Source organism: Reyranella sp. (assembly GCF_044224635.1).
In the GTDB taxonomy this organism is placed as follows: Bacteria; Pseudomonadota; Alphaproteobacteria; order Reyranellales; family Reyranellaceae; genus Reyranella.
In genome coordinates this window covers 1-54,229 of sequence record NZ_JBGAKA010000025.1, presented here as the reverse complement: position 1 = coordinate 54,229, position 54,229 = coordinate 1, and the positions used below count along the sequence as shown (strand labels likewise).

Annotated in this window: 62 protein-coding genes (1 of these 62 cut by a window edge); 33 read left to right on the top strand and 29 right to left on the bottom strand. The window is 67.6% G+C overall.

From position 1 onward, the window contains the following. A protein-coding gene (locus tag ACILR9_RS21280) for a Bug family tripartite tricarboxylate transporter substrate binding protein (protein WP_395711961.1) crosses the window boundary here: on the bottom strand, nt 1-818 show its 5' portion. It extends 160 nt beyond the left edge of the window; the window shows 818 of its 978 coding nt (coding positions 1-818); it begins with the start codon at nt 816-818; its stop codon lies off the left edge, out of view. Nucleotides 819-1,072: 254 nt separating this feature from the next. On the opposite strand from ACILR9_RS21280, the gene ACILR9_RS21275 reads away from it, so the two are divergent. The 6 genes from ACILR9_RS21275 to ACILR9_RS21250 all read left to right on the top strand — a co-directional run bounded on the left by ACILR9_RS21275 (nt 1,073) and on the right by ACILR9_RS21250 (nt 4,920). Then, nucleotides 1,073-1,336 (top strand): hypothetical protein, encoded by a 264-nt coding sequence (locus ACILR9_RS21275; RefSeq protein WP_395711960.1) that lies wholly within the window; start codon nt 1,073-1,075, stop codon nt 1,334-1,336. Nucleotides 1,337-1,340: 4 nt separating this feature from the next. Next, nucleotides 1,341-2,426 (top strand): hypothetical protein, encoded by a 1,086-nt coding sequence (locus tag ACILR9_RS21270; protein ID WP_395711959.1) that lies wholly within the window; start codon nt 1,341-1,343, stop codon nt 2,424-2,426. 59 nt (nt 2,427-2,485) lie between these two features. After that, the gene (locus ACILR9_RS21265; protein ID WP_395711958.1) at nt 2,486-2,767 is read left to right on the top strand and encodes a hypothetical protein; all 282 of its coding nucleotides are present in this window, start codon (nt 2,486-2,488) and stop codon (nt 2,765-2,767) included. Between the two features lie 54 nt (nt 2,768-2,821). Next, nucleotides 2,822-3,010, top strand: coding sequence for a hypothetical protein (locus ACILR9_RS21260; RefSeq protein WP_395711957.1), 189 nt, complete (start codon nt 2,822-2,824; stop codon nt 3,008-3,010). A 123-nt stretch (nt 3,011-3,133) separates the two neighbouring features. Further along, complete coding sequence (locus ACILR9_RS21255; RefSeq protein ID WP_395711956.1) at nt 3,134-4,135, top strand: Bug family tripartite tricarboxylate transporter substrate binding protein; 1,002 nt, start codon at nt 3,134-3,136, stop codon at nt 4,133-4,135. Between the two features lie 29 nt (nt 4,136-4,164). Further along, nucleotides 4,165-4,920 (top strand): FadR/GntR family transcriptional regulator, encoded by a 756-nt coding sequence (locus ACILR9_RS21250; protein ID WP_395711955.1) that lies wholly within the window; start codon nt 4,165-4,167, stop codon nt 4,918-4,920. Between the two features lie 34 nt (nt 4,921-4,954). Here ACILR9_RS21250 and ACILR9_RS21245 read toward each other — a convergent pair whose 3' ends face one another. Genes ACILR9_RS21245 through nudB form a run of 4 tightly spaced genes read right to left on the bottom strand, consistent with a single transcriptional unit; the run spans nt 4,955 to nt 7,440 of the window. After that, nucleotides 4,955-6,343, bottom strand: coding sequence for an MFS transporter (locus tag ACILR9_RS21245; RefSeq protein ID WP_395711954.1), 1,389 nt, complete (start codon nt 6,341-6,343; stop codon nt 4,955-4,957). After that, nucleotides 6,340-6,732, bottom strand: a complete 393-nt coding sequence (locus tag ACILR9_RS21240) for a type II toxin-antitoxin system VapC family toxin (protein WP_395711953.1) — start codon at nt 6,730-6,732, stop codon at nt 6,340-6,342. Before ACILR9_RS21240 ends, ACILR9_RS21245 begins: the two co-directional genes overlap by 4 nt. Further along, nucleotides 6,729-6,950 (bottom strand): FitA-like ribbon-helix-helix domain-containing protein, encoded by a 222-nt coding sequence (locus tag ACILR9_RS21235; RefSeq protein WP_395711952.1) that lies wholly within the window; start codon nt 6,948-6,950, stop codon nt 6,729-6,731. Before ACILR9_RS21235 ends, ACILR9_RS21240 begins: the two co-directional genes overlap by 4 nt. Nucleotides 6,951-6,996: 46 nt before the next feature. Then, nucleotides 6,997-7,440, bottom strand: a complete 444-nt coding sequence (gene nudB, locus ACILR9_RS21230; RefSeq protein WP_395711951.1) for a dihydroneopterin triphosphate diphosphatase — start codon at nt 7,438-7,440, stop codon at nt 6,997-6,999. A gap of 136 nt (nt 7,441-7,576) precedes the next feature. Here nudB and dapD point away from each other — a divergent pair, with 136 nt between their 5' ends. Beyond that, nucleotides 7,577-8,416 carry a 2,3,4,5-tetrahydropyridine-2,6-dicarboxylate N-succinyltransferase gene (dapD, locus tag ACILR9_RS21225; RefSeq protein ID WP_395711950.1) on the top strand — a complete coding sequence of 280 codons (840 nt, stop codon included), beginning with the start codon at nt 7,577-7,579 and terminating at the stop codon, nt 8,414-8,416. 94 nt (nt 8,417-8,510) lie between these two features. Here the strand turns inward: dapD and ACILR9_RS21220 are convergent, their stop codons facing one another. Next, on the bottom strand, nt 8,511-8,978 hold the full coding sequence (locus ACILR9_RS21220) for a nuclear transport factor 2 family protein (RefSeq protein WP_395711949.1): 468 nt from the start codon (nt 8,976-8,978) through the stop codon (nt 8,511-8,513). Between the two features lie 94 nt (nt 8,979-9,072). Here ACILR9_RS21220 and ACILR9_RS21215 point away from each other — a divergent pair, with 94 nt between their 5' ends. The 3 genes from ACILR9_RS21215 (at nt 9,073) to ACILR9_RS21205 (ending at nt 11,658) form a co-directional block, all read left to right on the top strand. Continuing rightward, nucleotides 9,073-9,624: a LemA family protein gene (locus tag ACILR9_RS21215; RefSeq protein WP_395711948.1), complete on the top strand. Its 552-nt coding sequence runs from the start codon at nt 9,073-9,075 to the stop codon at nt 9,622-9,624. A gap of 179 nt (nt 9,625-9,803) precedes the next feature. Next, on the top strand, nt 9,804-10,763 hold the full coding sequence (locus ACILR9_RS21210; RefSeq protein WP_395711947.1) for a M48 family metallopeptidase: 960 nt from the start codon (nt 9,804-9,806) through the stop codon (nt 10,761-10,763). Beyond that, the gene (locus tag ACILR9_RS21205; RefSeq protein WP_395712012.1) at nt 10,714-11,658 is read left to right on the top strand and encodes a glycerophosphodiester phosphodiesterase; all 945 of its coding nucleotides are present in this window, start codon (nt 10,714-10,716) and stop codon (nt 11,656-11,658) included. The genes ACILR9_RS21210 and ACILR9_RS21205 overlap by 50 nt, the downstream gene beginning before the upstream one ends. Before the next feature lie 9 nt (nt 11,659-11,667). On the opposite strand, the gene ACILR9_RS21200 is transcribed toward ACILR9_RS21205, so the two are convergent. From ACILR9_RS21200 to ACILR9_RS21180, 5 genes are all read right to left on the bottom strand, one after another. After that, nucleotides 11,668-12,918, bottom strand: a complete 1,251-nt coding sequence (locus ACILR9_RS21200; protein WP_395711946.1) for a M20/M25/M40 family metallo-hydrolase — start codon at nt 12,916-12,918, stop codon at nt 11,668-11,670. A 219-nt stretch (nt 12,919-13,137) separates the two neighbouring features. Then, nucleotides 13,138-13,959, bottom strand: a complete 822-nt coding sequence (locus ACILR9_RS21195) for an ABC transporter permease (protein WP_395711945.1) — start codon at nt 13,957-13,959, stop codon at nt 13,138-13,140. Then, nucleotides 13,960-14,880 carry an ABC transporter permease gene (locus ACILR9_RS21190; protein ID WP_395711944.1) on the bottom strand — a complete coding sequence of 307 codons (921 nt, stop codon included), beginning with the start codon at nt 14,878-14,880 and terminating at the stop codon, nt 13,960-13,962. Continuing rightward, nucleotides 14,877-15,965 (bottom strand): ABC transporter ATP-binding protein, encoded by a 1,089-nt coding sequence (locus tag ACILR9_RS21185; RefSeq protein ID WP_395711943.1) that lies wholly within the window; start codon nt 15,963-15,965, stop codon nt 14,877-14,879. Before ACILR9_RS21185 ends, ACILR9_RS21190 begins: the two co-directional genes overlap by 4 nt. Nucleotide 15,966: 1 nt before the next feature. After that, a complete protein-coding gene (locus ACILR9_RS21180; protein WP_395711942.1) occupies nt 15,967-17,028 on the bottom strand; it encodes an ABC transporter substrate-binding protein in 1,062 nt (353 codons plus the stop codon). Nucleotides 17,029-17,497: 469 nt separating this feature from the next. On the opposite strand from ACILR9_RS21180, the gene ACILR9_RS21175 reads away from it, so the two are divergent. Both ACILR9_RS21175 and ACILR9_RS21170 read left to right on the top strand, forming a co-directional pair. Next, nucleotides 17,498-18,658, top strand: coding sequence for a M24 family metallopeptidase (locus tag ACILR9_RS21175; protein WP_395711941.1), 1,161 nt, complete (start codon nt 17,498-17,500; stop codon nt 18,656-18,658). 290 nt (nt 18,659-18,948) lie between these two features. Then, nucleotides 18,949-20,907 (top strand): FAD-dependent oxidoreductase, encoded by a 1,959-nt coding sequence (locus tag ACILR9_RS21170; protein WP_395711940.1) that lies wholly within the window; start codon nt 18,949-18,951, stop codon nt 20,905-20,907. Between the two features lie 15 nt (nt 20,908-20,922). On the opposite strand, the gene ACILR9_RS21165 is transcribed toward ACILR9_RS21170, so the two are convergent. Then, complete coding sequence (locus ACILR9_RS21165; protein ID WP_395711939.1) at nt 20,923-21,441, bottom strand: hypothetical protein; 519 nt, start codon at nt 21,439-21,441, stop codon at nt 20,923-20,925. Then, a complete protein-coding gene (locus ACILR9_RS21160; RefSeq protein ID WP_395711938.1) occupies nt 21,434-22,582 on the bottom strand; it encodes a helix-turn-helix domain-containing protein in 1,149 nt (382 codons plus the stop codon). The genes ACILR9_RS21165 and ACILR9_RS21160 overlap by 8 nt, the downstream gene beginning before the upstream one ends. Before the next feature lie 250 nt (nt 22,583-22,832). Here ACILR9_RS21160 and ACILR9_RS21155 point away from each other — a divergent pair, with 250 nt between their 5' ends. The 3 genes from ACILR9_RS21155 to ACILR9_RS21145 all read left to right on the top strand — a co-directional run bounded on the left by ACILR9_RS21155 (nt 22,833) and on the right by ACILR9_RS21145 (nt 25,923). Then, a complete protein-coding gene (locus ACILR9_RS21155) occupies nt 22,833-23,504 on the top strand; it encodes a GntR family transcriptional regulator (protein WP_395711937.1) in 672 nt (223 codons plus the stop codon). Between the two features lie 288 nt (nt 23,505-23,792). After that, nucleotides 23,793-24,323: a phytanoyl-CoA dioxygenase family protein gene (locus ACILR9_RS21150; RefSeq protein WP_395712011.1), complete on the top strand. Its 531-nt coding sequence runs from the start codon at nt 23,793-23,795 to the stop codon at nt 24,321-24,323. A 238-nt stretch (nt 24,324-24,561) separates the two neighbouring features. Next, nucleotides 24,562-25,923: an NAD(P)H-dependent oxidoreductase gene (locus ACILR9_RS21145; RefSeq protein WP_395711936.1), complete on the top strand. Its 1,362-nt coding sequence runs from the start codon at nt 24,562-24,564 to the stop codon at nt 25,921-25,923. A gap of 28 nt (nt 25,924-25,951) precedes the next feature. On the opposite strand, the gene ACILR9_RS21140 is transcribed toward ACILR9_RS21145, so the two are convergent. Beyond that, nucleotides 25,952-26,350, bottom strand: a complete 399-nt coding sequence (locus ACILR9_RS21140) for a RidA family protein (RefSeq protein WP_395711935.1) — start codon at nt 26,348-26,350, stop codon at nt 25,952-25,954. A 230-nt stretch (nt 26,351-26,580) separates the two neighbouring features. On the opposite strand from ACILR9_RS21140, the gene ACILR9_RS21135 reads away from it, so the two are divergent. The 3 genes from ACILR9_RS21135 (at nt 26,581) to ACILR9_RS21125 (ending at nt 29,872) form a co-directional block, all read left to right on the top strand. Continuing rightward, nucleotides 26,581-27,546 (top strand): Bug family tripartite tricarboxylate transporter substrate binding protein, encoded by a 966-nt coding sequence (locus ACILR9_RS21135; RefSeq protein WP_395711934.1) that lies wholly within the window; start codon nt 26,581-26,583, stop codon nt 27,544-27,546. Nucleotides 27,547-27,559: 13 nt separating this feature from the next. Further along, the gene (locus ACILR9_RS21130) at nt 27,560-28,909 is read left to right on the top strand and encodes an MmgE/PrpD family protein (protein WP_395711933.1); all 1,350 of its coding nucleotides are present in this window, start codon (nt 27,560-27,562) and stop codon (nt 28,907-28,909) included. A gap of 273 nt (nt 28,910-29,182) precedes the next feature. Next, complete coding sequence (locus ACILR9_RS21125; RefSeq protein WP_395711932.1) at nt 29,183-29,872, top strand: phytochelatin synthase family protein; 690 nt, start codon at nt 29,183-29,185, stop codon at nt 29,870-29,872. A gap of 52 nt (nt 29,873-29,924) precedes the next feature. Here ACILR9_RS21125 and ACILR9_RS21120 read toward each other — a convergent pair whose 3' ends face one another. The 3 genes from ACILR9_RS21120 to argB all read right to left on the bottom strand — a co-directional run bounded on the left by ACILR9_RS21120 (nt 29,925) and on the right by argB (nt 31,920). Next, entirely contained in the window at nt 29,925-30,323 is a 399-nt protein-coding gene (locus ACILR9_RS21120; protein WP_395711931.1) for a globin family protein, read from the bottom strand. Between the two features lie 63 nt (nt 30,324-30,386). After that, entirely contained in the window at nt 30,387-30,968 is a 582-nt protein-coding gene (gene def, locus ACILR9_RS21115; RefSeq protein ID WP_395711930.1) for a peptide deformylase, read from the bottom strand. A 31-nt stretch (nt 30,969-30,999) separates the two neighbouring features. After that, the gene (gene argB, locus ACILR9_RS21110) at nt 31,000-31,920 is read right to left on the bottom strand and encodes an acetylglutamate kinase (RefSeq protein ID WP_395711929.1); all 921 of its coding nucleotides are present in this window, start codon (nt 31,918-31,920) and stop codon (nt 31,000-31,002) included. 81 nt (nt 31,921-32,001) lie between these two features. Between argB and ACILR9_RS21105 the strand changes: the two genes are divergently transcribed. After that, nucleotides 32,002-32,709 (top strand): 2OG-Fe(II) oxygenase, encoded by a 708-nt coding sequence (locus ACILR9_RS21105; protein WP_395712010.1) that lies wholly within the window; start codon nt 32,002-32,004, stop codon nt 32,707-32,709. Here the strand turns inward: ACILR9_RS21105 and soxR are convergent. Next, complete coding sequence (soxR, locus tag ACILR9_RS21100) at nt 32,687-33,238, bottom strand: redox-sensitive transcriptional activator SoxR (protein ID WP_395711928.1); 552 nt, start codon at nt 33,236-33,238, stop codon at nt 32,687-32,689. The genes ACILR9_RS21105 and soxR overlap by 23 nt on opposite strands. A 66-nt stretch (nt 33,239-33,304) precedes the next feature. On the opposite strand from soxR, the gene ACILR9_RS21095 reads away from it, so the two are divergent. Beyond that, entirely contained in the window at nt 33,305-33,691 is a 387-nt protein-coding gene (locus tag ACILR9_RS21095; protein ID WP_395711927.1) for a VOC family protein, read from the top strand. Nucleotides 33,692-33,823: 132 nt separating this feature from the next. Here ACILR9_RS21095 and ACILR9_RS21090 read toward each other — a convergent pair whose 3' ends face one another. The 6 genes from ACILR9_RS21090 to rpmH all read right to left on the bottom strand — a co-directional run bounded on the left by ACILR9_RS21090 (nt 33,824) and on the right by rpmH (nt 38,159). After that, nucleotides 33,824-34,630, bottom strand: coding sequence for an ABC transporter substrate-binding protein (locus tag ACILR9_RS21090; protein ID WP_395711926.1), 807 nt, complete (start codon nt 34,628-34,630; stop codon nt 33,824-33,826). 103 nt (nt 34,631-34,733) lie between these two features. Further along, nucleotides 34,734-35,384: a ribosome biogenesis GTP-binding protein YihA/YsxC gene (gene yihA / locus ACILR9_RS21085; protein WP_395711925.1), complete on the bottom strand. Its 651-nt coding sequence runs from the start codon at nt 35,382-35,384 to the stop codon at nt 34,734-34,736. Beyond that, nucleotides 35,384-37,243 (bottom strand): membrane protein insertase YidC, encoded by a 1,860-nt coding sequence (gene yidC / locus ACILR9_RS21080; protein WP_395711924.1) that lies wholly within the window; start codon nt 37,241-37,243, stop codon nt 35,384-35,386. Before yidC ends, yihA begins: the two co-directional genes overlap by 1 nt. Nucleotides 37,244-37,265: 22 nt before the next feature. Then, nucleotides 37,266-37,622: a membrane protein insertion efficiency factor YidD gene (gene yidD / locus ACILR9_RS21075; RefSeq protein WP_395711923.1), complete on the bottom strand. Its 357-nt coding sequence runs from the start codon at nt 37,620-37,622 to the stop codon at nt 37,266-37,268. Then, entirely contained in the window at nt 37,619-37,999 is a 381-nt protein-coding gene (rnpA, locus tag ACILR9_RS21070; protein ID WP_395711922.1) for a ribonuclease P protein component, read from the bottom strand. Before rnpA ends, yidD begins: the two co-directional genes overlap by 4 nt. Before the next feature lie 25 nt (nt 38,000-38,024). Beyond that, nucleotides 38,025-38,159: a 50S ribosomal protein L34 gene (gene rpmH, locus ACILR9_RS21065; RefSeq protein ID WP_020698875.1), complete on the bottom strand. Its 135-nt coding sequence runs from the start codon at nt 38,157-38,159 to the stop codon at nt 38,025-38,027. Between the two features lie 113 nt (nt 38,160-38,272). Between rpmH and ACILR9_RS21060 the strand changes: the two genes are divergently transcribed. The 8 genes from ACILR9_RS21060 to ACILR9_RS21025 all read left to right on the top strand — a co-directional run bounded on the left by ACILR9_RS21060 (nt 38,273) and on the right by ACILR9_RS21025 (nt 45,108). Continuing rightward, on the top strand, nt 38,273-38,917 hold the full coding sequence (locus ACILR9_RS21060) for a glutathione S-transferase family protein (protein WP_395711921.1): 645 nt from the start codon (nt 38,273-38,275) through the stop codon (nt 38,915-38,917). Nucleotides 38,918-39,099: 182 nt separating this feature from the next. Beyond that, entirely contained in the window at nt 39,100-39,813 is a 714-nt protein-coding gene (locus ACILR9_RS21055; protein WP_395711920.1) for a TVP38/TMEM64 family protein, read from the top strand. 1 nt (nt 39,814) lies between these two features. Then, on the top strand, nt 39,815-41,239 hold the full coding sequence (locus ACILR9_RS21050; protein ID WP_395711919.1) for a dihydrolipoyl dehydrogenase family protein: 1,425 nt from the start codon (nt 39,815-39,817) through the stop codon (nt 41,237-41,239). 209 nt (nt 41,240-41,448) lie between these two features. Then, on the top strand, nt 41,449-41,691 hold the full coding sequence (locus ACILR9_RS21045) for a DUF2282 domain-containing protein (RefSeq protein WP_395711918.1): 243 nt from the start codon (nt 41,449-41,451) through the stop codon (nt 41,689-41,691). Nucleotides 41,692-41,760: 69 nt separating this feature from the next. After that, entirely contained in the window at nt 41,761-42,249 is a 489-nt protein-coding gene (locus tag ACILR9_RS21040) for a DoxX family protein (protein ID WP_395711917.1), read from the top strand. Between the two features lie 30 nt (nt 42,250-42,279). Then, on the top strand, nt 42,280-43,533 hold the full coding sequence (locus ACILR9_RS21035) for an NAD(P)/FAD-dependent oxidoreductase (protein ID WP_395711916.1): 1,254 nt from the start codon (nt 42,280-42,282) through the stop codon (nt 43,531-43,533). Nucleotides 43,534-43,603: 70 nt separating this feature from the next. Next, nucleotides 43,604-44,425, top strand: a complete 822-nt coding sequence (locus ACILR9_RS21030; protein ID WP_395711915.1) for a DUF2092 domain-containing protein — start codon at nt 43,604-43,606, stop codon at nt 44,423-44,425. Nucleotides 44,426-44,445: 20 nt separating this feature from the next. Further along, a complete protein-coding gene (locus ACILR9_RS21025) occupies nt 44,446-45,108 on the top strand; it encodes a hypothetical protein (RefSeq protein ID WP_395711914.1) in 663 nt (220 codons plus the stop codon). A gap of 137 nt (nt 45,109-45,245) precedes the next feature. Here ACILR9_RS21025 and ACILR9_RS21020 read toward each other — a convergent pair whose 3' ends face one another. Next, nucleotides 45,246-46,136, bottom strand: coding sequence for a LysR family transcriptional regulator (locus ACILR9_RS21020; protein WP_395712009.1), 891 nt, complete (start codon nt 46,134-46,136; stop codon nt 45,246-45,248). 137 nt (nt 46,137-46,273) lie between these two features. Between ACILR9_RS21020 and ACILR9_RS21015 the strand changes: the two genes are divergently transcribed. From ACILR9_RS21015 to ACILR9_RS21000, 4 genes are all read left to right on the top strand, one after another. Further along, the gene (locus ACILR9_RS21015) at nt 46,274-46,945 is read left to right on the top strand and encodes a peroxiredoxin-like family protein (RefSeq protein ID WP_395711913.1); all 672 of its coding nucleotides are present in this window, start codon (nt 46,274-46,276) and stop codon (nt 46,943-46,945) included. 67 nt (nt 46,946-47,012) lie between these two features. Then, nucleotides 47,013-47,795, top strand: a complete 783-nt coding sequence (locus ACILR9_RS21010) for a 3-hydroxybutyrate dehydrogenase (protein ID WP_395711912.1) — start codon at nt 47,013-47,015, stop codon at nt 47,793-47,795. A 10-nt stretch (nt 47,796-47,805) separates the two neighbouring features. Continuing rightward, on the top strand, nt 47,806-48,819 hold the full coding sequence (locus tag ACILR9_RS21005) for a patatin-like phospholipase family protein (protein ID WP_395711911.1): 1,014 nt from the start codon (nt 47,806-47,808) through the stop codon (nt 48,817-48,819). Between the two features lie 68 nt (nt 48,820-48,887). Then, on the top strand, nt 48,888-50,324 hold the full coding sequence (locus ACILR9_RS21000; protein WP_395711910.1) for a sensor histidine kinase: 1,437 nt from the start codon (nt 48,888-48,890) through the stop codon (nt 50,322-50,324). 297 nt (nt 50,325-50,621) lie between these two features. On the opposite strand, the gene ACILR9_RS20995 is transcribed toward ACILR9_RS21000, so the two are convergent. Continuing rightward, nucleotides 50,622-51,389 carry a DUF1499 domain-containing protein gene (locus ACILR9_RS20995; RefSeq protein ID WP_395711909.1) on the bottom strand — a complete coding sequence of 256 codons (768 nt, stop codon included), beginning with the start codon at nt 51,387-51,389 and terminating at the stop codon, nt 50,622-50,624. Between the two features lie 345 nt (nt 51,390-51,734). On the opposite strand from ACILR9_RS20995, the gene ACILR9_RS20990 reads away from it, so the two are divergent. Beyond that, nucleotides 51,735-52,100, top strand: coding sequence for a hypothetical protein (locus ACILR9_RS20990; protein WP_395711908.1), 366 nt, complete (start codon nt 51,735-51,737; stop codon nt 52,098-52,100). Nucleotides 52,101-52,212: 112 nt separating this feature from the next. Here ACILR9_RS20990 and ACILR9_RS20985 read toward each other — a convergent pair whose 3' ends face one another. The 3 genes from ACILR9_RS20985 to ACILR9_RS20975 all read right to left on the bottom strand — a co-directional run. Then, a complete protein-coding gene (locus tag ACILR9_RS20985; RefSeq protein WP_395712008.1) occupies nt 52,213-52,629 on the bottom strand; it encodes a cupin domain-containing protein in 417 nt (138 codons plus the stop codon). Then, nucleotides 52,629-53,249 carry a glutathione S-transferase family protein gene (locus ACILR9_RS20980; protein WP_395711907.1) on the bottom strand — a complete coding sequence of 207 codons (621 nt, stop codon included), beginning with the start codon at nt 53,247-53,249 and terminating at the stop codon, nt 52,629-52,631. The genes ACILR9_RS20985 and ACILR9_RS20980 overlap by 1 nt, the downstream gene beginning before the upstream one ends. Nucleotides 53,250-53,271: 22 nt before the next feature. Beyond that, nucleotides 53,272-54,229 (bottom strand): malate/lactate/ureidoglycolate dehydrogenase (locus tag ACILR9_RS20975; RefSeq protein WP_395711906.1); only part of this gene is annotated, 958 nt, incomplete at its 5' end.

The window sequence follows — 54,229 nt, the reverse complement described above, 5'->3', positions numbered from 1 at the left end:
TCGTCGCGCAGCCGCTCGGTGAGCGCCGGCGGCAGGCCGCGTGGCGCGAACAGCGAGAACCAGGCGGATTGGTCGACCCCCGGCGCGCCGATCTCGGCCATGGTCGGGATGTCGGGCAGCTCGGCGAGGCGCTTGCCGCTGCTCACCGCCAGCATGCGCAGGGTGCCGGCGCGATGCTGCGCCATTACCGTGAGCGGGCTGGTGAAGCCGACCGGGATGTGGCCGCCCGCCAGCTCCTGCATCATCGGCGCGGCGCCCTTGTAGGCGACGTTCTCGATCTTGAGCCCGCTGCGCAGCCGGAACAGCTCGCCGATCAGCCGCGTCGTGTTCTCGGTGCTGCCGAATGTGTACTTGCCGGGATTGGCGCGCGCCGCCGTCATGAACTTCTCGGGCGTATCGAAGCCGGCCTTGGGTGAGCCGACCAGCGCGATGACGCCCAGCACCAGGGTCGTCACCGGCGTGAAGTCGCGCTCGGTGTCGTAGGGCAGGCTCTTGTTCGTGAACGGGTTGATGGTGTGGGCGCTGGTCATCACCAGCAGCGTGTAGCCATCGGCCGGCGCCTTGGCGACGATGTCGCTGCCGAGAATGCCGCTTGCCCCGCCCTTGTTGTCGATGACGACGGTCTGCTTCCAGCGCTCGGCCAGCCGCGGCATGATCAGGCGCGCCACGAGATCGGTGCCGCCGCCGGCCGGGTAGGGCACGACCACGCGCACCGGCTTGGTGGGGAAATCCTGCGCTCGCAGGACGGCCGGCGCCGTCGTGGCGAGCGCCAGCGCGCCAGCTGCAAATCCGCGCCGGTTGATTCGTCTCGCTTTCATTGTTGCGTCCTCCCAGCCCGCGTGTTGGCGGAGACACTAGGGGCAGGCGCGGCAAGGTCAAGGATCGGGCTAGGCCTTGGGCGGATCGCGATTGCCGAGGATGAGCCACGCCGCCCGCATCGCGCTTCTCGTACAGGACCTTCGACGAGCCTCCCTGCGATCTGCGGCGTGACGGCGCCTGCCAAAATCCTGTTGCGGACCTATAGGCCCGTTTGTAGGATGGTCCTACCAACGGTCCATCCGGTCTAACCCCAATGCGCATCGATCTCGCCGCCGCCGATCAGGCGATCTCGGAAACCCGCAAGAGCCTGGAAGCGTCAGGCTTCAGCGTCGCCTGCGCCGACACGGGCGGCGTGCTGACGATCTCGCTGACGGCCGGGCCGGAGGCTTGCGCTGACTGCCTGGTGCCGCGCGCTGTGCTGGAATCGATCGTCGGGCGGGAGCTGGCGGAACGCGGCGTGCAGACGCTTGGCATCAGAGTCGTCTATCCCGCCGATCTCGCCCAGCACGACGGCTGACGCGATGAAGGAGGTCCATCTCCTGCCGGTGCCCGAGCGCATCGACGTCGCCGATCTCGACCAGGCCGTCGAGCTGTTCTTCGAGAAGGAATGGACGGACGGCCTGCCGATCGTGCCGCCGACCGAAGCGCGCGTCGCGGCGATGCTCGCCGCCGTGCCCGACCGTGACCCCGGGGAGGTCGTCGGCACGGTGCCGCCGCGCTGGGCCGAGGCCACGGTGCGCATCTGCGCCGTCAACGCCGTCATGGCCGGGTGCCTGCCGCAGTACATGCCGGTGCTGCTGGCGATCGTCGAGGCGGCGGTCGATCCGACCTTCAATCTCGGCGGCATCCAGGCCACCACCCATGTCGCCGCGCCGCTGATCGTGATCAGCGGGCCCAGCCTCGGCGAGATCGGCATCAACGCCGGCTACAACGTCTTCGGCCAGGGCTTCCGCGCCAACGCCACGCTCGGCCGCGCGCTCCGCCTCATCATGACCAACGTCGGCGGCGGCCGCCCGGGGGAGGCCGACCTCTCGCAGTTCGGCCATCCCGGCAAGTTCAGCTTCTGCATCGCCGAGAACGACGCGGCGAGCCCGTGGGAGCCCTATCGCGTCGAGAAGGGGTTTCAGCCCGACGACACCATCGTCACGCTGTTCTCGGCCGAAGGCCCGCACAGCGTCACCAATCACGTCGCGACCGACACGTTCGGCGTCGGCCAGTCGATCGCGAGCTGCATGTCCTCGCTGGGCAGCAACAACGCCTACGGGATGGGCGAGGTCGTGGTCGTCGTCGGTCCCGAGCACGTCGCCTTCTTCGCCGCCGAGAAATGGTCGAAGGACGATCTGCGGCTCTACCTCTACCAGAAGGCCCGCAATCCGATCGGCAAGCTGATGTTCGAGCGCCGCTACGGCTCCTTCTACAACCGCATGTGGCCCAAGTGGTTCGACCGCCGGCGCGACGCCGAGGAAGTGCCGGTCGTGGTGCGGCCCGACGACATCCACATCTTCGTGGCCGGTGGCCCGGCCGGCCGCTTCTCCATGGTCGTCCCCGGCTGGGGCGGGCTGGGCGGCCGCAGCGTGATCAGGAAGGTGCGGTGGTCGGCGCGCTGAGCCCAGGCGCGCACGCACCTCGAGGCTATCGGGCAGAACCAGGATTGTCGGGAGGAACGATGTCGATTTCGGTTTACACCCCTGTCGGAAACGTCGTGAAGCGCGAGTTCGATCTGGCGCCGCGGGTCAGGACGCTCGACGGCCTGGTGCTCGGGCTGCTCGACAACAACAAGTGGAACGCGCAGCGGTTGCTGCGCCAGCTCGACGTCGATCTGCGCGCCCGCTTCGACATCAAGGACGTGGTCTACCGGCGCAAACCCTTCTTCTCGCGTCCGGCGCCGCTTGAGATGATCGAGGAGATGACGGCGGCCGACGTCGTCGTCACCGCGCTGGCGGATTGAGGATCCTGCACTCTGAGCAGTGTGCTCGACTCCTCCAGGCTTGAAAAAGCCGGCGTGCCGACTGCCGCGGTGATCACCGAGGTGTTCAGGCGCGAGGCCGCCTACCAGGCCGACACGTCCGGCATGCGCGGCTTCCAGCCGATCGTGGTGGCGCATCCGACATCGCACCTGCCGGAAGACGAGATCAAGGCGCTGGCGACCAGCATCGTCGATCGCGTGCTGGCGGTGCTGCTGAAGCCATGAACACAGGCGGCCCCTTCGGCATCGGGCAGGGCAGGCGGCTCGATCTTCTGCTGCACCCGCATTCCATCGCCATCGTCGGCGTGTGTGACAACAAGTGAACGACAACAAGACAGGGAGGAAGCGATGAGGCGCTGGCAAGACCGGGCAAGGACGCTCGGTGTCGTGACGACCGCGCTGGCGAGCTTGCTGGCAGGCCTATCGGCAGCGGCGCAGGATTTTTCCGCCAAGCCGATCTCGATCATCGTCGGATTCGGCGCCGGCGGCGCCACCGATACCTTGACGCGACTGGTCGCGCAGCGCCTCGGCGAGAACCTGAGGACGCCGGTGATCGTCGAGAACAAGCCGGGCGGCAACCAGACCATCGCCATCCGCCTGTTGAAGCAGGCGCCGGTCGACGGTCATACGCTCTATATGGGCACCGGCAGCTCGCTCGCGCAGTATCCCGCGCTGCGCAAGGACCTGCCCTACAGGCCGCTGGAGGATTTCAGCCTGATCTCCATGCTGGCGCTGCAGCCCGGCCTGCTTTGCGTCAAGCCCGGGGCGCCGTGGCGCACCGTCAAGGAGCTCGTCGATCACGCAAGGGCCAACCCGGGCAAGCTCAACTACGGCTCGCAGGGAGTCGGTTCGGCAAGCCACCTGGCGATGGAATATTTCATGGCCCGGACGGGGACCAGCCTGACCCACATTCCGCTGAAGTCGGACAGCGACATCGGCCTCGAGCTGGCCGCCGGCCGGCTCGACGTTTCCTTCATGACCACCCTGGCGGCGATTCCGCTGGCGCAATCCGGGCGCCTCGACATCCTGGTGACGACCAGCCGCCGGCCGCTGCCGACCCTGCCGGACCTGCCCGACCTCGCCGCGGCTGGCGTGCCCGGGCTGGAGGGTCTCGATCCCTTCACTTTCTACGGCATCGTCGGCGCGCGCGGCATTCCGGTGGAAACGGTCACCCGCCTCAACCAGGCGATCGTCCAGATCGTGGACGACCCGGCCTTCGCCGCCGAGATCCGCAACAACCTCCGCATCGAACCCTTCGCGACGTCGCCGGCGGGCTTCCGCGACCTCGTGCGGCGCGAGACCGAGAAATGGTCGGAGATCGCCACCAAGGTTAAGCTCGACGCCAACTGACGGTTGGCCTCCAGACCCGTGACGGCACGATGAGCGACGCTCCGGCATTTTCCCCTGTCCAGACCACGCGTGTCTTCGAGGAGATCGCCTCGCAGGTGCGATCCCAGCTCGCGAGCGGACGCCTGCGGCCGGGCGATCGCCTGCCATCGGAGCGCGACCTCGCGCAACAGCTCGGCGTCGGCCGCAACTCGGTGCGCGAGGCGCTGCGGGCGCTGGAGGTCTCGGGCATCCTGCGCCTGCACAAGGGCGGCGCCGGCGGCGCCTTCATCGCCCAGCCCTCGGGCGAGGTCATCGTGAGCGCGATGCAGGACATGTATCAGCTCGGTGCCGTGACGCCGCAGCAATTCACCGAGGCGCGCATCGGCCTCTCCGATCTCGTGGTGCGGCTCGCCTGCGAGCGCTACACCAACGACAGTCTCAACCAGCTCGAGGCCAACCTCGAGGCGGCGACACGGGCCAGCGAGCGGCAAGACTATGTCAGCCGCGCCCGCATCAGCCTCGAGTTCCATCAGATCCTGGCCGGCGCGACCGGCAATCCTCTGCTGATGGCGATGACGGCGGGAATGCTGCAGATCATGCAGCATTTCATCAGTCGCCTCGGCGCACCGAGCGGGCCCTACGTGCTGCCCTCGCGCCGCGCCTTCCTCCGCCATCTGCGCAAGCGCGACGGCGTGGCCGCCGCCGAGGAAATGGCCCGCCTGCTGCGCCGCGTCCACAGCTACTACCTGTCCCGGCTGAGCGAGGAGGCGCCGTCGCCGGACCGGCCGGCGCAACAGGCGAATTGAGCCTCTTTCCGGACAGGCGGCGTGCCGGGGACGCTCAGGCCGTGGCGCGTTCCTCGCGGACGCCCCAGAGCAGGCAGAAGCCCAGCACCAGGAAGAACAGCACGCAGGCCACGCCGAGCCGGTTGGAGCCGGTCGACGTCGTGATGACGCCAATCGCGAACGGCGCCATCCAGGCGGTGGCGCGGCCCGACAGGGCGAACAGACCGAAAAACTCGCCGCTCATGCTCTCGGGGGCGAGCCGGCCGACAAGAGTGCGGCTGGCTGCCTGCATCGGCCCCATGCAGAAGCCCAGCAGCAGGGCGAAGGCCATGAACACCTTTTCCTGCAGCGAGCCGAACAGCGGGCGGTTGGGCACCAGCTCGCCGGCCGGCACCAAGAACAGCACGCGATCGTCGCTGACGCCGACGATACCCAGGGTGGCGATGATGACGCCAAGGATGGCCAGCTGCACCGTGCGCTTGCTGCCGATATGGTCGTCGAGCCTGCCGCCCAGGAAGGCTCCGGGAATCGCGAACACGGTGAGGATGATGCCGAAGATGCCGAGCGTCACCGTGCTCCAGCCGAACGTCGCGGCGGCATAGACGCCGCCGAAGGCGATGATGGCGGCAAGCCCGTCATTGTAGAGCATGAAGGCGATGAGATAGCGCAGCGCATTCTTGAAATGGCCGAGCCGCCTCACCGTGTGAACGAGCGCCAGGCCGCCGTTCTTCGCCGCGCCCAGCAACGACACGTTGCGCCTGGCCATGTCGGGCGTGAACAGGAACATCGGGATCACGAACACCGCGAGCCACAGCGCCGACGCAGGACCGACCAGGCGCTCGAGCTCGTTTGTCCTGGCATCGAGCCCGAACAGCGGCTGGTCGTTGGTCGCCGCCAGGCCGAAGATCGACGGCATGCTGACCGTCAGCACGATGAACAGCGAGATCAGCCCGCCGCAATAGCCGAGTCCCCAGCCCAGGCCGCTCAGCCAGCCCATGCGCTGCGGCCGCACGATGTTGGGCAGCTGCGCGTTGTTGAACACGATCGACATCTCGGCGCCGATGGTGGCGACGACGACCGCCCAGCTGATCGGGCCGACCAGGTCGGGCCGGCCGGGATAGGCCCACCACAGGGCGCCGCAACCGAGCCCGAGCAGCAGCTGGAAGGCGAAGATGTACGGCTTGCGCCGCCCGCCGGCGTCGGCCATGGCGCCGAGAAAGGGGCTCATCAGCGCGATCAGCACGCCCGCGGTCGATTGCGTGAAGGCCCACGCCGCCTGACCCTTCACCGGATCGCCGACCATGACGTTGGCGAAGTAGGGCGCGAAGATGAAGGTGGTGACGATGGTGAAGAACGGCTGGTTGGCCCAGTCGAACAGCGCCCAGCTCAGCTGGCCGAGCTTCGAGGCCTCCGCGCGGGGCTCAGTCGAGTGGCCGGCGATCACAGGATGCGTACCAGGGAATGCCGCCGAGCCGCCGTAACCAGGCGCTGATCGTGAGTGAGGAGGGAGGCATCGAGCGCCTCTGCCAGCGCCAGGTAGACGGCATCGTAGGCGCTGAGATTGTTTCGGAGCCCCCACACACGAGACAGAAGGCCATCGTGCGCGTGCCGGGAGATCGGGAAGGCAAAGAGATCGGCAAGCGCCTCCTTTCCGCGCTCCGGCTCGATTTCTCCCGTCAGCGCATAACGGCGAAGGACTTGCGTGACCTCAATGTCGATCAGATGGGGCGCATGCAGGCTTCGTCCCGACTCTATCAGCTTTTGCCTGACGACCTGAGCCGAGGCCGTGCGCAGCAGAAGCTCGATCAGTGCCGAAGCGTCGACGACGATCACTGACTGTCACGCTCGGCGCGAACCGCACGGACCGGATCAAGGGAGGCGCTGACCGCAGAACGTCGCTCCAATCGCGCGAGCATTTCCTCGAGCGTCGGTCGCTCTGCAACCTCGCGGATCTGCTGCAGCAGATAGTCCGACAACGACATTCCAGCGAGCGCCGCTCGCGACTTGAGACGACGGTGCAGCGCATCCGGCACATTGCGAATCTGGATCATGGCTGACATGCGAAATTGATAGTTACATGTGCAGCACATGTCAACGTCAGCTCTTGATGACCCGCCGCTGCAGTTGCCGGATGGCGTCCCGGTTGGTCGGCGAGAAGACCTTGGCCATCGCCTCCTGCCACGGCAGCCAGAGCTGCGCCGAGTGCTCGGCCGGATCGAGGGTGGCGACGGTCGCGCTGTCGACCAGGAAGCCGAAGACATGCTCGGTGTTGTGCGTCACGTCGGGCGCGTAGCGGGCGCGCCATTGCGGCCAGATCTCGTAGCGGTTGGTGAGCCGCCAGTCGCTGAGCGTGCCCTGGGTGAGGCCGGTCTCCTCGAGGAGCTCGCGTTCGGCCGTGGCGCGCAAGTCGATATCATCCGGCTCGCACGAGCCGGTCACCGATTGCCAGAAGCCGGGTTGCGCGGCGCGCTCCAGCAGCAGCACGTCGAGCCGCGCCGTGTGGACCACCACCAGGACGGATTGGGGGATCTTGAACGCCATGGCGCAGCATAGCCGGAACATTGACTCCCCGCCCTCCACGGCTATGGTCCGCCGGCGATTTTGCGAGGAGTTGACACAACTCATGTTCCTCTCCCCCGCTAGGGGAAGAGGAACATGATTCTGTTACGGGGGAGCGATGAGCAAAGGGCTGGAGGCCGCCATCGATGCGGCATGGGAAGCGCGCGACGGCATCAACAGCGGCACCAAGGGCGAGGTCCGCGACGCGGTCGAGGCGGCGATCGCCGGGCTGGACGACGGCACCTATCGCACGGCCGAGAAGTTCGGCGACGACTGGGTGGTCCGCCAGTGGCTGAAGAAGGCCGTGCTGCTCTCCTTCCGGCTCTATGATTCTGTGCCGATGGACGGCGGCGCAAGCTTTCCCGGCATGGGCAGCGCGCCGTGGTTCGACAAGGTGCCGCTCAAGACCACGGGCTGGGACGCCAACCGCTTCGCCAAGGCGGGCTTCCGCGCCGTGCCGGGCTCGGTGGTGCGCCGCGGCTCCTACGTGGCGCCGTCGGTCGTGCTGATGCCGTCGTTCGTCAATCTCGGCGCCTATGTCGACAGCGGCACCATGGTCGACACCTGGGCGACGGTCGGCTCGTGCGCCCAGATCGGCAAGAACTGCCACCTGTCGGGCGGCGTCGGCATCGGCGGCGTGCTCGAGCCGCTGCAGGCCAACCCGGTAATCGTCGAGGACAATTGCTTCATCGGCGCGCGTTCCGAGGTGGTCGAGGGCGTGATCGTCGGCACCGGCGCGGTGCTGTCGATGGGCGTGTTCATAAGCGCCACCACCAAGGTGGTCGATCGCGCGACCGGCCAGATCCATGTCGGCAAGGTGCCGCCCTACTCGGTGGTCGTGCCGGGCAATATTGGCGGCGGTCCTGACCGGCCCTCGACCTACTGCGCCGTGATCGTGAAGACGGTCGACGAGCGCACCCGCTCCAAGACCTCGATCAACGAGCTGCTGCGCGACTGATTGGCCGCTCTTTTGGGCCGCGGGCGTCTCGCCCGCCCGTGAATCACGAGGCGGGCGAGGCGCCCACGATCCGCGAGACCATGATCCGGCTGCTCTAAGCCCGATGCCGCTCCCACTCCGGGCGCGCCTTGATATGGGCGTGCTCCTTGGCCATCAGCTTGGCCACACGCTCGGGCGCGAAACCGATGTCGAGCAGTCCATGATGGGCGTTGGCCACCTCGCGGTACTCGGCGATCTTGCCGTCGCTCAGGGTCATGATCGACACGCCGTCGAAGCCGACTCGCTTACCCTTGGCCTCAGGCAAGGTCGAAATGTAGCTGAACGTGTAGTAGGCGTAGAGCGTCTTGCCGTCGGTCACTGGCCGGAACATGTCCCACCGGAAGTCGCGGGCGGTACGGAAGAACCGGTCGTCGATCAGCTCGGCGATTCTCGCGTGGCCCTTGAAGGCGCCGTAGAACACGTCGTGATAGACGCCATCCTCGGTGAACAGGCGAGCGAGGCCCGGGCCATCGTGGCGTTCCACGGCGGAACAGAATTCCTTTAGCAGCCCGACTGCATCCATGATTGGCCCTCCCGGAGTTGCCGCAATCATGACTAAACTGCTCAAACCGGCAAGAGTGGCGAGATCGGGCAATACCGGCAGGGGAGACTGAGGCATGAGCTTCTGGATCATCGTTGGCGTCCTCGCGCTGGTCGGCGTGTGGCTGATCGCGATCTACAATGGCCTGGTCGGCAGCCGGAACCAGGCGAAGACTGCGTGGAGCCAGATCGACGTGCAGCTCAAGCGGCGCCACGATCTCATTCCCAACCTGGTGCAGGTCGTGAAGGACGCCATGGGCTACGAGCAGGAGACGCTCACCAAGGTGGTGCAGGCGCGCAATGCCGCCGCCGCCGCGACCGGTCCAGCGCAATCCGGCCCGGCCGAAGCGGCGCTGAGCGCGGCCACACGCGGCTTGTTCGCCCTGGTCGAGAGCTATCCGCAGCTCAAGGCCAACGACAACATCAAGCAGCTGCAGGAAGAGCTGACGACGACCGAGAACAAGATCGCCTTCGCGCGCCAGTTCTACAACGATTCGGTCAATGGCTATAACACGCGCATCCAGAGCTTCCCCGCAGTGGTGGCCGCGGCGTCGCTCGGCTTCCATGAGATGGAGCTGTTCAACATGCCGGAAGCCGAGCGCGAGGTGCCGAAGGTGGCGCTGAGGTGAGCACGACGCCGGCTCGAACAAAACGACCTCATCCTGAAAAGCCGCGCGCAGCGCGGCATCTCGAAGGATGGGGCTCAGACACCGTGCTGGTTGCCCATCCTTCGAGACGGCCGCTTCGCGGCCTCCTCAGGATGAGGTGGTTTGGGTTGCCCTAGAACCAACAGCAGGCAGGGCCGCCCATGACTACCACCGCCACCACCGACTTCATCGCCGCGCAGCGCGTCAACCGGCGCAACACGCTGGTGTTGCTGGCAGCGCTCACGGGAGTCGCCGCGCTCACCGGCTATGTCGCCGGCTGGGCGCTCGAGGGCGAGGTCACCGACCACGTGCCTCTGTGGAGCGGAGCGGGCCTGGTATTGGCCGCCCTGCTGGCCGGCGTCAGCGTCGTGTGGAGCCTGATCTCGCTGGTCATCGGTGACCGGCTGGTGCTCGGCATGGCCAACGCCGGGCCGATCAGCAAGGAGGATGCCCCGCAGCTCTACAACGTGGTCGAGGAGATCTCGATCGCCGCCGGCCAGCCGATGCCGAAGGTGATGGTGCTGGAGACGGACGCGCTCAATGCCTTCGCCACCGGCAACCGGGTCGGCAACGGCACCATCGCGGTGACGCGCGGACTGCTCGACACGCTCGATCGCGACGAGCTGCAGGGCGTGGTGGCGCACGAGATGGCCCATCTTGCCAATCTCGATACGCGCTACATGGTGGTGGTGGGCGTCACGGTCGGCCTGATCGCCCTGGTCTGCGACATGCTGCTCAGGACCATGGCGTGGGGCAGCTCCGGCCGCAGCAGCAGCAGCGACAAAAAAAGCTCGGGCGGCGGCCTGCTGATCATCCTGCTGATCGTCGTCGCCATCGTGGCGCCGCTCGCCGCCAAGGCGGTGCAGATGGCGGTGTCGCGCCAGCGCGAGTATCTTGCCGACGCCACATCAGTGCAGTTCACCCGCAATCCCAACGGCCTGATCTCCGCGCTCGGCAAGCTCGCCGACAAGGCCGCGCCCTTCCCCGGAGCGAGCCGTGCCACCCAGCACCTCTTCATCGTCAACCCGCTCAAGACCTTCACCAAGAAGTCGTCGGCGCTCTTGGCCACCCATCCCGATACGGCGGATCGCATCGCTCGCCTGCGCAATCTGGGCGGCTGATCTCGGCGCCGCGGCTGCCTTCGACCTGCAGGGCCATCGCGGGGCGCGCGGGCTCGCCCCGGAGAACACGCTCGCCGCCTTCCGCACCGCCATGGCGCAGGGCGTCACGACGCTCGAGACCGATCTCGCCGTCACCAGCGACGGTGTCCTGGTGATCAGCCACGACCCGATGCTCAATCCCGACCTGGTGCGCGGACCCGACGGCAAGTGGCTGGCGACGGCGGGGCCGGCGATCCGCACGCTGAGCGCGGCCGACCTGGCCAAGTACGACATCGGCCGGACCAATCCCGAGAGCCGCTACGGCAAGCAGTTCCCCGAGCAGAAGCCGGCCGACGGCGAACGCATTCCGACGCTCGCACAGGTCTTCGCCCTGGGTGGGCCGGCGACGCGCCTCAACATCGAGATCAAGACCGATCCGACGAAGCCCGATCTCACGCTCGATCCCGAGCGCTTCGCCGATCTCGTCGTCAAGGAAGTGCGCGGCGCCAAGGCCGATGACCGCACCACCATCCAGTCGTTCGATTGGCGTGGCCTGCTGGCAGCGCGCCGACTCGCCCCCGACATCGCCACGGCCTGCCTCTCGATCGAGAGCAACACCATGGACACGGTGCGCCGCGCCGAAAGCCGGCCCTCGCCGTGGCTGGGCGGCCTCGACCTGCAGGCCCACGGCGGCTCGCTGCCGCGCCTGGCCAAGGCGGCAGGCTGCGCCGTGTGGTCGCCGTTCTGGCGCAACGTCACCGCCGAGGCGGTGAAGGAGGCGCAGGGGCTGGGCCTGAAGGTGATCCCGTGGACGGTCAACGACCCCGCCGAGATGGCCCGGCTCATTGCCCTCGGTGTCGACGGGATGATCACCGACTATCCCGATCGCGCCCAGGCGGTGCTGAAGGCGAAGTAGCGTTGGGTCTTACCGCGTCATGTAGTCGTAGGAGGCGAGCACGTGCGTGCGCACGATGTGGAGGAACTCCTCCACGTCGACGTGCTCGTCATGAGAGCCCATGCCGTTGGGGAAGGGGCCGTAGACGCACGTGGGTATGTTGCGATAGCGCCACAGGCGCGCATCGGTGCCGCCGAGGCTGACGATCGGCGTCGGCCGGAAGCCGCGCAGCTCCTGCACGGTGCTCTGCACGATCTCGATGATGTCGCAGCCGGGGTCGACCCAGGAGGGAAGGTTGCAGTTCGTCTCCTTCACCGTGGCGTCGGGGAAGCCCTTCAGGATCTTCTCGACCTCGGCCAGCACGCGCTCGCGCGTCACGCCGAGCGGCAGGCGGATGTCGGTCTCGAACACGGCGCTCGACGGCACCATGTTGACCTTCACGCCGCCCTTGATGGTGCCGATGTTGAGCGTGACCTTGTCGACGATGTCGCCCGCGCCCTTGCCCATCGCGCGATCCATCGTGGCGCGGCCGGCATCGATGCCGCGCATGATGTTGTCGGAGAGCTCGGGCTCGATCGCCGTCACGTCCTCGAGACGCGCGGCGAGGGCCATGGCGATCTTGGTGGCGCTCGCCGTGGCGTGCGTGTAGGCGCCGTGCGCGCCCGCCGTCCGCACGGTGAACTCGAGCCACAGCGGGCCCTTCTCGCCGAAGCGCACGCTGAAGGGGCTCGACGGCTCGCCGTTGAGCAGCGCGTCGCCGTGCACCTCGGGGTGATGCTCCATGAGGTAGCGCGCGCCATAGGGACCGAAGGTCTCCTCGTCGGAAACCGCGGTGAGGGTGAGCCGCCCCTTGAGGCGGTCCTTGATCCGGGACAGATAGATATAGGTCCAGATCGACGCCGAGGTGCCACACTTCATGTCGGCCGCGCCGCGGCCATAGACCTTGCCGTCGACGAGCTCGCCGCCCCACGGATCCCTGGTCCATCCGAGGCCGTCGTCGGCCACGGGAAACACGTCGATGTGGCCGTTGAGCACGAGATGCTTGCCGGGCTGGCCGGCCTCGAAGGTCGCGACGATGTTCGGCATCTCGGGATGGGGCGAGATGATGCGATAGTCGAGGCCGCGGGCCTCGAGCTCGCCGGTGAGGAAGTCGGCTGTCGAGCGCGTGTCGCCCGGCGGGTTCGGGCCCTTGCAGCGCACGAACGCCCTCAGGAAGGCGACCAGCGTGTCGCGATCCTCGTCGATCCAGGCCTTCAACTGCTCGCGATCACTCTTTGCCACGTTCGGTCTCCATTGCGCTTGCACAGAAGAATTCAGCCACAGATGAACACAGATGCACACAGATCATGAGAGTGGAAAGCGGTGCTCGCGACAGACGTGGAGACTTGTTCCGGCAGCCAGCCAGGACGTCCCGAGTCATATCAAGCATCTGTGTTCATCTGTGTTCATCTGTGGCTAATGCTTTCAGTGCAGCGAACGACAGGCTCGGTCGCACGGCCGCTAAGGCTGCTGCCGGTTCGGCGAGCGCTGCAGGAGCTGGGTCAGGCCGAGCAGGAGGATCGAGATCAGGATCAGGAGCGTCGAGATGGCCGCAATCGTCGGATCGATCTCGTCGCGCAGCGCGTTGAACATGCGCCGGGTCAACGTGGCCTTGTCGCCGCCGGCGATGAACAGCGAGATCACGACCTCGTCGAGCGAGGTGATGAAGGCCAGGATCGCCGCCGATATCACCGAGGTCTTGATCTGCGGCAGCGTCACCGTGAGGAACGCCCAGGGACGGCTGGCGCCGAGGCTGCGCGCCACCATCTCCTGACTCATGTCGTAGCTCTTGAGACTCGAAGCGACCAGGATCACGACCAGCGGGATCGCCATCACCGAGTGCGCCAGCACGATTCCGGTGAGCGTGTTGTTGAGCCCGAGATGGGCATAGAGGAGGAAGATGCCGATCGCGATCAGGATGCCCGGAATGATCAGCGGCAGCATGAAGGTCGCATAGGCGAGCTGGGTGAAGCGCGAGCCCGAGGTGTGCATGCCATAGGCCGCGAGGGTCCCGAGCGCGGTCGAGATGATCATCGTCAGGGTGGCCGCGGTGAACGACATCGCCGTCGCGTCGCGCCACTCGATGGCGCCGAAATAGGCCTCGTACCAGCGCGTCGACCAGCCGGGCGGCGGGAACGCGAGGTAGCGCGAGTCCGAGAAGCTGAGCGGAATGACCAGCAGGCTGGGCAGGATCAGGAACAGCAGGATGAGCCCACCGAGCACGTAGAGCCACAGCCGGCCGCCGTGGGTGATCTGGGTTTCCGTCGCCGGCCGCCGCAGCATCTAGCGGCCTCCCACGATGCGGTCGAAGCCGATGAGGCGGCCGAGCGCCCACAGGATGGCGAGCGTCATGGCGAGCAGCACGACGCCGAGGGCGCTCGCGGCCCCCCAGTCCGAGTGATAGGTCACGTTGCGCTCGATCTGCATCGACCACATCATCACGCGCCCGCCGCCGAGCAACGCCGGCGTCACGTAGAAGCCCAGGCACAGCACGAAGACGATGATGATGCCGGCGAACAGACCGGGCAGCGAGAGCGGCACGAACACGTGCCAGAACGCCTGCACCGGCGAGGCGCCGAGGTTGGCTGCGGCGCGCACGTAGTCGCGGTTGATGGTGCGCATGGTGGCGTAGAGCGGCAGCACCATGAACGGCAGCATGATATGGACCATGCCGATCGTGGTGCCCGTGAAGTTGTGCATCAGCCTCAGAGGCGCCTCGATCAGGCCGATGTCCTGCAGCCAGCTGTTGACCACGCCGCGGCGCTGCAGCAGCACCAGCCAGGCGTAGCAGCGCACGAGCAGCGACGTCCAAACCGGGAACAGCACCAGCAGCAGCAGGACCGCCGCGAGCCGCGGGCGGACCTGCGAGATCAGATAGGCAAGCGGGTAGCCAAGCGCGATGCAGATGGCGGTGACCAGGAACGACAGCTCGAACGTCGACTGAAGGGTCAGGGTGTAGGTCGGGTGCAGCAGGCGTTCGTAGTGCTCGAGGGTGAAATCCGAGCCGCTGCGGAAGGAGAGCCAGAACAGCCAGGCGATCGGGGCGAGCGCAATCGCGCCGATCAGCAGGAGGCCCGGGACGGTGAGCGCCGCCAGTGCCGCCGTCTCGCCGCGCTCCCGCCGGCGGTAGGCGCCCTCGTTCGGCGCCGTCGAGGCCGACGGGTCACTCCGGCCGTTCTCGTCAGCGAGGCTGGTCGCGGTCACGGCGTGCGCTCAGCCGGAACCAGCCCAGGGACCACCATCGTGTCGCCGGCCGGAAGGCCGAGCCGTACCGGCGTGCCCGGGGCCGGCAAGGTCGGCCCGACGCTGGTCGCCGGCTGGCGGATCGCGACCTCGACGTTGTCGGGCAGGTCGACATAGAGCAGCGTGCTCTCGCCCTGGTAGACGATCTCGCGCGCTGTCCCCTCGAACAGGTTGAAGCCCTCCTCGCCGCCTCTGACGAGCCGGAGCTTCTCAGGGCGCATGACGAGAAACTGCTGACCGGACGGATGGCGTGGCGGCTCGGCCAGCTGCAACGGCCTGTCCCGATAGTGCGCAACACCGTCGCGCACCGAAACCGCCACCAGATGCGATTCGCCGATGAACTCGGCAATGAACCGGCTTTCCGGCCGCTCATAGACATCGCGCGGCTTGCCGATCTGATGGAAGCGGCCGCCGTCGATCACCGCGACGCGGTCCGACATGGTGAGCGCTTCGCGCTGGTCGTGCGTGACATAGACCGTCGTCATGCCGAGCCGCTGGTGGAGATGGCGGACCTCGATCTGCATCTCCTCCCGCAGCTTCTTGTCGAGTGCCGACAGAGGCTCGTCCATCAGCAGGATGCGCGGCTCGAAGACGATGGCGCGGGCGAGCGCGACGCGCTGGCGCTGGCCGCCCGAGAGCTGGTCGATGTTGCGCGCGCCATGCTGACCGAGCTGGACCAGCTCGAGCACCTTCTGCACGCGGTCTCCGATCTCCGCCTTGGGAACCTTGCGCAGGCGCAAGGGGTAGCCGACGTTGGCGGCGACCGTCATGTGCGGGAACAGGGCATAGTTCTGGAACACCATGCCGACGTCGCGCTTGTGCGGCGGCGTCAGCGAGACGTCGCGATCGCCGAAATGGACCTCGCCGCTGTCGGGCCGGATGAAGCCGGCAAGCACCATGAGCAGCGTCGTCTTGCCCGATCCCGAGGGCCCCAGCAGGGTGATGAACTCGCCGCTCGCGATCTCCAGGCTGACGTTGTCCAGGGCGGTGAACGCGCCGTAGGTCTTGGTGACGTTCCGGATCGAGATCGGCAGCGATATGGACAAGCTACTTCTGCAGGAAGGCGTCAAAGCGCTTCACCATCGCGTCGGCGTTGTTCACCCACCACGCATTGTCCTGCACGAAGCCCTTCTCGAAGTTTCCGGGCGAGTTCGGCAGACCGGGAAGCTTCTCCTTCGGGATGACGCCGGTGTCGTAGGCCTTCGTGTTGGACGGCGCATAGTTGATGTAGTTCGAGATGCGGGCGTTGACCTCGGGCCGCGACATGATGGCGATCGCCTTCATGGCGAGCTCCTTGTTGGGCGCACCCTTCGGGATCATCCAGCTGTCCGAGACGAGGATCTGCTCGTTGAAGGTGGTCTTGATCTTTCCGCCCTTGCCTTCGGGCTCGTTCTCGAGCGCCTGGATGCGGCCGTTCCACGCCGCCACCATGTCGACCTCGCCGTCCTTCAGCACCTGCGCCGACTGGGCGCCCGAGCTCCACCAGACGAGCACATGCGGCTTCAGCTGCTCGAGCTTCTTGAAGGCGCGGTCGACGTCGAGCGGGTAGAGCTTGTCCATCGGCACGCCGTCGGCGATCAACGCCATCTCGAGGGCATAGATGGGATGCTTGCGCACCGAGCGTTGACCGGGGAATTTCTTCGTGTCCCAGAAGTCGGCCCAGCCCGCTGGCTCCTTGCCAGGGTACGCCTTGTCGCGCCAGCCGATGGCAACCGAGTAGACGATCTGCGGCGCACAGTGCTCCGAGCGGCCGAGCGTCGTCGGGATGTCGGTCAGGGCCTTCATGGTCTCGGCGTCGAACTTCTCGAGGCGGCCTTCCTTTTCCAGGAGCGCACAGCTGTAGGCACCCTGCGTCGTCAGGTCCCAGGTCGGCTTGCCGGACGCGACCTGCGTACGCACATCGGCGAGACCGGAGGTGTTGTCCTCCTTGATGACGACGTTGAGCTCCTTCTCGACGATGCCGAACCAGGCTTCCTTCTGGGCTTTCTGGAAGGCGCCACCCCACGACGAGATGGTCAGCGTCTTCTTGTCCTGTCCCACCGCCTGCGGCGCGGCAAGCAGCAACGCCGCGCATACCAATGAGACTGCGCCACCGCATTTCCTGATCATCGCGAACCCCTTCCCCCATTGCGAAGCCAACTGATGAAGCCATTTCGCGGCACGGCCGGTCGCCCGTCAAGGCATTACGATGGCGACCCCACGCGCGCGGCGCGCGCCACGGTGCTGGGAAATTGCCCGCATCGCGCGAATGAGTCTCATGGCTGGGAGCGCGCCACTCGAGGCCGCGAACATCTTAACAGACGCTCTCCAAAGGGTCGCTGGCAGCATCAACAACCTCATCCTGGGGAGCCGCGCGAAGCGCGGCGTCTCGAAGGATGGGCCATAGAGGCGACCTTTGGTGCCCATCCTTCGCGACGCGCCCTCCGGACGCTCCTCAGGATGAGGCTATTGGTGTTGCATCAGCCCTGATGACCCCCCGGCGCATTCGCTTTGAGCTTTGACCGCTTTGGGAGCGGGTTTGCCTGTGGCGCCCCGGGTGACTAGGCTCCGCGCGCCAGCTGGCAGGGAGGGAGGGATCATGGCGCTGCACTTCGACCGTGCGGAATTCGAGAGCCGCATCGGTGCAGCGCGCAAGGCGCTCGCCGCCGACGGGCTGGACGCGCTTCTGCTGTTCGCGCAGGAGAGCCTCTACTATCTCACCGGCTTCGACACGAGCGGCTTCGTCTTCTTCCAGTGCGCGGTGCTGACGCGCGACGACGGGCCGATCACGCTGCTGACGCGGCGGCCCGATCTCGAGCAGGCGCGCCGCACCTCGATCCTCTCCGACATCCGCCTGTGGTACGACCAGGAAGGCAACGACCCGAGCCGGGAGCTTTCCGACATCCTGGCCGAAAAGGGACTGAAAGGCGCCCGCGTCGGCATCGAGATGCGCACGTTCGGGCTGACCGCCGACAAGTACGAGCTGGTCGCCAAGCGCCTCGCGGGCTGGTGCGAGCTCGCCGACGCCTCCCACATCGTCCGCACCCTGCGGCTGGTGAAGTCGCCGGCGGAGATCACCTATGTACGGCGGGCTGCGGAGCTTGCCGACCAGTCGCTCGAGGCAATGCTGGCGACGGCGCGGCCGGGGGCCTTCGAGGGCGACATCGCCGCGGCGGGCTCGGTGCCGATCCTGGCCGGCGGCGGCGACCCGCCGCCCTCCGGCCCGGTGCTCGGCTCGGGCGACCGGGCGCTGCTCATCCGCAGCGCCACCGGCTTTCGCCATCTCGACCCGGTCGACCAGCTCACCCTCGAGTTCGCCGGCAGCTACCGGCATTACTGCGCCTGCCTGATGCGCACGGTCGCCATCGGCAAGGGCAACCCGGCTCAGCGCGCGATGTTCGAGGTGACGCGCGAGGCGCTGGCGGCGATGACCGAGGCCGCCAGGCCCGCTCGCCCGCTGGGCGAGATCGACGACGCCCACCGGCAGGTCTACGACGCTGCCGGCTACGGCCATGCGCGCATGTCGGCCTGCGGCTACTCGCTGGGCGCGCTCTACCGTCCAACCTGGATGGACGTCCCGCCGATGCTCTATTCCGGCAACACGACGCCTGCCGTTCCCGGCATGGTGCTGTTCCTGCACGCCATCCTGATCGACGCGCCGAAAAGCCTCGCCATGTCGCTCGGCCACACGATCGTGCTGACGTCCGCCGGCGCGGAGGTGCTGAGCCGGATCGCACCGGAGTACACGGTGTGTAGTTGAGCGCGATGCGAACCCGCCTGGGGACTGCGCCCCATAGGCGCTAAGAGCCTGTGACGAAACAACTACTTCATTCACGAGATGAGTACTTCCAGCACTGTTGTCATCCCGAGCGCAGCGAGGGACCTTTGAGGCAGCAGGAAAGGTCCCTCGCTTATGGCGCTTGCTTCGCATGCGCCTTGCTCGGGATGACAGCGTTTTTGTCGCGCGCACCATGAATCGCTATCGGAATCTGAAGCACTCGTCGTGTCACAGGACCTAACTCTTCCCGTCGCCTCTTGGCTGGATGGCCCATGACGTCCTTCCCCCGTCTCTTCTCTCCCCTCAGGCTGCGCAACACCGAGATCCGCAATCGCATCCTCTCGACCGGCCACCAGACCTACCTCGCCAAGGGCGGGCTGCCGGGCGAGGACTTTGTCGCCTATCACGAGGCGCGGGCCAAAGGCGGTGCCGGTCTGATCGTCGTGGAGGCCGCCCGCTTCCATGCCACGGGCTTCACCGACAGCCCCGAGCTGATCGTCGCCAGCGACGATTGCATTCCCGGGCTCAAGAACCTCGCCGACAGCGTCCATCGGCATGGCGCCAGGATCTTCGGCCAGCTCTCGCATTCCGGGCGGGTGACGAAACGGCTCTCCGGCGGTCTGCGCGGCGTCGCCTACGCGCCCTCGGTCGTCCCCGACCAGCGCTTCCACACCATGCCGCGCGCCATGCCGGTGGCGCTGATCGAGGAGCTCATCGCCGAGGCCGGCAAGGCGGCACGCCGCTTCGGCGAGGCGGGCTTCGACGGCATCGAGCTGCTGGCGAGCCACGGGCTGCTGATCTCGGACTTCCTCAATCCCCGCAACAACCAGCGCACCGACGCCTACGGTGGCAGCTTCGAGAACCGGCTGCGCTTTCTCACCGACCTCCTGGCGGTGGTCCGCAACGGCCTGGGTGACGGCCCCGTGCTCGGCATGCGCATCTCTGCCGAGGAGGTGGAGCCGGGCGGCCTCGACAAGGACGAGGTGATCGCGATCTGCCAGGCGCTGAAGGCGAAGCGGGCGATCGACTACGTCAACACCACCATGGGCTCGATGCAGGGCCTCGGCGGCTCGGTGCACGTCGTTCCGCCGATGGAACTCCCGCACGCCTACGTGGCGCCGAAGGCCGGCACCTTGCGCGCGGCCGTCGGCCTGCCCGTGTTCGTTGCCGGCCGCATCAACCAGCCGCAGATCGCCGAGGCGGTGCTCGCCGCGGGACAGGCCGACATGTGCGGCATGACGCGGGCGATGATCGCGGACCCCGAGATGCCCAGCAAGGCCCGTACGGGCCGCCTCGACGACATCCGCGCCTGCATCGCCTGCAACCAGGCCTGCATCGGGCACTACCACATGGGCGTCGGCATCTCCTGTATCCAGAACCCGGTGACCGGGCGCGAGCGCACGCTGGGCATCACCACGAAGTCCAACACGCCGCGGCGCATTCTCGTCGCGGGCGGCGGCCCGGCGGGCATGAAGGCAGCGCTGACGGCGGCCGAGCGCGGCCATCGCGTCACGCTCCACGAGGCCGGCCGGCGGCTCGGCGGCCAGGTGCTGCTGGCCCAGCTGTTGCCCGAACGCTCGGAGTTCGGCGGGCTCGTCACCAACCTGCAGCACGAGCTGGCGCGCGCCGGTGTCGAGGTGAGGCTCGACATGCCGGTTTCAGCCGAAACGGTCCGGCGCGAGAGCCCCGATGCCGTCATCGTCGCGACCGGCGGCCTGCCCTACCGCCCCGAGATCGAGGGCGCCGAGGACGCGCACGTGCTCGATGCCTGGGCCGTGCTCGAGGGCCGCGCCAATCCCGGCGGCCGCGTGCTGGTGGCCGACTGGCGCTGCGACTGGGTCGGCATGGGCCTCGCCGAGAAGCTCGCGCGCGAGGGCCGGCATGTCCGCCTCGCCGTCACCGGCACGAATGTCGGACAGAACCTGCAGCAGTATCTGCGCGACCATTGGGTGGGCAAGCTGCACAAGCTCGGCGTCGAGGTCATCCCCTATGCGCGGCTGTTCGGCGTCGACTCCGACACCGCCTACATGGCGCACCTCGTTACCGGCGAGCCGATCATCGCCAATGAGGTCGAGACGGTGGTGCTCGCCCTCGGCCACCGGCCAGACACGTCGCTCGAGGAAGAGCTCGCCCCGCTCGGCGTGCCGCTGCATCTCGCCGGCGACTGCCTGGCACCGCGCTCGGCCGAGGAGGCCGTCTACGAGGGCATGATGGCGGGGCTGGCGGTGTGAGATGGAGCCTGGCGCTCATCTCCGGGGTACATGCATGCACCCAAACTGCCTCGCCCTTGCATAGCATTCATCAGCCGTCCGCCGACCGAGGGCCGCTATGACGGATCGCGCCTGGAGCAGGTCCACGGTCCACCAGGTCTGAACCTGGGCAAAACGCTCGCGCACGATCCGCCGTGCCTTTCGGTCGTCCATCACCAGGTCGAGTCCGCGCGATGCCGCGATGGCGATGCATGCCGCCTCGCCATCTCCCAGCGCGTCGGCAGCCGGTGCTCCGACGATATCGAGAAACAGCCCCAGCTCGTCTCTCTCGAGTGCAACGATTGATACCCTCGCCATTCTGCGCAGGGGGCGATCAGCGGCCTCAAGAATTTCATCAGTGATGGGGTGACGCCTTGTCTTCGCGACAACCTGCTCCGGCGCATGACACGGGACCATCAGCGCGTCGAGTATCGGCTCGATCATCTCGGTCGCCAGCAGATTGATCCAGGGGCTCGTGTCGAGGACGAGACCGCTGCTCGCGCCCGGATCAGGCATGCAAGGACAGAGCCTCTTCGGTTTCGAACGGCCCCAGAGCTTCCCTCAACTCCAGCCTGTCGACGGCCAACAGGTCACACAGCTGTCCTTCCGACAGCAATTCTCGTTCGAGTGCGAGCGATGCCAGATAAGCGAGGCGGGGCTGTATGGGCGGCGACTTTGGATGCACGGCGACCTCGCCGATCACGCTGCGCTCCAGGTCGCTGGCAAAGCCCCGGTCCTGCAACGAGCCCCACGTCCCCTGGGACAGGAGACCAAGTTCCTCGAGCCGCCGGCACATTGCTTCGGAAGCAACGCCAAACTGATGGGCCAAAAGGATCAGCTGTCGGACATCGAAGCGGCTCTGCGGGCCGACAAGCTGGGTGAAACGTGCCCGCACGCCGGGCGCTGGCATCAAGAGAGCCGGCCCGAAACGCCTGGCAAAGCGCTCTTCGATCGAGAGAGAGACATCGTGCTCCTCGAGGATGTCGGCGTGCGACCGGTCGAACACGAAATGCCCGGTCTCATGGGCCGCAGTCTGTACCCGACGCTTCCAATGATGATTGGCGTTGATCAGGATGCATGCGCCGATCTCAGGATCGTATGCGTAGAGACCCGCAATCTGCGAAGGAAGCGGGCGAAAGAAGAGTCGCAGGCCGAGCTCGACTCCCAGCACGCCGATCAGATCGGGTATTGGAGCCAAGCCCACCCCGAGCCGCACCCGCAGTCCATTGGCGGCGTCCTCAGTCTGTTGGTCGACGTCTCTCGGATTGATGCGGATCGGCGGCGGATAGTCGGTTCGTAACGGCTGGTCGAGCAGTCGCTCGAGTTGCACGGCGCCCGTTGCAAGCCGGTTCAGCAGGGCCAGCGCCTCAGTCGCGGCCCGAGATGCCTCGCGCCCCTCGGCGCGCCGAAATTTGGCCGAGAGATCGACGTGGACTGCATCGGGCGACGTGAGCTTGCCGACGCTCACGCCATAGAGACGCGCCATGCCAATCAACTCTTCCGGACGAACGGCCCGTTGGCCTTTCTCGATCGCGACCAAGGTCGTTCGGGCCATCCCTAGTGAGGCCGCCGCCGTATCCTGGGTGAGATTGACGCCTGAACGCGCTGCCCGGAGCCGGTCGCCCAATTCGGCGAGAGTGGCCCCTCTCCTGGTCACAGCCGACCTACGATTTGTCGAATCCAGGATTGCTGCGGCAGAACATCAACAAAGAAGTTCCACTCGAGCTGGTGCCGGCAGAGCTTCCGAACAGGACGCGAGAGGGATGTTCGTCGATAGCGGTCATCGCGCATGCTTATTGAGATGGGACATCATTTCGACAATGTCAATTATTCATATATATTTGTATCGACATTGTCGGATCCTTCGTTCTCTTGACAGAACGAAATCTGTGTTCTGTATACAGACCATGCGACCGATCGTGCCCGAAGCTGATCTTAGCGAAAAGATCCATGACTCCGTCCTCGAAGCCATCTGCTCCGGCGAGCTGAAGGCCGGGGTGCGCATCACCCAGGAAGAGCTGGCGCAGAAGTTCGGCGTGTCGCGCCAGCCGGTGCTGCAGGCGATGATGCTGCTGCGGCGCGAGGGTTTTCTCATCGATGCCGGGCGCAAGGGCGTGTGCGTGGCGCCGCTCGACGTCCAGCATGCGCGCAATCTCTACATCGTGCGCGGCGCGCTCGACGGCGCGGCGGCGCGGCTGGCGGCGGCCAACTACACGCCGCACCTGCGCCAGCGCGGTCGCGACCTGCTCGATGTCGGTCGCCGCGCGGTGGCGAGCGGCCTCGTCCCGGCGGTGATCGAGGCCGACATCGACTTCCACCTGTTCGTCTACGAGGCTTCGGGCAATCCGCTGATCGGCGAGACCGCCCATCCGCACTGGCAGCACCTGCGGCGCGTGATGGCGGCGGCCCTGAGCGAAGCCGATCTGCGGGTCAGCGTGTGGGACGAGCACGAGGGCATCCTGCGTGCCCTCGAGGCCGGCCAGACCGCCGAAGCCGAAGCCTTGTGCCGCGGCCATGCCGAGCAGATGGCCGACATTCTCACCGGACGCCTGAAGGTCGTCATCTCGCGCGCCGCCTGAGCGCGCACCGAGGACAAGAGAGGAGGAGCGCCATGAAGCTCACTGCCGAGCAGCTCGCCCAGTTCGACGAGCAAGGATACCTGTTCTTTCCCGAGTATTTCTCTCCGGAGGAGACGCGGATCCTGAAGGCCTCGGTGCCCGAGGTGTTCGCCCAGCGCCGCCCCGAGAACGTCCGCGAAAGGACCGGCGACGTCGTGCGCACCGCCTTCGCCGTGCACACCTACCACCCGGTGTTCGAGGCGCTGGTCCACCACCCGCGCTTCGTCGAGCCGGGGCGACAAGACCTACATCCACCAGTTCAAGATCAACGGCAAAGCCGCCTTCGACGGCGACGTCTGGCAGTGGCACCAGGATTACGGCACCTGGAAGGCCGACGACGACATGCCCGAGGCGCGCGCCATGAACCTCGCCGTGTTCATCGACGAGGTGAACGAGTTCAACGGCCCGCTATGGTTCATCCCGAAGAGCCACAAGAAGGGCGCGATCGAGGCCCGCCATGATCTTACCACGACCTCGTACCCGCTCTGGGTGATCGACAACGACACCATCGCCAAGCTGGTCCGCCAGGGCGGCATCGTGGCGCCCAAGGGCGGCCCGGGCTCGGCGATCTTCTTCCACGGCACCCTGGTGCATGGCAGCCCGCCCAACATGTCGCCGTGGGACCGCCAGATCATCTACGTCACCTACAACGCCGTTTCCAACGCCATCCGCCGTTTCAAGCGGCCGGACTACATCGCCCATCGCGACTTCACGCCGATCGACGCCTGGGAGGACGATGCCGTGGCGCGCGCCGCCCGACGCAAGGCGGCGGCGGAGTAGCGCGAGGGTCAAGCTCATGGCTGGATGCGAGCGCCAAAGAACCCTCACCCTGAGGAGGCTGCGAAGCAGCCGTCTCGAAGGGTCGGCAATAGCACGGATGTTGCTACACCGCTTTTCCAACGGTCTCTCCGCAGCCCATCCTTCGAGACGGCGCTTCGCGGCCTCCTCAGGATGAGGGTATTGTTGATCCCACCGGAATTCGCGCGCGCCCCTGGCGCATCCTGAGAGGAGGAAATCCATGAGTCTCCATCGCATGCTGCTGGCGCGCGCGGCTGAAGCGAAGCCGCTGCGCATCGGCCTGATCGGCGCCGGCAAGTTCGGCGCCATGTACCTGTCGCAGATCCCGACCACGCCCGGCATCCATCTGCTGGGCATCGCCGACCTCTCGCCGCCACGGGCGCGCGAGAACCTGGCGCGGCTCGGCTGGAAGCCCGAGGTGACCGCGGCCGGCTCGTTCGCCGAGGCGCGGCGCAACGGCAACACCTGCCTGACCGACAATTGGCAGGCGCTGGTGAGCCATCCCGAGATCGACATCGTCGTCGAGGCGACCGGCGATCCGATTGCCGCGGTCGAGCACGCGCTCGAAGCTTTCCGCAACGGCAAGAGCGTGGTCATGGTGACGGTCGAGGCCGACGCCTTCTGCGGCCCGCTGCTCGCCAAGCGCGCCGCCGAAGCCGGCGTGATCTATAGCCTTGCGTATGGCGATCAGCCGGCGCTGATCTGCGAGCTGGTCGACTGGGCGCGCACCGCGGGCTTCGAGGTCACAGCGGCGGGCCGCGGCCACAAGTGGCTGCCGCACTACGCGCAGTCGACGCCGGAGACGGTGTGGAAATACTGGGGCCTCAACGAGGAGCAGGCCAGGCGCGGCGGCCTGAACCCAAAGATGTTCAACTCCTTCCTCGACGGCTCCAAGCCCGCCATCGAGAGCACGGCGGTGGCCAACGCCACCGGGCTGACGCCGGCGCCCGACGGCCTCGCCTTCCCGCCCTGCGCGGTCGAGGATCTGCCGTTCGTCATGCGGCCGGCGTCCGAAGGCGGCCAGCTGCATCACAAGGGCCAGGTCGAATGCGCGAGCTCGCTCGAACGCGACGGCCGCGCCATCCCCTACGAGATCCGCAAGGGCGTGTGGGTCGTGTTCGAGGCGGCGACCGAGTACCAGAAGAACTGCTTCGAGGAGTACATGCTGTGCACCGATCCGAGCGGGCGGTACTCGGTGATGTACAAGCGCTGGCACCTGATCGGGCTCGAGGTCGGCATGTCGGTCGCCTCGGTCGGCCTGCGCAAGGAGCCGACGGGCTGCCCGATCGGCTTCCACGCCGACGTCATCGCCACCGCCAAGCGCGACCTCAAGGCGGGCGAGATGCTCGACGGCGAGGGCGGCTACACGGTCTACGGCAAGCTGTTCCCGGCCGGCAAATCGACCGGGCTCGGCAGCCTGCCGCTCGGCCTCGCCCACAACGTCAAGCTCCTGAAACCGATCAAGGCCGGCCAGTCGCTGACCTACGCCGACGTGGCGATGGACGAGACCCTGACCGCCGTGAAGCTGCGGCGCGAGATGGAGCGGGCCTTCGCGCCGGCAGATCGGATCGCGGCGCAGTAGCGCCGCGCCCCTGGCAATCCACGCGGCCCTACTTTGCGAGAGCGACACAGTCCATCTCCAGATCGAACGGACCGAACCATCCGGCTTGGCCGAGAAATATTCGCGCCGGCTTGTAGGCGTTGAAGTACTCGGCATAGACCGTGTTGATGGGCGCGAAGTATGCCGGGTTCGAGCAATAGACGTTGCACTTCACGACGCGGTCCAGTCCGGATCCGGCGGCTTCGAGGCAAGCCTCCAGATGCCCCAGCACGCGACGAGCCTGCTGGTCGATCGGCAGGATGTCGTACTCGCCGGTCTCGGGATTGATCGGCGCCAGGCCCGAGACATAGACCCAGTCACCCGCGCGCACGACTGGCGAGAACGGCACCGAGATGCGTGCGGCGAACTTGGCGAAGACGGGCACTGCGGGCTTTGTCATTTCGATCATGGGCGCTCTCCTTTGCCGGCAAGCTAGAAGAGCCCTCCTGACAGCGTTGTGTCGGTAGTCCGCGGCGAAATGCCAACGTCCCAGATGCGCTGGCGGCAAATGCGCTTCGCAATTTGACATCGAAGCGTCCCCACGCAACCAATGGAAACCCGTCGAGGGCCGGGCCACCCCGCGAAAGGCGGGGTGTGTGTGTGGGTTTTGTGTGGCGCCGAACACCCAGGACTCGCACCATGCACCGTCGCCGCCTGCTTGCCGTACCGTTCCTCGCCGTGCCGCTCGCCGCCCGGGCGCAGTCGCTGTTCGGCGACCGGCCGATCCGCATGATCGTGCCGGTCGCGGCCGCCGGCGCGTCCGACATCGTGGCCCGCATCATGGCCGATGCGATGACGCCGCTGCTCGGCCGTTCGATCGTCGTGGAGAACCTTGCGGGCGCCGGCAGCACGCTGGGCGCCAACGCCTTCCAGCAGACGCCGGCGGATGGCCAGACGATCTATGTCCCGACCAACAACCACGCCCTGATGAAGCTGATCTATCCACAGTTCGCCTACGACCCTGTCGCGGATTTCGTGCCCGTTGCCCTCGTCACGCGCCAGCCCTTCGTCGTTGCCGTGCACACTTCGGTGCCCGCGCAGAGCGTGCCGGAGCTGATCGCCTGGCTGCGCCAGCGCGGCGCGGCGGCCAATTGCGGCGCGGCCGCGCCGGGAGCGGTAAACTACATGGCGGCCGAGTTGTTTCGCCTGCGCGCCGGCGTGGACTTCACCATCGTGTCCTATCGCGCCGCCGCCGCCTCGGCGCAGGACGTGGCCGCGGGCCGGCTCGATTTCACCATCGACAGCCCGAGCCTGCTGATGCCGCTGGTCCGCCAGGGCAAGCTGCGCGCTCTCGCGGTAACGATGGCCGGCGGTTCGACCCTGTTGCCCGGTCTGCCGGGGCTGCAGGAGGCGGGCGTACCGGACTACGACAACGCCGCCTGGACGATGATCTTCGTTCGTCCCGGCACGCCCGATGCGGCGCTGGCCGCGTTGCGCGCCGCCGCGGCGCGCACCCTGGCCGATCCGGCCGTGCGCGAGCGTCTCGCATCAGCGGGCTTCGAGACCTGGCCCGACGCCTCGCCCGCCGCGGCCGAGGCGCTGCTGCGCTCGGAGATCGCGCGGTGGACGCCGATCGTCGCGCGCCTCAATCTCAAGCCCAGCTGAAGGGGACCTGACATTGGGCGAAGAGATCGAGAAGCTCGCGCGGTTCGTCGCGCGCACGGGCTGGGACGACATGCCGGAGACGGTGCACCGGCGCGCCAAGCTCGTCCTGCTGGACACGATCGGCGTGACGCTGGTCGGCGCGGCGCGGCCCGAGGTGCGCTCGCTCAGCGAGCGGCTGCTGGCGGGCGCGGGACGCGGCGCGACGATCCTTGCGGACGGACTGCCGCAGGCCGACATCCGCACGGCAGCCCTGTTGAACGGCATCGCCGCGCGGGCAGTGGAACTGTGCGAGGGCTCACGCGGACTTCAACCCTCGCCGCACATCCTGCCGGGGGTTCTGGCGATCGCCGAGCAGCGCGGCCTGGGCGGGCGCGCCATGCTCGGTGCCTTCGTCCTGGGCTACGAAGTGGCAGGGCGGTTGAACCGCGCCTACACACAGCGCGCCTTCTCGCATCCGAATGGCCAGCTCTCGCTGCTCGGCGCGGCGGCGGCAGGCGCGCGGCTCCACGGACTGGACGGGGCGGGCGTCAGCCTGACGATGCGCGTCGCCACCACCATGCTGATGACGCCGAGCTACAACAACACCGTCGCCGGCGGCACCACGCTGAACCTGCCAGCCGGTATGGGTGCCGTGGCCGCGACGCTGGCGCCGGAGATGGCGGCGGCCGGCTACGCGGCACAGGAGGACGCGATCGAGGAGGCGCTCGGCGTCATGGTGGGCGCGGGTTTCGCGCCCGAGAAGATGCCCGACGACATGGGGCGGCGCTGGGAGATCCTGGAGAACTATTTCCGCTTCTACGCCTGCTGCAATCCGATCCACGCGGCACTCGACAGCCTGGCCGAGACGCTGGCCGTGCTGAAGCCGAAGCCGGGAGAGGTCGCGCAGGTCGATGTGCAGACCTTCGCCTTCGCCTCGGTGATGCGCAACCCGGCACCGCCCAATTACTTTGCGTCGAAATATTCGCTGCCGCATGCGGCAGCGGTGCTAATCACGCGCGGCGGCCTGGGCTTCGCCGAGATCGACGACAGCGCGCTGGCGGATCCGGTCATCGCCGCGCTGCGGCCGCTGGTGCGGATCGCCGAGGATCCGGCGATGACGGCGCGCAGCACGCCGACGCTCAGGCCCGCGCGCGTCACGCTGAGACTGAAGGATGGGCGCAGCGCCACGGCGGCGCGCGAGAATTCCATCCGCGACACGCTGATGCCGGACCCGGAGCCGCAGGTTCGCGCGAAATTTCGCGAGCTGGCCGCGTCGCATCTGACGCCTGCGGGGATGGACGCGATCGAGGCGGCAGTCGATCGTTGCGAAGAATGGGAGACGATGGCGGACCTGATCGAGCCGTTGCGGCGACACGCTCGGTGAGTTACCGCCGCACGGATCATGTCGGCGCTGGAGCGTGATTGTCTTTGGTTGAAATACCAGGAGCGGCCGCAGGCCGCGTCTCGAAGGGTCGGCTCAATCACGTTGTGGCCCACCCTTCGAGACGCCACGCTCCGCGCGGCTCCTCAGGGTGAGGTCATGCTTCTAGTGCTTCAATCAAAGAAGATCACGCTCTAGAACCCCGACGACTTTGGCGAGGCGCCGGGGCTTTTCGTATAGAGGCAGCATTCGAGGCGCCGAGGACAGGCTGCATCCATGGTCACCATCCGCACACTCATCGCGACGGTCGCGCTTCTTCTGGCGGGCCCCGCCGCGGCGCAGGACCTGATCTACCTCACCCATCCCGAAGGACAGAAGCTGTTCGGGGCGAGCCAGCATCGAGCCAGCTATTTTGCCGTCGCGAGCTATCTCGAGACCGAGCACGTCCAGACCTTCTGCGGACCGGCCAGCATCGCCGCCGTCATGAACAGCCTCGATGTCGAACGGCCCAAACCCCGGCGCCTTTACCCCTATGGCCTGTTCACGCAGGACGAGGTCTTCACCCCCGAGAACCAGAGAGTGAAGTCCTACGATGCGGTCGAACGCGCGGGACTCACCCTCGAGGAGGCGCGCCGGTTCATGGAGAACCTCGGCGTGCGGGCCGTCACGCACCATGGCGACTCCTTCGACGCGGCCTGGCTGCGCCAGGCGATCATGAGTGCCCTGGGCGACCCGGGGCGGCGAATGATCGTGAACTACTGGCGACAATCGGTGGGCCAGGAAGGCGGCGGCCATTTCTCACCGGTCGGCGCCTACGACGAGGCATCGGACCGTGTCCTCGTGCTCGACGTGGCGAAGTACAAGTACCCGCCGGCGTGGGTGCCGCTGGTCGCGCTGCACGAGGCGATGAAGACGATCGACGCGACCTCGCGCCAGGCGCGCGGGCTGGTCGTGATCACGCGGTGAGCTGGCACGACATGTGTCCACTCCGCGGCAACATGGTCGGGGAGTAGATGGGCTATGCCGCCTTCATGACTCCGGCGAGAGTCGTGTAGGCCTCGGTCCAGGCCCCCTTCACATCTGGCGTGAACGCCTCGCCGAGGCCCTTTTCGAGGGTCCACAGCAGGGCGGCGCCGACCGGGGTGTAGTGTTCGGTCGTGACGCCGTAGCGCTTGTGGCGGTGGCCGAGGTCCTGCACGGCCGGCACGATCGTATCGAGCTTGTGCAGGCTGTTGACCGCGGTCGCCAGCATGCCGATCAGCTTCTTCTTCTGCTCGCCGAGATCCCGCGGGAACATCGGCCGCATCGCCGGCGCGAGCTCGAAAAGGCGATCGTAGAACAGGTCGGCGGCCGTTCCGGCGATCGGCACGACCTTCCTGAAGCTCGATTGCACGAGTTCGACCTGCTGCGGCGTCACAATGCTCTCCCCGTCTGTCGCGTGACGGGGCGTGCCGCAACATCCATGCCATCCAAATGACGGCTAGCCGGCGGGCGCCGCCTCGTCGGCCTTGCTGGCCGCCTTGCCCAGCGGCTTGCCGTCGGCGGCGTCGCGTTCCTTCTCCTTTCGCGCCTTCAGGAGCTTGCGCAGGATCATGTTGCGCTTCAGCGCCGATATGTGATCGATGAACAGGATGCCGTCGAGGTGGTCGATCTCGTGCTGCACGCAGGTCGCCAGCAGGCCCTCGCAGGCCATTTCCCGCTCGGCACCGTCGCGGTCGAGATAGCGCACCCGCACCCTGGCCGGCCGCGCCACGTCGGAATAGTGCTCGGGCACCGACAGGCAGCCTTCCTCGTAGCTCACGTCCTCGTCCGAGGCCTCGACGATCTCGGGATTGGCCATGAACAGCGGGCCGGTCTTGACGTCCTCCCGGTCGATGTCGAGCACGATCACACGCTGCAGCGCGCCGACCTGCGGCGCCGCGAGGCCGATGCCGGGTGCGGCGTACATCGTCTCCAGCATGTCGTCCATCAGGCGGCGCAGATCGTCGTCCACCGCCGCGACCGGCAGGGACTTCTTCTTCAGGCGCGGGTCGGGCGCGGTGAGGATGGTCAGGAGGGCCATGGCGACTAAATATGCAGCTAAATCAGGTGTTTCAACCCCGGCCGCGCTTGACCATGGTGCCCACGCCGGACTCGGTGAAGACCTCGAGCAGCAGGCTGTGCGGCACCCGGCCGTCCATGATGACGGCGGCCTCGACACCCGAGTTCACCGCGTCGATGCAGTTCTCGACCTTGGGGATCATGCCGCCGGAGATCGTGCCGTCCGCGATCAGGGCGCGGGCCTGCTCGACCGTCATGTCCTGGATGAGCTGGCCGTTCTTGTCGAGCACGCCCGGCACGTCGGTCAGGAACAGCAGGCGCTTGGCCTTCATGGCGCCGGCGATGGCGCCGGCCGAGGTGTCGGCGTTGATGTTGTAGGTGAGCTCGTCGTCGACGCCGAAGCCGATCGGCGCCACCACCGGGATGACGTCGGCCTTGCGCAGCTGCTCGAGCACCATGACGTTGATCTTGGCCGGCTCGCCGACCTGCTTGAGGTCGACCTTCAGGAGCTCGCCGGTCTTGGGATCGCGCATCTCCGTGACCTTCCTGGCCAGGATCAGGTTGCCGTCCTTGCCGCAAATGCCGACGGCGATGCCGCCGCATTCGTTGATGTCGGCCACGATCGCCTTGTTGATCGAGCCGGCCAGCACCATCTCGACGATCTCCATGGTCGCGGCATCGGTGACGCGCAGGCCGTTCACGAAGGTGCTCTTGATGCCGACGCGCTCCAGCATCTTGTTGATCTGCGGGCCACCGCCGTGGACCACGATCGGGTTCATGCCGACCTGCTTCATCAGCACGACGTCGCGCGCCACCAGGTCGCCGAGCTTGGGATCGGTCATGGCGTGGCCGCCATACTTGACGACGAAGGTCGCGTCGTTGTGGCGTCGCATGTACGGCAAGGCCTTGGAGATCGTCTCCGCCATGCGGATGAGCCGCCTCTGCGCGCTGTCGGTCTGCACCGGCTCGGCCATGTCTTCCGGACCCCAAGTTGAGAAAAACCCTCTCCGCGTCGGGAGAGGGCTCGCGGTGATCATATATCAGGCGGCGGGCGGATAGAAGAAGAGCGGACGGCGCGGCAGGATGTCCCCATGATCGACACCACCACCCTGGCCGAGCGCGGATATGTCGTGGCTCCCCGGCTGATCGAGCCCGAAATGTGCCGTTCGCTCGCCAGGACATGGCCCGACCAGGCGTGCTTTCGCAGCCATATCGTCATGCAGCGCCACGGCTTCGGCCAGGGTGAGTACCAGTATTTCGCTTATCCGCTGCCCGAGCCGGTGGAGCGGCTGCGCCAGGCGCTCTATCCCGAGCTGGCCCGGGTCGCCAACCAGTGGAACGAGCAGCTCGGCAGCCCGCAGCGCTTTCCCGCCGCGCTGGCGGCCTGGCTCGAGCAGTGCCACCAGGGTGGCCAGAGGCGGCCGACGCCGCTGCTGCTGCGCTACGGCGCCGGCGACTACAATTGCCTGCACCGCGACCTCTACGGCGACCTGGTGTTCCCGCTTCAGGCCACCGTGCTGCTGAGCGATCCCGGCCGCGACTTCGAGGGCGGCGAGTTCATGCTGGTCGAGCAGCGGCCGCGCATGCAGTCGCGCGGCGAGGTGGTTCGGCTCGCCCAGGGCGACGCCGTGATCTTCGCCGTCAACGAGCGGCCGGTGAAAGGCACGCGCGGCGTCTACCGCACGGCGATGCGCCACGGCGTGTCGACCGTGCGGCGCGGCCAGCGCTTCACCCTCGGCATCATCTTCCACGACGCGGCGTGAGCGGTCGCTGCTCCGAGCGAGCAGGCCGCGGCGCTCTCTTCGGCACGGCTGGATCGGCAAAATCCTGGGCCCGGTCACCCAGCAGGTAGCGCGGACCGGCGCCGCCCCGCGCCGCCTTGTCGCCGCGATTGTAGAGGACGCAGCGGTCAAGGGAGAGGCAACCGCAGCCGATGCAGCCGTCGAGCAGCTCGCGCGTGCGCTCCAGCATGCGCAGCCGGGCCTCCAGCGCGCCGCGGATCCGCGTGCTGATCGCCTGCCAGTCCGAGCGGGTCGGCGCGCGGCCTTGCGGCAGGGTGGCGAGCTCGCGCTCGATGTCGGAGAGCGTCAGGCCGAGCTGCTGGGCGATCAGCGCGAAAGACAGGCGGCGGATGTCGGCGCGCAGGAAGCGGCGCTGGTTGCCGCCGGTTCGGATCGCCGTCACCAGGCCGCGCGCCTCGTAGAAGCGGATCGCCGATACCGACAGCCCGGTACGGCGCGCGAGCTGGCCGATCGTCAGCAGCGAGGCTGCGAGGGCGGAGATCTTGGGCAAGGCTTGACCTCAAGTGAAGTTGAGATTCTAGCCTTCGCGCACGCTTTGGAAAAGGAGCCAACGACCATGTCCGGATTGCGCATCGAGCACGTCAACGTCACCGTCTCCGACCCGGCGCGCACCGCCCAGCTGATGGAGGCGCTGTTCGGCTGGCACGTCCGCTGGCGGGGCGCCGCCCGCAACGGCGGCCACACGATCCATGTCGGATCGGACGATCACTACGTCGCCCTCTATACCGGGCGCGACATGCATTACACGGCGGACGATTTCGCCAAGGGCCGGCCGCTCAACCATATCGGCGTCGAGGTCGACGACCTCGACGGCACCGAGGCGCGCGTCGTCGCCGCCGGCCTGCGACCGTTCTCGCACGACAACTACCATCCCGGCCGCCGCTTCTACTTCCTCGATCCCGACGGCATCGAGTACGAGGTCGTGAGCTATCGCCCGCAATGACTCCCCGGCTACGCCGGGGAACACGGCATTCGAATGTGAGCCGCTATTCGGCCTCCTCCCCAGCTTCGCTGGGGGAGAAGGAAGGGGCGCGCGTCTATGTCGAATGCGGCTTCGCCGAAGAAGGCGATGAAATCAGACCGCGTCCCATTTCCGGGACAGGCGATCGTAGGTGCCGTCTTGCCGCAAGTCCGCCAGGGCACCGTTGATGGCGGCGAGCAGGGCGGCGTTGGACTTCGCAAGACCGATCCCCAATGGCTGAGGATCGTTGGGCACCTGGGCCACGATGCGCAGGCCGGGCGTCCGGCGGGCGAGCCAGGCGGCGACGGGATGGACTTTCATGACCGCCGTGATGCGGCCGGCCGCGAGATCGACCATGGCCTGGCCGATCTCGGCGAACGGATAGACCTTGATGCTGCCGATCTCGCCCCGAGCCTTCATGGCGACGGCGATGTCGTAGTCCGTCGTCGCCGCCTGCACGCCGACCAGTGCCGTCCGCAGATCGGCGATGTCGCGAATCCTGGGCGAACGCCTGACGTCGATCACCAGGCTGAGCGTCGTGGTCATGTAGGGCGTCGACCAGGCGAGCGTCCGCTCGCGTTGCGGCGTGATCGTGATGCCGCCGACGATGCAGTCGTACCGTCCTTCCTGCATCTCCTGAAGGATGGTCTCCCAGCGCGTATCGACGAACTCCGGCGCGAGCGCCAGACGACGGGCGAGGTCGTTCATCAGATCGACCTCGAAGCCGATCCTCCGGCCGTCGACAACGTACTCGAAGGGCGGATTGACGAAGTAGGTTCCGATTCGAAGCTTTCCGGGTGCCAGCGTCATGCCGCGGTCGGCGCGCGGCGCGCAGGCGGCGATGGCCAGGCTGGGCAACAGGACCAGGGTCGAGGCGACAAGGCGGCGACTGGAGCCGGCAGGCGATCGGTTCGTGGTCATGGCCGCAGCGAGTTCACCGCGTCCGAACTGGAAAGGCAACCGAAGGTCAGGCGGCCGGGAAGAGTCATGGCTGGGACCGCGCCTGTGAGTGTCGGTGCCAGCCTCAGGCTTCCGCCACGCTCGCGATCTCGGCGCGCAGCTCGGCGATGCCGGAGCCGGCCTCGCTGCTGGTCGCCAGCGCCCGGGGATGGGCGGCGCCGTACTCGCGGGCGACCGCTTCGGCGGCCGTGACGGCGCGGGCGATCTCGGCCGGCTTCAGGTGATCGGCCTTGGTCAGCACGAGCTGGTAGGAGACGGCGGCCCTGTCGAGGTTCTTCATGGTCTCGCGGTCGGCATCCTTGACGCCGTGGCGCGCGTCGATCAGCAGGCAGACCCGCTTCAAGGTCGGACGGCCGCGCAGATAGGCCGCCGCCAGGTCCTGCCACGACTCCTTCAGCGAGCGCGACACCCGGGCAAAGCCGTAGCCCGGAAGGTCGACCAGGAACATCCGGCCGCCGAGATCGAAGAAATTGATCTGCTGGGTATGGCCGGGGTTGGACGAGGTTCTGGCCAAGGAGCGCCGGCCGGTCAACGCGTTGACCAGGCTCGACTTGCCGACATTGGACCGCCCGGCGAAGGCGACCTCGGGCAAGGCGATGGCGGGAAGCGACTCGAACGATGCCGCGCCGGCCACGAAGTCGCAGGGGCCGGCGAACAGCTTGCGCGCCGCTTCGAGCTCCTCGGCTGTTCGCGCGCCGGATTCGGGATCGGCCATCAGCCCTTCTTGGCCGCGCCTTTGCCGCCCTTCTTGCCGCCGCCGCCGGCGTTGCCAGCGCCGCTTCCACCGCCACCAGGCGCGGCCGCGGGCGCCGGCACCGAAGCGGCCACGGCGGCCTTGGCCTTGCCGCCGATCTGCGCGCCGTGCCGGCGCATGATGGTGTACTGCTGGGCGATCGACAGCGTGTTGCTCCATGCCCAGTAGATCACCAGGCCGGCCGAGAACGGTGCCAGCATGAAGGTGAACAGGATCGGCAGGAACTGGAACACACGGGCCTGCACCGGATCGGTCGGCTGCGGATTGAGCTTCTGCTGCAGGTACATCGTGACGCCCATGATGATGGGCCACAGGCCGATGTTGAAGAAATGCAGGATCTCCGGCACGTGCCACTGGAACAGGCCGAAGCCGGTCAGGATGGTCAACGGGTCGGGAGCGCTCAGGTCCTTGATCCAGCCGAAGAACGGCTGATGGCGCATCTCGATCGAGGTGTAGAGCACCTTGTAGAGCGCGAAGAAGACGGGAATCTGCACGACGATCGGCAGGCAGCCGGCCGCCGGATTGACCTTCTCCCGGCGATAGAGCTGCATCAGCTCCTGGTTCATGCGCTGGCGGTCCTCGCCGAAGCGCTCCTTGAGCTTCTCCATCTCCGGCTGCAGCGCCTTCATCTTGCTCATCGCCGCATAGGACTTGTTGGCCAGCGGGAAGAACACCGCCTTGACGATGACGGTCAGCACGAGGATGGCGAGGCCGAAATTGCCGAGATGCACGTAGAGCCATTCGAGCAGCCAGAACAGCGGCTTGGTGAAGAACCAGAACCAGCCCCAGTCGATCGTCAGGTTGAACTTCACGATGTCGAGCTTCTTCTCGTACTCGTCGATCACGCGCACGATCTTGGCGCCGGCGTACAGGCGCGAATCGCCCGCCGTCGCAGTGGCGCCGGGCGCAACCGTCACGGCGGGCCCGACATAGTCGATCTGGTACTTGATATCGGCGCCCACGCCGGTCGACTTGATGGCGACGTCGACCTTCGCCTTCTGGTCGGGCACCAGGGTCGCCATCCAGTACTTGTCGGTGATGCCGACCCAGCCGCCGGTGGTGGTGAATTTCTGCTGCTTGTTGTCCTTGAAGTCGGAGTAGCTGAACTCCTTGTAGGTGTCGTTGAAGACGCCGTACGGCCCTTCGTGCAGGATGTAGATACCTTCCGCCTTGGGCTCGCCGTAGCGCACGACGAGGCTCCACGGAAACAGCGTCACCGGCTTGTCGGTCTTGTTCTCGACGCTTTGCTTGACGTCGAACATGAAGAAGTCGTCGAGGCCGATGGTGAGGCCGAACACCAGCCCCTGCCCGTTGTCCCAGGTAAGCTTGACTGGCTTGCCCGGCGCGATCGTCTTGTTGTCGGCGGTCCACAGCGTGTCGGGCCCAGGCAGCTTGATCGAGGCATCGGCCGACGACCAGCCGAACTCGGCATAGTAGGGATGCTCGCCGCCGACCGGGGACAGCACCGGCACCGGCGGGCTCTTGGGATCGATGGTGACGCGGTACTTCACCAGGTTCACGTCGTCGATGCGCGCGCCCTTGAGCGCGATCGAGCCGACCAGCTCCGGCGTGTCGAAGGTGACGCGTGGCGAGCGCTCGAGCGCCTCCTGGCGGCTCACGACCTGCGGTGGCGCGGCGGCGACGGACGGCGCGCCCGGCGCCCCGGGCTGGCCGGTCGGGGCCTGCGGTGTGCCGGGCTGGCCGGTCGTCTGCTGCTGGCTTCCGTTGACCGGGGGCTTGGCCGGCGGAAAGGCCGCCTGCCAGCCCACGATGATCAGCACCGAGAGCACGATCGCGACGATAAGGTTCTTCTGGTCCATTGAAACGAACTCCGGCAGCGCGTCAGGCGCGCTCGGCGGGATGGCAGGAAAGCGGTGAACGATTGGTGGCGGAAGCGCCGCGAAGAGAGACCGAGGCCGGCGGCACGGGATCGTAGCCACAGCCCCCCCAAGGGGCGCAGCGGCAGAGCCTCAGGCCGGCGAGCCAGCTGCCCTTCAGGGCACCGTGGCGCATCACCGCCTCGGCGGCATAGGCCGAGCACGAGGGTTCGTAGCGGCAGGCGCCGACGAAGAAATAGGCGAGCGTCAGCTGATAGAGCCGGATTGCCCCCCGCAGCAGACCGGCCATCGCGAATGAAACCATGCGGCCCGGAAACTGGCGATTTGCCGGCCGCTGCGCAAGCTGTCCGTAGCAGGTCATGGCGTCGCGACGGCGAGCGCGCGCAGCCGTTTCAATGCCTGCAGGAGCTCCGCCTGCATGGTCGCAAACGCGCGGCCGAGGGCCGCCTGCCGGCCGACCAGGACATAATCGAGATCGGCCCGCGCGTGGTCGGGGATCACCAGCCGGGCGATCTCGCGCAGGCGCCGCCGCACACGATTGCGCACGACCGCGTTGCCGACCTTGCGGCTGACGGTGAAGCCGACCCGGATCAGAGGCCGTTCGAGGCCGACGGGGGCGAGATCGGCGGGAGCGGGGGCCACCTGGACGACGAAACCGGGCATGGCACAACGTCGCCCGGCCTGGACACGCAGAAAGTCGCGGCGGTTCGGCAGGCGCCCCAGACGCGCCGTGCTCACACTGGCCGCGCGGTGGTCAGAAGCGCTAGGCCGACAGGCGCTTGCGGCCCGACCGGCGGCGGTTGGCGATGACCTTGCGGCCGCCGACCGTTGCCATCCGGGACCGGAAGCCGTGCCGCCGCTTGCGCACCAGCTTGCTCGGCTGATAGGTGCGTTTCATGACGCAACTCCTTTAAATACAAGGCCCCCGCGCGTACCCGGCGGGGGCAAAATCGTGGGCGAGGGTAATAAGCGCGGTGGCGCGTCGAGTCAACGGCGGGCTAGCCTTCCCGCATGTCCCTCATCCTGCACGGCTACCATTACAGCGTCTACAACCGCATCGCCCGCCTGGCGCTGGCCGAGAAGGGTGTCGGCCACCAGCGCGTCGAGATCGACCCGTTCGCTCTCCCGGTACCCCAGACCTACCTCGACCTTCATCCCTTCGGCCGTGTGCCGACCCTGGTTCATGACGGCTTCGTGCTCTACGAGACCGGCGCCATCACCCGCTACCTCGACCGGGCCTTTGCCGGACCGACGCTGCAGCCTGCGGCGCCGCGCGCCTGGGCGCGCATGGATCAGATCATCTCGGTGGTCGATTCCTATGGCTACTGGCCGATGGTCCGGCAGGTCTTCTCGCACGGCGCCTTCCGGCCGGCCGCCGGCCGACCGGCTGATCCCGGCGAGGTCCAGGCCGGCCTCGCCGGCTCGGCCAAGGTCCTGGCCGCCCTCGAGGCGCTGGCAGCACCCGACGGTTTCCTGGTCGGCGACAAGCTCTCGCTCGCCGACCTTCATCTCGGTGCGATGGTCGCCTACCTCACCCTGGCGCCCGAGGGCGCGGCGCTGCTGCGCCAGCGGCCGCGGTTGGCAAGCTGGTGGAAGCGCGTGAGCAGCCGCCCGAGCTTCGCCGCGACCGATCCGGGGTTACCGGGGAAGGCATGAACTCTCATGCGCCGGGAGCGCGCCACCCCGATGGCGCTCACGGGGTCTGTGATCGAGAAGAAGAGCGCCATCGGGGTGGCGCGCTCCCGGCGCATGACCCTGTCACGTCAGCGTGACTCGCATTTGCTTTCAGTGCGCCGGCAGGCGCGCCAATATCGGCGGCGAACCAGGCGACTGCCGATATGAACCTCCCGCTCTGGCGTCGGCTGATTCCGGTGGCGATCCTGCTGCTGGGGCTGGCGCTGTTCCTGCTGCTCGATTGCAAGCGCTTCTTCTCCTTCGAGATGCTGAGCCGCCATCATGTCGCGCTCGCCGCCTGGGTCGCCCAGAATCCGGTGCAGGCCTGCCTGCTCTACGTCCTGGTTTACGCGCTGGTGGTGGCGTTCTCGCTCCCTGTGGCCGTGCTGATCACACCGATCGGCGGCTATCTGTTCGGCGTCTGGCTCGGCGCCCTGCTGTCGGTGATCGGGGCCACGCTGGGCTCGGTGGTGCTGTTCCTGGCGGCCCGCTCGGCCCTGCACGACGTCTTCCATCGCAAGGCCGGCGCGACCCTGGCGCGTCTCGAGGCCGGCTTCCGACGCGACAGCTTCAGCTACCTGCTCTTCCTGCGGCTGGTGCCGGTGTTCCCGTTCTGGCTGGTCAACATCGTGCCGGCACTGCTTGGCATGCGGCTCGGTCCCTACGTCCTGGCGACGGTGATCGGCATCATTCCCGCGGCGATCGTCTATGCCAGCCTGGGCGCGGGCCTGGGCATGGTGATCGAGCGCGGCGAGATGCCGGATCTCGGCATCATCTTCGAATGGCGCATCCTGCTGCCGTTGCTCGGGCTCTCGCTGCTCGCCCTGATCCCGGCGGTGTATTCGCGCCTGCGCGCCGGCCCGACGTCGCCGAGATGAGATGAGCGAAACGCTCACCCCTGATGTCTGCGTCGTCGGGGCGGGATCGGCCGGCCTTGTGGTCGCCGCGGGCGCCGCGCAGCTCGGCCTCGATGTCGTGCTGATCGAGCGCGCGCTGATGGGCGGCGATTGCCTCAATCACGGCTGCGTGCCGTCGAAGGCGCTGATCGCCGCCGCCCGGATGGCGCAGGCGCAGCGGCTCGGCGGCCCCTTCGGCGTGGCGCCGGTCGAACCGCAGGTCGACTTCGCCACGGTGATGGACCATGTCGCCACGACGATCGCCGCCATCGCGCCCAACGACTCGGTAGAGCGCTTCGTGGGCCTCGGTGTGCGCGTGCTGAAGGAAGAGGCGCGCTTCATCGGCCGCACCGAGCTGCAGGCCGGGCCGCATCGCATCAGGAGCCGGCGCATCGTGCTGGCGACCGGCTCGCGACCGGCCGTCCCGCCGATCCCCGGGCTCGCCGACGTGCCCTATCTCACCAACGAGACGCTGTTCGCCAACCACACCCTGCCCGACCATTTCATCGTGATCGGCGGCGGGCCGATCGGCCTGGAGATGGCGCAGGCGCATCGCCGGCTCGGCGCGCGCGTCACCGTGCTCGAAGCGGTCGACTTCCTGCCCAAGGACGACCCGGAGCTGGCCGGCATCGTCGTCGCCCGGCTGCGCGCCGAAGGCGTCGATCTGCGCGCACCGGCAAGGATCGTCGAGGTCGCACGAGCGGCCGGTGGCGTGGCCGTCACCCTGGACACCGGCGAGCGGCTGCACGGCACGCATCTTCTGGTCGCTGCCGGCCGCACGCCAACCATCGAGCGGCTCGATCTCGAGAAGGGTGGTGTCGCCTTCACCACGCGCGGCATCACGGTCGACGACAGGCTTCGTACCTCCAACCTCCATGTCTGGGCGATCGGCGACTGCAACGGCCTCTACGCCTTCACCCACATGGCAGGCTACGAGGCCTCGCTGTTCATTCGCCGCGCCTTGTTCCGCGCCCCTGCCCGGCTCGATCCGTCGATCGTGCCGTGGGCGACCTACACCGACCCCGAGCTCGCCCATGTCGGGCTGAGCGAGCGCGCGGCGCGCGAGAAGCACGGCGACGCCGTCCGAGTGCTGCGCTGGCGCTTCGGCGAGAATGACCGGGCGCAGGCCGAGCGCGAGACGGATGGCCTGGTGAAGGTGGTGGTCGGGCGGCGCGGCCGCATCCTGGGGGCGTCCATTGCCGCGCCGCATGCCGGCGAGCTGATCCAGCCGTGGTGCCTGGCGATCTCCAGACGGCTCAGCATCTCCGCCCTGGCCGGCTTCGTGCCGCCCTACCCGACCCTGGGCGAGGCGAACAAGCGCGCGGCAGGAAGCTACTTCACCGGGGCGCTGTTCGGTTCACGCACGCGCCGTCTCGTCCGCCTGCTGGCAAGGCTTCCGCTCTGGTGAGGCGTTGAAGGAAAGGTCTCTCGCCGCGCTCGGGACGACACCAAACCTGTCATCCCGAGCATAGCGACGGCTCTTCTCTCCTCGGTCGGTCGACAAGGGCGATAGCGCCGGCACATCGATCCCATAGGGAGGCGATATTTCAGGACGCGACGCGCTCCCGGCATGGTGTGGCCACCCGCAAGGGCAACCCATCGATCCAGGAGACCACCATGATCACCAAGCTCACCATCGCCGCCGCCCTCAGCACCGCGCTGCTGGCCGGCGCCGCCAGCCAGACCTACACCCAGGGCATCGTCGAGAAGTGCTACGGCGTCGCCAAGGCCGGCAAGAACGACTGCCAGACCGCGACCTCGTCGTGCGCCGGCACGTCCAAGAAGGACGCCCAGGCGGACGCCTGGCTGAGCGTGCCCAAGGGCACCTGCGAGAAGATCACCGGCGGCCGCCTGAGCTGACGCCCTCCTTGCCGGCTCCAGTCCCGCGAGAGCGGAGCCGGCGTTCGCCTCGTCGCGCAGGCATTTGCCATGAAGGACTTTGCCATGATGAGCGTTTCCCAGCCCATGCCGGCAGCCATGCCGACGATCGTCGGCCGACTCGATGCAGCCCGCACCCGGGCCAGCCACTTCCCGCTGTCGCTCCTCGAACTCGGCATGCGCGTGGCAGTCGGCACCACCTTCTTCCGCTCAGGCATGAACAAGGTGCAGAGCTTCGACACCGCGATCGTGCTGTTCCGTGAAGAGTATCGCCTGCCATTGCTGCCGCCCGAGATCGCGGCCTATCTCGGGACCGCGGTCGAGCTGTCGGCGCCGATCCTGCTGGGGCTCGGCCTGTTCGCCCGGCTGGGTGCCGCGGTGCTGCTCGCCATGACCCTGGTCATCCAGTTCCTGGTCTATCCGGCCAACTGGCCGGAGCACTTGATGTGGGCTTCGATCCTGGCCTACGTGCTGACGCGCGGCCCGGGGGCGCTGTCGATCGACCGCGCCATCGCCTTCAATCTGTTCGGCCGCGCCTAGGTCGATTGCCGCTTCGAGGGAGGCCAGCCGATGACCCGACCGCGCATCGTCATTGTCGGTGCCGGTTTCGGCGGCCTCAGCGCCGCCGTCGGGCTGGCCGGCGCCGACGCCGACGTCACGGTCATCGACCGCCGCAACTACCACCTGTTCCAGCCGCTGCTCTACCAGGTGGCGACAGCCGGCCTGTCGCCGGCCCAGATCGCCTCGCCGATCCGCGCAATCCTGCGCCGCGCCGCCAATGCCCGCGTCGTGCTGGGCCAGGTCTCCGGCATCGACAAGGAGCGGCGGGTCGTTAAGGTCGACGGCCGCCCCGACGTCGCCTACGACCACCTGATCATCGGCACCGGCGCGCGCCACGCCTATTTCGGCCACGACGACTGGGAAGCCGTGGCGCCAGGCCTCAAGACGATCGACGACGCGACTGGCATCCGGCGCCGCATCCTCACCGCCTTCGAGCACGCGGAAGCGGCCGAGCAACCCGACACGCGCCGCCGATTTTTGACGTTCGTCGTGATCGGCGGCGGGCCGACAGGCGTGGAGATGGCCGGCGCCATCGCCGAGCTCGCCCACGCCGCCCTGCGCCACGATTTCCGCAGCATCGATCCACGCGAGGCGCGCATCGTGCTGGTCGAAGCCGGGCCGCGACCGCTGGCCTCGTTTCCTGAGCCCCTGAGCAAGGCCGCACACGAGTCGCTGGCGCGCCTGCATGTCGAGATGCGCCTCGGCAAGCCGGTCACCCAATGCGACGAACGCGGCGTGACGATCGGCGAGCAGCGCCTGGAGGCGGCAACGATCATCTGGGCCGCCGGCGTGGCGGCATCGCCGGCGGCGCGCTGGCTCGGTGTCGACAGCGATCGGATCGGCCGTGTCGTGGTCGGACCGGATCTGTCACTGCCCGGTCATCCGGAGATCTTCGTCATCGGCGACACGGCGCACGTCACCGACGCCAACGGCCAGCCATTGCCCGGTTTGGCGCCGGTCGCGAAGCAACAGGGCGCTCATGTGGCTCGCCTGCTGCGCGCCAGGATTGCCGGACACACGGCGCCGCCGCCATTCCGCTATCGCAACTATGGCACCATGGCGACCATCGGCCGGCGCTCCGCCGTCGCCGACTTCGGTTGGGTCCACTTCGACGGCACGATCGCCTGGCTGCTATGGGGCGCCGTGCACATCTCCTTCCTGATCGGCTTCCGCAACCGGCTGATCGTCATCCTCGACTGGCTGTGGTCCTACGTGACCTTCCAGTCCGGCGCGCGCCTGATCACGGGGCCCGGGTCGAACTAGAAGACATAGCGACGCGATTGCGCTGGCGCCGGAAAGTTCCGATCATCGCCGTCAACCGAGGAGTGTCCGGATGAAAGCGTCGATCTCCGCCTGTGCGCTCGCCGCGATCTTGGCGATGGGCGCAACCGCCACGTTCGCGCAGCAACAGCCGCAGGCACCGGCAGCGCCGACCGCACCCCCAACGCCGCCCAAGCTCCGCCTCAAGGTCGAGATCGAGCCGGCGGCGATGGCCTTGGTCAAGGCGATGAGCGACAAGCTTGCCGCGGCCAAGACCATGAGCTTCACGGCGGTCACCGGCTACGAGAGCCCGGCCCGCACGGGTGAGCCGCTGCTCTACATGACGCTGTCGCAGGTGGTCCTGCAACGTCCCGACAAGCTGCGCGTCATCACGCTCGGCGACGGACCGGAGACCGAGTTCTACTACGACGGCAGGACCGCCCAGGCGTTCGAGCCGGCGGTCAACCTGGTGGCAACGGCCGAGGCGCCCAAGACGATCGACGCCATGCTGCTCGCGGCCTACCAGCACGCCGCGATCTACTTCCCCTTCACCGACGTCATCGTCTCCGATCCGATGGCCGACTTCTCCAAGGGACTGCAGATCGCCTTCGTCGTCGGCAAGTCGCGCGTCGTAGGCGGCGTACCGACCGACATCGTCGTGCTCGCCGACCAGGCCACCCATCTGCAGCTCTGGATCGGCAGCGACGACAAGCTGCCGCGCATGATCCGCGCCACCTATATGAACGACCCGTCGCGCTATCGTCACACCATCGAGTTCTCCGACTGGAAGCTCGGCGAGGCGGCGCCGGCCGATACGTTCACCTCGCCCAGGCTGGCCGGCGCGCGCAAGATCCCGTTTGCCCGCCCCGATGCACCGCCGCCCGCCAAGAAGTGAAACCTCGACAGGAGAGCGCCATGAACAAGATCCTGATTGCTGCCTGTGCGATGGCCATTGCCGTTCCCCTCAGCCAAGCCGGGGCCTGGGGACACGGCGGCGGATGGGCCGGCGGCCGCGGCTCGTGGAGCGCCTCGGACGCGCGCGGCGGCAGCATCTCGGGTGGCGGCGGCGCGTGGAGCGCCGACGGCTATCGCGGCGGCACCGCCAGCGGCGGTGACGGCTCGTGGAACGCGACAGGCTACCGGGGCGGGACGGCGAGCGGCGGCGACGGCTCCTGGAACGCCACGACGGCGTCGGGCCAGCACTATTACGGCGGTTCCGATTACTGGCACGGCGGCTACTACCACGCCTACAACGCGCCGACCGTCGTCAATTCCTACAACGCCAATTGCTACAATTGCGGCGGCTGGAACAACGGCGGTGCGGTGGCCGCCGGGGTGCTGGCCGGTGCGGCCGTGGGTGCCGCGGCGGCCAATGCCAATACCGCCCAGGCCTACAATGCCGGCGTCGCAGCGGGCGCGGCGGCGGCGACCGTCGGCACCCTCTACGGCACCCTGCCAGCCGGTTGCACCTATCAGCCGGTCGGCAGCACGCCCTACTATACCTGCGCCAACGGCACTTGGCTGGCTCCGTCCTACGGTGCCAACGGCGTCTACTATCGCGTGGTGCCGATGCCGTAGTTCTTTTCCTCTCCAGCTTCGCTGGGGAGGTGTCGCCGTCTTCGGCGACGGAGGGGTCATGAGCAGCGGGACTGGGGCCTATGACCCCTCCGTCCGCGAAGACGCGGACACCTCCCCAAGCGAAGCTTGGGGAGGTGTCATGATGCCGTCGGCCCAGCCGTGACCCACGGGAACGCCAGGACCTCGCGCACGAAGGCGCCGACGGCGGGGACATGAGGGCGGCCGCGCACGGTGACGACCTGGATGATGCGGGCGATCTCGGGATCGATCAGCGGGCGGACGCACAGGCCGGGCATGGTGACGGCGTACTCGGGGATGAAGGTGAAGCCGAGGCCTGCCAGCGCCATGCTCTGAACCCAGTCGTCGCGGTTGGAGCGGAACACCATCGACACGGTGGTGCCCTGCTCGCGCCACAGGCGGCCGGCATGGCCGAAGAACTCGCAGTCGCTGCGATTGAGATAGGCCATGCCGTCGAGTTCCTTGACCCGCACGACGTTCTGCTTCTCGAAGGCGTGACCGGGGCAGACGCCGATGACGAAGCGTTCGTCGTAGAGCCGCCGGGCGTGGAAGCGATCGTCGATCTCCTCCGGCTGGCCGCAGATCGCGATATCGAGCTCACCCTTCGCCAGGCGCTCACGCAACTCGTCCGACGAGCCGTCCTGCACCGCCAGTCTCACCTTGGGATGGCGCTCGCGGAAGCCCTGCAGGAAGGGTACGAAGCGGTGCGGTCCGATGGTGCACATCATGCCGAGCTTCAGCTCGACATTCTCGAGCCGGCCGAAGCTCCTGGCCCGCTCCTTGGCGGTGTCGGTCTCGATCAGCACCTGGCTCAAGTGCGGGCGCATCATTTCGCCCAGGCCCGTGAGATGGGTGTTGTTGCGCTCGCGGCGGAACAGCGGGCCACCCAGCTCGTCTTCCAGCGCCTTGATGGCGCGCGTCAGCGACGGCTGCGAGACATGGCACGCTTCCGCCGCGCGGGTGAAATTCAGCGTCTCGCAAACCGCGAGAAAATAGCGGATCTGGTGCATTTCCACGGCGGTGGTCCCCCGAGTGCGCCAATCGAGTGCGCCGACAGTGTGCCCGAGACGATCATAGCTTGCGGCTATCGACTGCCATACCCGAAGGTATTTCCGCCGGCGTGCGCCTGCCGCCAGACTGGCCAGCCATGACCCTCACGGCAACGCTTCTGGAATTGAGCCGCCACCATCGGGCGGCGCTCAGCGCCCGCGACCGCGCCGACTTCGAGGACGAGCTCGACCGACTGCGCATGCTGCGGGTGCCCGAGGACGGCCTCGATGTGGGCGACTATCTCCCCGACTTCGCGCTCGAGGATGCCGCCGGGCGGACCTGGACCTCGAACGAGCTGCTCGATCGCGGGCCCCTGGTGCTGGCGCTGTTCCGCGGCGACTGGTGCCCGTTCTGCGAGCTCACCATGACGGCACTCGAGGCGGCGCGGCCGGCGATCGAGGCGCTGGGCGCCACTGCGGTGGGTGTCATGCCGGACCGGCCGGAGATCATCGCCCGCACGGCCGCACACCGTCATCTCGGCTACCTGCTGCTGAGCGATCCCGCCAACGCCTTCGCCCGCACCTGCGGGCTGGCCTACGATCTCTCGCCCGGCCACATCCGCATCCACCGGGAGCGCGGCCGCGACCTCCCGGCGATGCACGGCGATCGGATGTGGCGCCTGCCGGTGCCGGCGGTGTTCGTCGCCGAGCCGACGGCGCGCGTCGCCTTTGCGTTCTCCGATGCCGACCCCTCGCGCTGGCCCGATCCGGAGGAATTGCTGGCCTCGTTGCGCGAGCTCGGCGATGCGCACGTGCTATTGAATCGGTAGCGAAGCGGCATTTCAGGCGCGGCCGCGCGACGCGCAAGCTGCGATCACCAGATAGGGGAGATCGCACATGCTTCAAGGCAAGACGGCCATCGTCACGGGCTCGACCAGCGGCATCGGGCTCGGCATCGCCGAGGCGTTTGCGCGCAGCGGCGCCAATGTCGTGCTGAACGGCTTCGGCGATGCCATACAGATCGAGAAGAGCCGCGCCGACCTGGCGGCCCGCACCAATGCCCGCGTCGTCTACTCGCCGGCCGACATGAGCAAGCCCAGGGCGATCGAGCAGATGGTGCGCCAGACCACCGACGCCTTCGGCGCCGTCGACATCATGGTCAACAACGCCGGCATCCAGCACGTGGCGCCGATCGAGCAGTTTCCGGAGGAGAAGTGGGAGGCGATCCTCGCCATCAATCTCAGCTCGGCCTTCCACGCCACCAAGCTCGTGCTGCCCGTCATGCGGCGCAAGGGGTGGGGCCGGCTGATCAATGTCGCCTCGGCGCACGCGCTGGTCGCCTCGCCCTACAAGGCGGCCTATGTCGCGGCCAAGCACGGCGTGCTCGGCCTCACCAAGGTGACGGCGCTCGAGACCGCCGAGGACGGCATCACCTGCAACGCCATCTGCCCGGGCTACGTGCGCACGCCGCTGGTCGAGCAGCAGATCGACGACCAGGCGCGCGCGCACGGAATCGCGCGGGAAAAAGTGATCAGCGACGTGCTGCTGCAGAGACAGCCCAACAGGCGCTTCGTCGAGGTCGCCGAGCTGGCCGCGCTGGCCCTGTTCCTGTGCAGCGACAACGGCGCCTCGGTGACCGGCGTGGCGCTGCCCATGGACGGCGGCTGGACCGCGCAGTGAGGAGGCGGCAGTGGAGATCAAGCGCATCAACCTCGCCTTGCAGGGCGGCGGCGCCCACGGCGCCTACACGTGGGGCGTGCTCGACCGCCTGCTCGAGGACGCGCGCGTCGAGGTCGAGGCGGTGTCCGGCACCTCGGCCGGCGCGATGAACGCCGCCGTGCTCGCCGACGGCATGGGGCGCGGCGGCCGCGACGAGGCGCGCCGCGCGCTCGACGCCTTCTGGCACAATGTCAGCCGGGCCTCGCAAACCGGCCCGCTTCAGCCCAGCCCGTTCGACCGCTTCGCCACTGGCTGGAATCTCGACCATTCGGCGGCGTTCGTCGCCTTCGATATGCTGACCCGCATGCTGTCGCCCTACCAGTTCAACCCGATGAACCTCAATCCGCTGCGCCGCGTGCTGGAGGACTCGGTCGACTTCAAACGGCTCGAAGGCTGCCGCCGGATAAAGCTGTTCATCAGCGCGACCAACGTGAAGACCGGCAAGGTCCGCGTCTTCCAGTCGGGCGAAATCACGTCGGACGTGCTGCTGGCCTCGGCCTGCCTGCCGTTCCTGTTCCAGGCCGTCACGGTCGACGGCGATCCCTACTGGGACGGCGGCTACATGGGCAATCCGGCGATCTTCCCGCTGATCTACGGGGCCGAGACGCCCGACGTGGTGATCGTCCAGATCAACCCGCTGGGTTGCGACCGCGTGCCCACGACCGCCACGGAAATCATGAACCGGGTCAACGAGATCAGCTTCAATTCGTCGCTGATGCGCGAAATGCGGGCGATCTCCTTCGTCACCGACCTGATCGACGCCGGCAAGCTCGACAACAATGCCTACAAACGCATCAACGTCCACTGGATCGAGTCGGAGAAGCACATGAGGGGGCTCGGGGTGTCGAGCAAGCTCAACGCCCGGCTGGAGTTCCTCCTGCACCTCAAGGAGATCGGCCGCCAGGCCGCCGACGACTGGCTCGGCGCCAATTTCGACGCCATCGGCCGACGGTCAACCATCGACATCAAGGAAAAGTTCCTGTGATGTTCGGCCACACAAGGTCGTGCGTCGATCTAGGCCCGGCACCCCGACTTCGATAGACTCGGGGGGCGATGGCCGCCGACCTGACCGTATCAGCCGAGACCCTGAAGCCAGCGCGACGCCGCCGCGCCGTCTTCGGCTTGTCGTGGCGCATCCTCGGGCTGGTCGTCGTCGCCGTCATGACGGCCGAAGTCCTGATCTTCCTGCCCTCGATCGCTCGGTTCCGCGTGGTCTATCTCGAGCAGCTGATCGAGAGCGGCACCCTGGCGGCGCTGGCGCTCGACGCCACCCCCGACAACATGGTGACCGAGCAGGTGAAGCGCTCCCTGCTCGACAATGCGCGCGTCGATGCCGTGGTCCTGGTCGAGCCCAACAAGCCCAAGCGCGCCCTGATGAACATAGAACCGCGCCCCAGCATGCCGGGCTACAATCTCAAGGAACAGGGCTTCTTCAGCCTGATCTGGGATGCCCTGGAGGCGATGGCCCACGACGGACAGCGCTACATAAGGGTCGGCGGCGAATCGATGCGCCTGCCCAGGGCTATGGTCTGGATCGTCGCCGACGAATGGCCGATGCGCATCGCCATGTACGGCTATGCCGGCCGCATCCTGGCGCTTTCCATCCTCATCGCGCTGTTCACGGCGGCGCTGCTCTATCTCGGCCTGCGCTGGCTGGTGATCCTGCCGCTGCAGGATCTGTCGTCGGCCATGACGGCGTTCCGTCATGCACCGGAGGAAGCCGGCGCCGAACGGGCGCCGACCCGGCGCAACGACGAGATCGGCGTGGTCGACCGCGAGTTCCAGAACCTGCAGCGCGAGCTGCGCGCCTCGCTGCGTCAGAAATCGCGCCTGGCCGAAGTCGGCGCGGCGACCAACAAGATCAACCACGACCTGCGCAACATGCTGTCGACGGCGCGGCTCTTGTCCGATCGCCTGGCGCGCAGCGACGACGAGCGCACGCGGGCGCTGGCGCCGACCATCCTCGGCACGATCGACCGGGCGGCTCGCCTGGCAAGTGACGCGATCCAGTACGTCCGCGACCAGCCGACGCCCCGCCTCGCCGACGTCGATCTTGCCGACCTGGTCGACGAGGTCGGCATCGCGTTGCAGGAGCAAGGCGAGGAGAGCACGCCCAACGTGGTACGCCAATGGATCAACGCAGTCGGCGAGCACCAGCACATTCGCGCCGATCGCGACCTGCTCTACCGTGTGTTCGTCAATCTCGGCCGCAATGCCTTCGAGGCCGGCGCCCACACCGTGACCGTGCGCCACAGCGTCAATGGCGGCTACACCATGGTTGACGTCGCCGACGACGGGCCCGGCGTGCCGCAGGCGATCTCGGCACAGATCTTCCGGCCGTTCGCGACCGGTGGCCGGCCGGGCGGCGCGGGCCTTGGCCTCGCGATCGCGCGCGACCTGGTGCGCGCCCACGGCGGCGACATCGCCCTGAAGGAAACCAGCGCCAGCGGCACGACCTTCCGGTTCACCTTGCCGTTTGCCGGGCGCTGACGGTTGCTCCCCATCCGCTCGGGCGACGCCTGCCGACGTGGAATGGGCCTTCAGCGGATTCCAGCCGCGGGCAGCTGAAGGCAATCGACAGGGCTTCCCGGTCTGCTTCCAAAACCAGGCAACGCAAGCCTTCGCGGCGATCCACGACATGCCGACGACGGGATCGCTGTCGGCCTGCTCGAAGCCCGGATTGCGTCAGGTCGAGCCTTGTCTCACGCCCCACTTGCCGGCCTCGCCGAAGGCTTCACAGCTGCCGCCGGCCGGATGGGCGGTCGCGCCAGCGCCCCTTGCCAGCCGTCAGGGCATGGCCTTCAGCTTGGCCGTGAACTCGCGGATGCGCTGGGCGTTGACGCCGAGGTCGGAGTCGCCGAAGCGGCTCTTGGAGCGCATGTCGACCCGGCTGCCGGCGCCATCGGCACGGATGCGCACGACGATGTCGTCGCGAAAGCCGAACCAGTCGCTGGTGGCGACGGCCTCGAGGCGGCCATCGGCCGGGGCTCGGGCGACGACGTCCCAGCCCATCGCCATGGCCGCCTCGTCGACGCGCTTGAAGGCCTCGGCGGGCGGCACCGGCAGGACGACCGGCACGATATCGGGATAGGCCGAGCGCTGCAGGACGCCGGCGCTCTTGCCGGGCCAGGCTGGCGGGTTGGCGGCGCCCCGACGGAGCTGCAGGGTGACGACCAGCGGCGGAGGATCGTTGATATCGGTGGAGATGTCGTTGAGCTCGGGCATGTGCTGGGCGCGCTGGAACCAGCTCAGGGGCGTATAGGCGGCCGCCACGCCGATCATGATGGCGAGCACCGCGGCGACGAAGCCGCGCCGCCGGTCGCCCGGCCGGGTCGGCACGATGGTCGCGACAGCCAGGGCGACGCCGGCGACGGCGACGTAGAAGCCGTAGCGCATCACGCCGATGGCGATATCGACGTCGAGGCCGGCGAAGCGGTGCAGCGGACCGGCCAACCCGACGACTAGCGCACCCGCACACGCCATGACGAACGCCAGGCGCGCCAGACGATGACTGAGCGGATTGGTCGGCCGAACGAACATGGCTGCAACCTGCATCGTAGCCTCGAACGGGAGACCACGCATCCGCTCGACACGAAGGCGGTGCCCGGCGCGCCCAATCCGCAGGGCCTTGGCCTATGGCCACTTCCCCGTCATCCCCGAGCGCAGCCGCCCGATTCGGCGCTGTTCACAGCCGCCATCGGCGGCGCAGTCGAGGAGGCCGGTCTTTGTGGGCACCACCGCAGGAACGGTCCTTCCGCGACGCCCCGTGACGCGCGGCTGCGGTCGAAACGACAGATGTCTTGCCATATGTGAAGGCCGTGCCCCGATGCGCGGGGCTCGGCAACCGCGGCAGTCATGGCCCGTTCCTCTCACCAATCGGCACCATCGGAGGCAGGCCTTATGTCCGACGCAATGAAGCATCAACTCGACGACATCGCGCTCAAGCTCCGGAGTGCCCGGGACGCAGCCAACCGCCCCGGCGCCACCGAAAAGGACAAGGCCGACCTCAAGCTCATCGAGCAGGACTACATCGCGGCGCAGCAAAGGCTGAGCCGTGAATCGGCGTCCGAGGCCAAGCCAGGGAACACGGCAAAAAAGCTGGATAAGAAGCTCGATGAGGCGCTGAAGGGCACCTTCCCGGCGAGCGACCCCGTGTCGTTTGTCCAAGCGGCACCAGTAAAGGAGCAGGACCGGACACTGCCTTCCGTCAAGGTGGCCGAGCAGCAGCAACCCGGCAAGACAGCGGCGGCGCGCAAGTCGAAGTGACAGACAAGCCAGACCGCCGCCCTCTGCAATGACAGACAACGTCGCGGCGTCGGCACCCGCCGGAATGCCGAACCGCATGCCGGCGGGCAGGAGTCAAGCGGATCGATAGCCGCTACGGTCCTGGCGACCAATCTGGAGGCGCCAGCTCGAAGCCGCCATACTCGAAACCCGGCGACACGGTGCAGCCGACCAGGGTCCAGGCCCCCAGGGAACGAGCGGCCTGCCAGACGTGACGCGGCACCACGGCCTGCGGCTGCTCGCCGAGTCTGAAGTCCGTGCCGAGCCGCGCGTGCCGGACGGTGCGACCATCGTCGCTCAGAGACAGCTCGAGCGGCGCGCCGGCATAGAAGTGCCAGATCTCGTCGGCATCGACCTTGTGCCAGTGCGAGCGCTCGCCGGCTTTCAGCAGGAAGTAGATCGCCGTGCCGGCGGCGCGCTCGGCGTCGGGGGCGCGAAAGGTCTCGATGAAGTGGCCGCCTTCCGGATGAGGCCGCAGCCCCAGCCGGGCGATCAACTCGTTGGCCGTCATCAACCGGGCGGCGGCACCGTCGCCTTCATCGACGGCAGCTTGGCGAAGGCTGCGAACCATTTGGCGAGCTTCGGCCGTTTGGCGCGCCAGTCGTGGCTGGCGAAGCGATAGTCGAGATAGCCCAGCGCACAGCCGATGGTGATGGTGCCGATCGTCGGCTTGCCCTTCAGCGACTTGACCTCGGCCTCGAGCTGATCGAGCACGCCGTCGATCTTCTTCATCTGGCCCTTGCTCCAGTCGGGCCAGCGCTTCTCCTCGGGCCGCAGGAAACTCTCGTAGCGCGCCAGCAGGGCGGCATCGAGCAGGCCGTCGCCCATGGCCTGCTGGCGCAGCGCCACCCAGCGGTCGCGGCCCTTGCGCGGCACCAGCTTGCGGCGCTTGTGCTGGCTGTCGAGGTACTCGCAGATCACCGGCGAGTCGAAGAGGTCCATGCCCTTGACCGACAGGGCCGGGATCTTGCCGATCGGGTTGTGCTTGTCGACGTCGGCATTGGGCATCACTGGCGTCAGGGCGACGTTGACCGGCTCGATCTTCTTGTCGAGGCCGCTCTCGAGCGCCACCACCCTGACCTTGCGGGCGTAGGGCGAGGCGGGCGAGTAGTAGAGCGTCATCTTGGCCATGGTGGGTCCCCCCTTTATCCCCTCAGGCGACGGCCACGCCGGGGATTTCCGTGTCGTTCAGCCGGACCTTGCGGGCAACCTCGATGAGCTGCTGCCAGGTCGTGCCGTCGATCGGCACGCCGTTCTTCTCGCGATCGACGCGGCGGGCGCGCTCGGGCTCGCCGGGCGCCAGCACCTCGGCCACGCCCGGCTGGGGCCGCGCCGACTTCACCCAGGTGATGAAGGTCTCGACCTCGTCCTCGAAGGCCTCGACGCCGCCCATCGCCGCCGGATCGATGATGATCGACAGCATGTTGTTGATGATCCTGGTGCTGTCCTTCTTGATGGTGCGCGGGCTGTGGGTCAGGCCTCCGGTCAAGGCGCCGGCCAGCAGGTCGCAGATCACGGCCAGCCCGCCACCCTTGTGCAGGCCGAACGGCAGGATGGCGCCGAAGGGTGGGTTGTACAGCACACCGGGATCGGTTGTCGGGTTGCCTGCGGCATCGATCAGCAAGCCTTCGTCCATCTGCACCTTCTTGTTGCTGGCGACGCGAACCTTGCCGGCCGCCACCTGGCTGGTGGCGAAATCGAGCACGATCGGCTCCTTGCCCTTGCGCGGCACGGCCGTGCAGTAGGGATTGGTGGTGAAGCGCGGCTCGGCGCCGCCGAACGGCGCCACCAGCGACTTGTGGCCGTGCACGTTCACCCAGTGCGTGCTCACCATGCCGGCACGGGCGCATTGCTCGGCCCAATGGCCGATCCGCCCGATATGGTGCGAATTGGTGAGACCGAGGACACAGACGCCGTGCTTGCGGGCCCGATCGATGCCGATGTCCATCGCCTCCTTGGCGATGACCTGGCCGTAGCCGGCACCGCCGTCGATCACGATCACCGCGCCATTGTCGCGCGAAATTCTTGCATGATGGTTACGGGTGCAGTTCCCGGTCGTGGTGTTCTGGATGTAGGCCGGCATCATGCCGACGCCGTGGCTGTCATGGCCG

What these genes read in the sequence shown, in the direction of transcription:
- ACILR9_RS21155 (WP_395711937.1), top strand. Translation starts at nt 22,833, where the DNA reads ATGCGACCGATCGTGCCCGAAGCTGATCTTAGCGAAAAGATCCATGAC.
- rpmH (WP_020698875.1), bottom strand. Translation starts at nt 38,159, where the DNA reads ATGAAACGCACCTATCAGCCGAGCAAGCTGGTGCGCAAGCGGCGGCAC.
- ACILR9_RS21145 (WP_395711936.1), top strand. Translation starts at nt 24,562, where the DNA reads ATGAGTCTCCATCGCATGCTGCTGGCGCGCGCGGCTGAAGCGAAGCCG.
- ACILR9_RS21265 (WP_395711958.1), top strand. Translation starts at nt 2,486, where the DNA reads ATGTCGATTTCGGTTTACACCCCTGTCGGAAACGTCGTGAAGCGCGAG.
- ACILR9_RS21090 (WP_395711926.1), bottom strand. Translation starts at nt 34,630, where the DNA reads ATGACCACGAACCGATCGCCTGCCGGCTCCAGTCGCCGCCTTGTCGCC.
- ACILR9_RS20995 (WP_395711909.1), bottom strand. Translation starts at nt 51,389, where the DNA reads ATGCAGGTTGCAGCCATGTTCGTTCGGCCGACCAATCCGCTCAGTCAT.
- yidD (WP_395711923.1), bottom strand. Translation starts at nt 37,622, where the DNA reads ATGACCTGCTACGGACAGCTTGCGCAGCGGCCGGCAAATCGCCAGTTT.
- ACILR9_RS21165 (WP_395711939.1), bottom strand. Translation starts at nt 21,441, where the DNA reads ATGCCTGATCCGGGCGCGAGCAGCGGTCTCGTCCTCGACACGAGCCCC.
- ACILR9_RS21015 (WP_395711913.1), top strand. Translation starts at nt 46,274, where the DNA reads ATGACCCTCACGGCAACGCTTCTGGAATTGAGCCGCCACCATCGGGCG.
- ACILR9_RS21055 (WP_395711920.1), top strand. Translation starts at nt 39,100, where the DNA reads ATGAACCTCCCGCTCTGGCGTCGGCTGATTCCGGTGGCGATCCTGCTG.
- ACILR9_RS21175 (WP_395711941.1), top strand. Translation starts at nt 17,498, where the DNA reads ATGGCGCTGCACTTCGACCGTGCGGAATTCGAGAGCCGCATCGGTGCA.
- argB (WP_395711929.1), bottom strand. Translation starts at nt 31,920, where the DNA reads ATGGCCGAGCCGGTGCAGACCGACAGCGCGCAGAGGCGGCTCATCCGC.
- ACILR9_RS21035 (WP_395711916.1), top strand. Translation starts at nt 42,280, where the DNA reads ATGACCCGACCGCGCATCGTCATTGTCGGTGCCGGTTTCGGCGGCCTC.
- nudB (WP_395711951.1), bottom strand. Translation starts at nt 7,440, where the DNA reads ATGGCGTTCAAGATCCCCCAATCCGTCCTGGTGGTGGTCCACACGGCG.
- ACILR9_RS21050 (WP_395711919.1), top strand. Translation starts at nt 39,815, where the DNA reads ATGAGCGAAACGCTCACCCCTGATGTCTGCGTCGTCGGGGCGGGATCG.
- ACILR9_RS21255 (WP_395711956.1), top strand. Translation starts at nt 3,134, where the DNA reads ATGAGGCGCTGGCAAGACCGGGCAAGGACGCTCGGTGTCGTGACGACC.
- ACILR9_RS21020 (WP_395712009.1), bottom strand. Translation starts at nt 46,136, where the DNA reads ATGCACCAGATCCGCTATTTTCTCGCGGTTTGCGAGACGCTGAATTTC.
- yihA (WP_395711925.1), bottom strand. Translation starts at nt 35,384, where the DNA reads ATGGCCGATCCCGAATCCGGCGCGCGAACAGCCGAGGAGCTCGAAGCG.
- ACILR9_RS21235 (WP_395711952.1), bottom strand. Translation starts at nt 6,950, where the DNA reads ATGATCCAGATTCGCAATGTGCCGGATGCGCTGCACCGTCGTCTCAAG.
- ACILR9_RS21125 (WP_395711932.1), top strand. Translation starts at nt 29,183, where the DNA reads ATGGTCACCATCCGCACACTCATCGCGACGGTCGCGCTTCTTCTGGCG.
- yidC (WP_395711924.1), bottom strand. Translation starts at nt 37,243, where the DNA reads ATGGACCAGAAGAACCTTATCGTCGCGATCGTGCTCTCGGTGCTGATC.
- ACILR9_RS21195 (WP_395711945.1), bottom strand. Translation starts at nt 13,959, where the DNA reads ATGCTGCGGCGGCCGGCGACGGAAACCCAGATCACCCACGGCGGCCGG.
- def (WP_395711930.1), bottom strand. Translation starts at nt 30,968, where the DNA reads ATGGCCCTCCTGACCATCCTCACCGCGCCCGACCCGCGCCTGAAGAAG.
- ACILR9_RS21010 (WP_395711912.1), top strand. Translation starts at nt 47,013, where the DNA reads ATGCTTCAAGGCAAGACGGCCATCGTCACGGGCTCGACCAGCGGCATC.
- ACILR9_RS21250 (WP_395711955.1), top strand. Translation starts at nt 4,165, where the DNA reads ATGAGCGACGCTCCGGCATTTTCCCCTGTCCAGACCACGCGTGTCTTC.
- ACILR9_RS21215 (WP_395711948.1), top strand. Translation starts at nt 9,073, where the DNA reads ATGAGCTTCTGGATCATCGTTGGCGTCCTCGCGCTGGTCGGCGTGTGG.
- dapD (WP_395711950.1), top strand. Translation starts at nt 7,577, where the DNA reads ATGAGCAAAGGGCTGGAGGCCGCCATCGATGCGGCATGGGAAGCGCGC.
- ACILR9_RS21135 (WP_395711934.1), top strand. Translation starts at nt 26,581, where the DNA reads ATGCACCGTCGCCGCCTGCTTGCCGTACCGTTCCTCGCCGTGCCGCTC.
- ACILR9_RS21180 (WP_395711942.1), bottom strand. Translation starts at nt 17,028, where the DNA reads ATGATCAGGAAATGCGGTGGCGCAGTCTCATTGGTATGCGCGGCGTTG.
- ACILR9_RS21220 (WP_395711949.1), bottom strand. Translation starts at nt 8,978, where the DNA reads ATGGATGCAGTCGGGCTGCTAAAGGAATTCTGTTCCGCCGTGGAACGC.
- ACILR9_RS21000 (WP_395711910.1), top strand. Translation starts at nt 48,888, where the DNA reads ATGGCCGCCGACCTGACCGTATCAGCCGAGACCCTGAAGCCAGCGCGA.
- ACILR9_RS21170 (WP_395711940.1), top strand. Translation starts at nt 18,949, where the DNA reads ATGACGTCCTTCCCCCGTCTCTTCTCTCCCCTCAGGCTGCGCAACACC.
- ACILR9_RS21140 (WP_395711935.1), bottom strand. Translation starts at nt 26,350, where the DNA reads ATGATCGAAATGACAAAGCCCGCAGTGCCCGTCTTCGCCAAGTTCGCC.
- ACILR9_RS21275 (WP_395711960.1), top strand. Translation starts at nt 1,073, where the DNA reads ATGCGCATCGATCTCGCCGCCGCCGATCAGGCGATCTCGGAAACCCGC.
- ACILR9_RS21095 (WP_395711927.1), top strand. Translation starts at nt 33,305, where the DNA reads ATGTCCGGATTGCGCATCGAGCACGTCAACGTCACCGTCTCCGACCCG.
- ACILR9_RS21210 (WP_395711947.1), top strand. Translation starts at nt 9,804, where the DNA reads ATGACTACCACCGCCACCACCGACTTCATCGCCGCGCAGCGCGTCAAC.
- ACILR9_RS21060 (WP_395711921.1), top strand. Translation starts at nt 38,273, where the DNA reads ATGTCCCTCATCCTGCACGGCTACCATTACAGCGTCTACAACCGCATC.
- ACILR9_RS21270 (WP_395711959.1), top strand. Translation starts at nt 1,341, where the DNA reads ATGAAGGAGGTCCATCTCCTGCCGGTGCCCGAGCGCATCGACGTCGCC.
- ACILR9_RS20985 (WP_395712008.1), bottom strand. Translation starts at nt 52,629, where the DNA reads ATGACGGCCAACGAGTTGATCGCCCGGCTGGGGCTGCGGCCTCATCCG.
- ACILR9_RS21045 (WP_395711918.1), top strand. Translation starts at nt 41,449, where the DNA reads ATGATCACCAAGCTCACCATCGCCGCCGCCCTCAGCACCGCGCTGCTG.
- ACILR9_RS20990 (WP_395711908.1), top strand. Translation starts at nt 51,735, where the DNA reads ATGTCCGACGCAATGAAGCATCAACTCGACGACATCGCGCTCAAGCTC.
- ACILR9_RS20980 (WP_395711907.1), bottom strand. Translation starts at nt 53,249, where the DNA reads ATGGCCAAGATGACGCTCTACTACTCGCCCGCCTCGCCCTACGCCCGC.
- ACILR9_RS21025 (WP_395711914.1), top strand. Translation starts at nt 44,446, where the DNA reads ATGAACAAGATCCTGATTGCTGCCTGTGCGATGGCCATTGCCGTTCCC.
- ACILR9_RS21040 (WP_395711917.1), top strand. Translation starts at nt 41,761, where the DNA reads ATGAAGGACTTTGCCATGATGAGCGTTTCCCAGCCCATGCCGGCAGCC.
- ACILR9_RS21030 (WP_395711915.1), top strand. Translation starts at nt 43,604, where the DNA reads ATGAAAGCGTCGATCTCCGCCTGTGCGCTCGCCGCGATCTTGGCGATG.